The following is a 51,460-nucleotide window of genomic DNA, read 5'->3' as shown; positions in this document are numbered from 1 at the left end:
ACCATGCGTCATCGTAAAAGTGGTCGTCACCTGAGCCGCACTAGCTCGCACCGCAAGGCCATGTTTCAAAACATGGCAGTGTCGCTGTTCGAGCACGAGCTGATCAAAACTACACTGCCGAAAGCTAAGAACTGCGTCGCGTTGCTGAGCCGCTGATCACTTTGGCCAAGACAGACAGCCTGGCTAACCGCCGTCTGGCTTTCGACCGTACTCGTTCGAAAGCTATCGTTGGTAAGCTCTTCAACGACCTGGGCAAGCGTTACGCTACCCGTGAGGGTGGCTACCTGCGCATCCTCAAGTGCGGTTTCCGCACTGGCGACAACGCACCTATGGCGTATGTCGAGTTGGTTGATCGTGCTACCGGTGGTGAAGCTGTATCCGCTGAGTAAGACGTCAGTCTGAAACGAAAAACCGGGCCTAAGTGCCCGGTTTTTTGTGCCCGCTAGAAAAGCATCGCCATCGATGCGTAACCAGAAAACGTAATTAGTAATTTTCTATCGATAGCTACAACTTAATGAATTTGTAGCTGTAACGTTCGTGATCAATACTCCCTCTCAGCCGATTAGCCGGCAGTTAAAGACTGACAGAGGAAGAGATCGCATGAGTCAAAATAAAACGCTGACCACCGCCAGTGGCGCTCCTGTCGCCGACAACCAGAATTCCCGTTCCGCCGGCCCTCGTGGCCCGCTGCTGCTCGACGACTTCCACCTGATCGAGAAGCTTGCCCACTTCAACCGTGAGAACATCCCTGAGCGCCGAGTACATGCCAAAGGCTCGGGTGCTTACGGCACGTTTACCGTGACTCGCGACATCACCCAGTACTCCAGCGCCAAACTGTTTGAATCGGTCGGCAAGCAAACTCCGACGTTCCTGCGCTTTTCCACGGTTGGCGGCGAACGCGGTTCGGCCGATACCGAGCGCGATCCACGTGGCTTTGCCCTGAAGTTCTACACCGAGGAAGGTAATTGGGACATTGTCGGCAACAACACGCCAGTGTTCTTCATCCGTGATCCGCTCAAGTTCCCCGACTTTATCCACACCCAAAAGCGTCTGCCGCAAAGCAATCTGAAAAGCGCGCAGATGATGTGGGACTTCTGGTCGCATTCGCCTGAGGCGTTGCACCAGGTCACCATTCTGTTCTCCGATCGCGGCATTCCTGACGGCTATCGTCACATGCACGGCTTCGGCAGCCACACTTACAGCTTGATTAACGCCAATGGCGAGCGGCACTGGGTGAAGTGGCACTACAAGACCAAGCAAGGGATCAAAAACCTGGCGCCCGCAGAAGCGGCACGCTTGGCCGGTACCGATCCGGATTACGCGCAGCGCGACCTGTTCGGGGCGATTGAGCGTGGTGACTTCCCGAAATGGCGTGTATGCATCCAGATCATGACTGAGACCCAGGCCGCGGCACACTATGAAAACCCGTTCGATGTGACCAAAACCTGGTCGCAGAAAGAGTTTCCGTTGATCGAAGTCGGCGAGCTGGAGCTCAACCGCAATCCGCAGAACTACTTTGCCGAAGTCGAGCAAGCGGCATTCGGCCCGAGCAACATGGTCCCGGGAGTTGGTCTGTCGCCAGATCGAATGCTTCAGGGCCGCGTGTTCGCTTACGCCGACGCGCACCGCTACCGCGTTGGCACCAACCATCAGCAACTGCCGGTGAACGCGCCTCGCAGTCCGGTGAATAGCTACCAGCGCGATGGTTCGATGGCGTTTGGCAGCAATGGCGGTGCGGCACCTAACTATGAGCCAAACAGCTACGTCGATTCGCCGAAACAAGCGCCTCGTTACGCTGAGCCACCCCTGGCATTGAGTGGCGCCGCTGATCGTTACGATCATCGTGAAGACACTGACTACTACAGCCACGCCGGTGCATTGTTCCGACTCATGAGTGACGAGCAGAAAACGTTGTTGGTCAACAACATTGCCGGCGCGATGGCCGGTGTTTCCAGTGATGTGGTTGATCGCCAGTTGCAGCATTTCTTCAAGGCCGACCCGGCGTATGGAGAAGCAATCGCAAAGGCACTCAACGTACAGCTTAACGAAGTCTAAACAAGAAGCAGAACCGCCCTCATTTGGGCGGTTTTTGCGTTATTTGAACTGCTTTTCTCAGAATATCTTCGCTTTTATCGCGCAAACGAAGTGACCAAATAGTCGCCTTGGTTCAAACTACAGACTTTCAAGCAGGGAGATGTAGGGCGATGCAAGGCCACCCAGACGTAATCGATTACCTCAACACGTTGCTGACCGGCGAACTGGCCGCGCGTGATCAATATTTCGTTCATTCGCGGATGTATGAGGACTGGGGATTCACCAAGCTCTACGAACGAATCAACCACGAGATGGAAGAAGAAGCCGGGCACGCCGATGCACTGATGCGCCGTATCCTGATGCTGGAAGGCACGCCGCGCATGCGTCCGGACGATCTCGACGTCGGCACCACGGTGCCTGACATGCTCGCCGCTGACCTGCGACTGGAATACAAGGTCCGAGCCGCGCTTTGCAAAGGCATCAAGCTCTGCGAGCAGCACAAGGACTATGTCAGCCGCGAGATGCTGCGGGTTCAATTGCATGACACCGAAGAAGACCACACCTACTGGCTTGAAAAGCAGATGGGTCTGATCAAGTTGATCGGTCTCGAGAACTACCTGCAATCCCACGCCTGATTGCACCGATACAAAAAAGCCCCTGTCACCGACAAAGTGACAGGGGCTTTTCCTTGGCCGTGATTCAGGCCTTGTCGCGAGCCAGCAGCGGCTTGAGGTAGAAGCCGGTGTGAGACTGCTTCATCTCGGACACTTCTTCCGGGGTACCGACAGCAATGATCTGTCCACCCTTGGAGCCGCCTTCCGGCCCCAGGTCCACCAGCCAGTCGGCGGTCTTGATCACGTCCAGGTTGTGCTCGATCACCACCACGGTATTGCCGTGGTCACGCAGTCGATGCAGCACGTCCAGCAGTTGCTGAATATCCGCGAAGTGCAGGCCGGTGGTCGGCTCATCGAGGATGTACAGGGTCTTGCCGGTATCGCGCTTGGACAGCTCGCGGGACAGTTTCACCCGCTGGGCTTCACCCCCCGACAGAGTCGTCGCCGATTGCCCCAGCTTGATGTAGGACAGACCTACATCCATCAACGTCTGAAGCTTGCGCGCCAGTGCCGGAACCGCGTCGAAGAACACTCGCGCTTCCTCAATGGTCATCTCGAGGGTTTCGTGGATGTTCTTGCCCTTGTATTTGATCTCAAGGGTTTCGCGGTTGTAGCGCTTGCTCTTGCAGACGTCGCATGGGACATAGATGTCCGGCAGGAAATGCATTTCCACCTTGATCAGGCCATCGCCCTGACACGCTTCGCAGCGTCCACCCTTCACGTTGAAGGAGAAGCGTCCCGGGCCATAACCACGGGAACGGGACTCCGGCACCCCGGCGAACAATTCACGGATCGGCGTGAACAGCCCGGTGTAGGTCGCGGGGTTGGAGCGCGGCGTTCGGCCGATAGGGCTCTGGTCGATATCGACGACCTTATCCAGATGCTCCAGACCCTTGATGCTGTCGTGAGCGGCCGCCTCAAGCGTCGTTGCACCGTTGAGTGCCGTAGCGCTCAAGGGAAACAGCGTGTTGTTGATCAGCGTCGACTTGCCCGAGCCGGACACACCGGTCACACACGTCAACAGACCAATCGGAATGTCCAGGTCGACATTGCGCAAGTTGTTGCCGCGAGCGCCCTTGAGGGACAGCGACAACTTCTTGTTGCGCGGTGTGCGCTTGGCTGGAACCGCAATCTTCACCCGGCCCGACAGGTACTTGCCGGTCAACGAATCAGGATGCGCCATCACTTCGGCCGGCGTACCTTCGGCGACGATATGCCCGCCGTGGACGCCCGCGCCCGGGCCGATATCCACCACGTAATCGGCCAGGCGAATAGCATCTTCGTCATGCTCGACCACGATCACCGTGTTGCCGATGTCGCGCAGGTGCTTGAGCGTGCCGAGCAACCGATCGTTATCTCGTTGATGCAAACCGATCGACGGCTCATCGAGGATGTACAGAACCCCCACCAGCCCGGCGCCAATCTGACTGGCCAGGCGAATCCGCTGGGCTTCACCGCCGGACAACGTGTCGGCACTGCGGTCCAGTGATAGATAGTCGAGACCCACGTTGACCAGGAACTGCAGGCGCTCGCGAATTTCCTTGAGGATCTTGTCGGCGATTTCACCGCGACGACCAGTCAGTTTCAGCACGCCGAAATAGTCACATGCATCGCCAATCGGCAGATTGGTCACCGCCGGCAGTGTCTTCTCACCCACCCAGACGTGCCGCGCCTCACGACGCAAGCGCGTGCCACGGCAATCCGGGCAATGCTGGGTACTGAGGAACTTGGCCAGCTCTTCACGGACCGAAGCGGACTCGGTTTCGCGGTAGCGACGTTCCAGGTTCGGCACGATGCCTTCGAACGGGTGGGAGCGTTTGACGATATCGCCGCGGTCGTTCAGGTATTTGAAGTCGACGTTCTGCGAACCGCTGCCGTGCAGGATGAACTTTTGCTGATCGGCCGGCAGGTCGTTGAACGGCACTTCGAGGCTGAACTTGTAGTGCGAGGCCAGCGATCCGAGCATCTGGAAGTAATAGACGTTACGCCTGTCCCAACCGCGAATCGCGCCCTCGGCCAGCGTCAGCTCACCGTTCACCAGGCGCTTGATGTCGAAGAACTGCTTGACCCCCAGACCATCGCAGGTCGGGCAAGCGCCGGCGGGGTTGTTGAAGGAGAACAGCTTGGGTTCCAGCTCGCTGATCGCATGGCCGCAAACCGGGCAGGCGAAGCGCGCAGAGAAGATGATCTCTTCGCCGGGCTCGTCGTCCATAGGCGCGACCAGTGCAATGCCGTCTGCCAGCTTCAGCGCGGTCTCGAAGGATTCCGCCAGGCGCTGTTGCAGATCGGCGCGGACCTTGAAGCGGTCGACTATTACATCAATCGAATGCTTCTTTTGCTTATCCAGCTTCGGCAGCTCATCCAGTTCGCAGATCCTGCCGTTGACCCGGGCCCGCACAAAACCCTGGGCGCGTAGTTCTTCGAAGACCGACAGGTGTTCGCCTTTGCGCTCGCGAATCACCGGGGCCAGCAGCATGAGCTTGCTGCCCTCCGGTTGGGCGAGGACCAGGTCGACCATCTGGCTGACGGTCTGCGCTTCCAGCGGTATGTCGTGATCCGGGCAGCGCGGAATACCCACGCGTGCGTAAAGCAGGCGCAGGTAGTCGTAGATTTCGGTGATGGTGCCGACCGTCGAACGCGGGTTGTGCGAGGTCGACTTCTGTTCGATGGAAATGGCTGGAGACAAACCTTCGATGGTGTCGACGTCAGGTTTTTCCATCATCGACAAAAACTGCCGGGCATAGGCCGACAGCGATTCGACGTAGCGGCGCTGGCCTTCGGCGTACAGCGTGTCGAACGCCAGGGACGATTTGCCGGATCCGGACAGGCCGGTGATGACGATCAGTTTGTCCCGTGGCAGGGTCAGGTCGATGTTCTTCAGGTTGTGGGTTCGGGCCCCACGAATCAGGATCTTGTCCAAAGTGGCCTCGCTTGGCGGGCGTCGAAAACGTAGGAGTATACGGCCAAATACTGGATGGATGCACACTATCAAACGAGCGGATTTGTGTCTTACATGAAGAGTCTGTCAGCGGAGCGCGTCAAAGCGTCGCGATATACCCCGTCAATCGATGGGACTGGTAGAATCGCCGCCGGTTCACATGAGGTTTTTCCATGCACGATCCCCACAGCGAACGCATGAGTGGCAGTGAGACACGCGCAGCAAGCGGTCTGGCCCTGGTGTTCGCCTTCCGTATGCTTGGCATGTTCATGGTGTTGCCGGTACTGGCGACCTATGGGATGGATCTGGCAGGAGCGACCCCGGCCCTCATCGGACTGGCGATTGGCGCTTACGGCCTGACCCAGGCAATTTTCCAGATTCCTTTCGGCTTCATTTCCGACCGCATCGGCCGTCGTCCGGTGATTTACCTCGGGCTCATCATCTTCGCCCTCGGTAGCGTGCTGGCAGCCAATGCCGATTCGATCTGGGGCGTCATCGCCGGACGCATCCTGCAAGGCGCCGGGGCGATTTCCGCCGCAGTGATGGCGTTGCTGTCAGACCTGACCCGCGAACAGCATCGGACCAAAGCCATGGCCATGATCGGCATGACGATTGGTCTGTCGTTCGCTGTCGCCATGGTGGTAGGACCGTTGCTGACCCGCGCCTTCGGTCTGTCCGGGTTGTTCCTCGCCACGGGCGGCATGGCGCTGTTCGGCATTGTGATTGTGATGTTCATGGTGCCGCGTTCCACCGGCCCGTTGCAGCACCGTGAATCCGGCGTCGCGCGTTCGGCGCTGATCCCGACGCTCAAGCATCCGGACCTGCTGCGCCTGGACCTGGGCATTTTTGTGTTGCACGCGATGTTGATGTCGAGCTTCGTGGCTTTGCCCCTGGCCCTGGTCGAAAAAGCCGGGCTGCCCAAAGAGCAGCACTGGTGGGTCTACCTCACCGCGCTGCTGATCTCTTTCTTCGCCATGATCCCGTTCATTATCTACGGCGAGAAGAAACGCAAAATGAAACGAGTTTTATTGGGCGCGGTGCTGACGCTGATGCTCACTGAGCTATTCTTCTGGCAGTTCGGCGATAGCCTGCGGGCTCTGGTGATCGGGACGGTGGTGTTCTTTACCGCGTTCAATCTGCTGGAGGCTTCGTTGCCATCGCTGATCAGCAAGGTTTCACCGGCAGGCGGCAAAGGCACGGCGATGGGGGTTTATTCCACCAGCCAGTTCCTCGGTTCGGCGCTGGGCGGGATCCTCGGCGGTTGGCTTTTCCAGCATGGCGGTTTGTCGGTTGTATTCCTCGGATGCGCCGGCCTGGCTGCCCTCTGGCTGGTCTTTGCTGTTACCATGCGCGAACCACCTTATGTCACGAGCCTGCGCTTGCCGTTGTCGCCCGAGGCGATCCGCGAAGCGGGTCTGGTTGAGCGCCTGAAGGCCGTCGTAGGGGTAACAGATGCGGTAGTCGTTGCTGATGAAGCGGCGATTTACATCAAATTGGACACAGAACTATTGGATCGCACCACCCTTGAGCGCCTGGTGAACAACCCGGCCGGGGCAGCGTGCGTAGCCTAGGAGAACGTTATGGCCCGTGGGGTTAACAAAGTCATATTGGTCGGCACTTGCGGCCAGGATCCCGAGGTTCGCTACTTGCCTAACGGTAACGCCGTGACCAACCTGAGTCTGGCGACCAGCGAACAGTGGACCGACAAGCAAACCGGTCAGAAGGTCGAGAAGACCGAATGGCACCGTGTTTCGATGTTCGGCAAAGTGGCCGAGATTGCCGGTGAATACCTGCGTAAAGGTTCTCAGGTCTACATCGAAGGCAAGCTGCAGACCCGCGAGTGGGAAAAAGACGGTATCAAGCGTTACACCACTGAAATTGTGGTCGACATGCAAGGCACCATGCAACTGCTCGGCGGCCGTCCACAGCAGGGCGACCAACAAGGCGGGGGCAATAACTATCAGCAGTCCGCCCCGGCTCCACGCCAGCAGGCTCCGCGTCCGCAGCAGTCGGCACCGCAGCAGTCGCGTCAGGCTCCGGCTCCACAGCAGGCAGCTGCGCAGCCGGCTCCGGATTTCGACAGCTTTGATGACGATATCCCGTTCTAGCCGATCTATTGATCATTTTGTAAAGTTAAAACTCGCAAAATGATGCTTAATCCCCCGAAGTAGAGGGCTTGTAGACTTTACAGCTAAGGAATTAGCTGTAAAGAAATCGTTTAGGCGATCTTTACAACCCTCACTTCACTCTCTCTCTCCATATCCCATCCTCTTCGTCCTCACCCTTCTCTCCAGCGCTCTGTCCCTTATCTCTGTCCCAGACCTAAAGAAATTGCTTCTTGCCTGCGGCTAGACCATCGCGACCCCGAATCCATGATCTACTGATCGATTTATTGAATTGAATGAGTTTGATGAGTCTCTTTCTGGAAACTGTGAGAAAACCCAAAAATCCTTTTGTTCATCGTAAAACCAGGAACAAGTTGTTTACACTTGTGCGAAAAGCTATAGAGGCTAATTTTAGATATGTGAATATTTTAAGTTTCATGACGCTTGGATCGGTGTTAGAAATTAACTAACCCAATTGAGTGAAGTCCATGCGTGCCGTACTGCTGACACATCCTACCGGCGAACAGTTTCCTATGATTCTTGATGACGAAGGCTTGCCGATTGTAAGTGCGAGTGAGTATTTGTTGTCGCGTCATACATTAGCGTCTAATACTCGAATGCGTAATGCTCGTGAACTTATGGCTTTATATCGCTGGGTTCAAAAGTATCGAATTGATTTAGATGCAATGTTCGAGGGGCGTGAGCGACCTAGTATGACGATGTTTACAACATCTTTAGTTAATGGGTTGCAGCGTAAGTATAGAAATGTGGTGTCGGCGGGGGTTGTCGAGTTAAAGAGTTACAAAGATTCGCAAAAGGCTGTTAGTACCAATACTTATCGTAGTCGCTTGTTAACTGTGCGGTCTTTTTTCTCTGACCAGTTCGATCAGTCGCTAGATGAACGACGTAATGATCCAATTGCTTGGAAAAAAGTTAATGAAATACGCGACACTGTTATTGGCTGGCTCGATAAACAGATGAGAAGTGGTGCTTCGAACAAGCGTAAAGATGCTGCGTTAACTGAAAAAGAGGCAGAAAAACTGCTAGAGGTTGTCTTGGATCAAGACGAGGTTTTCAGTCGTAGTAGATTTGTTCGCTTTAGAAACTACATCTCCGTTTCTATTATGCTGTGTTTTGGGTTGAGACCTGGTGAGTTACTAAGTTTGAGAGATGCGGACCTGATTCTAAGCTCCTCGTCGCAGCTAAATGTTTTTCGTCGACCTCCAGATCCATTGGATACCCGGTTGCCTCGACCGGCTATAAAACGATCGGGAAGACCACTAGCAATTTACGACTACCGATTGGCTCGCCATTTGGCCGAGTATGTGAAAATGCGTAGTGAAGTGCTTGAGGCTAATAAAGAATGTCACGAGTATCTAATTATCAGCCAGGATGGAAAGCCACTAAGTCATTCAATGATCACAAAGTTATTCCAAGTTGTTCGGACGCGCTACAAAAGCATTTTCAGATCAGATTTGAATGCCAGTTGTTTACGGCATTCGTTTTCCACCAATATGGAGAATGAAATGCGGGCTCTAGGAGTTGAGGAGGAACGACGTAGAAAGCTACTAGCGTTCGCCAGGGGGGATTCGTCTCTCTCTTCACAGGACGCATATTTGGATGCGGCATTTCTGAAAGATTTTGAAGAGGCAAGTCGCCGTCACCAAGGGATTTTTAGAGGGGGTAATTAATGGGGAGGGCGCAGTTAAGTTTTAGCGAAGTCGAGTTTTACTTTCCGAAGATACCGAGCATGATACTTTGTCGGGAGGGCTTGGAGGTAAACACTAATGGTGATGTTTGGGATCTACCTTACTCTAGTAGCGCATTTATGTCGATGGACTTTTCCGTAATATCTCACCATGGTATGCGGCACTTAGCAAAACTATACCTGGGCGAACAGCTACCTGTTATTGGGCTTCCTTCGGTAATGTCGAGCTTCTACGAATTACAGAAGTATCTGAAATTGATTTCTTTCGATAGTTCATTGAAGGAGGCGGGTGAAGAATTAGTTAACATCTTCAAAAAAAATATATCTGAACTGAGTGAAGGGAGGGCGCTTCACAAGATCTATCGTCCTGTTCAGTTCTATATTTGGGGGGCAATGGAATACCCGGATCTTTGTTTCTCAGAGCAGTATGGTTTTGTACTAGACGAAATGACTATTCCTGGTGGTCCAAAAGGGGAGGCCGTCCGTACGGAAGACATCGCACTTGGTCCTCTACACTTGTTGCTTGAATTACCTAGACTTACTCAGGCATTGGAGCTGGATTGCGGGCAGGAGCTTGAGCATCATCAGCAGCGCGCAGCTGTTGCTTTGTGCATAGCGTTTGGACCTAATCCTAGAGTTTTGACCTATTGTAATGAGGAGGATGTTCTTGACCTGACGCCTGATGCAGACTCCAGCACTTATCAGATTAACTTGCCTCGGATAAAAAAAGGTTTCATGCATCCCCGTGAAAACATGCGCACGGTAGGTATGAGCACGGACGTGGCTAAACACGTAGTTTCATTGATTGAAAAAAATCAAGAAACCAAAGCTGAATGGGTTGATGGTGGGAAGACCTATAAGTTAGAAAGGCGCCTTTTCGTATCAAAGACTCCTAACCCAATGGCGTTGAAAACGAAAAATTTCGCCGATATTTATAATCTTTGCTCTTGTGATATTTCTTATCTACTCAAAGCCTTCGTTTCAAGAATGAAGATTCTGTCACCTATTACGGGTAATAAGCTGCAATTAAATGCAAGAAGACTTAGATATACATTCGCCACTTCCTTGGTGATGAATGGGATTAGTAAGCGTGGCTTAGCTATTGCCCTTGATCATTCCGACACTCAAAATGTTGGTGTTTACTTCGCGTTAAAAGAAATGTTGGTTGATATGCTGGATAACGCAGCTAAGGGAGGATACTCAAATCTAACGGGTTTGTTTAAGGGGGAAATAATTGCTACAGACATGCAGCGTTGGAGTTCTCCTGTACCAGATCAAATAGATTACATTCGTGAAGGGACTCAGGAGGAGCTAGGTCGTTGCGGAAGCCAATCCCTTTGTGGGCTCGATCCTCCTTTTTCTTGCTACCTTTGCCCACTGTTCAAAGCCTACCGATTTGCTAATCACCGGGCGATACGTGACCAGCTTATATTAGACCGAGATCATCATCGTGAGCGATATAGATCGGTGGGATTTCAGTTCGATCACTTGATACAAGCCATTAACGAAGTTATATATAAATGCGAGTTAACTGATGCGACCACGCACATCTAAAAAAGGTTCACGGTTAGCCCCTGTGCTCGACTCATCTCCGGATGTTAACTTTGAAACGATTTTTCAGTTAGCCGAGGCCGCACTACCCCCAGAAATGGCCCATGTGGAATGGGGGGCCGAGATGTGGACGATTTACGATGGCCCTCTGACCTCCCAGTCGGGTAAGAGACGTGGCGCTGTGACGCTTAGCTTTCAAGCACCTCCACTGTTAGCTGAGCGGACTTTAGAGCCAAAGTGGCGACTACTGATCCAGTGCATAGTGGTACTCCGTTTCTCTCAAAGCCAACAGGCGCTAAGCAATTTGCGCAGTTTTATACACAGTGCTGCATTTGTAGCGATTGAAACTCAAAAAAACGGATTGGAGCCATATCAAGTATCTGAACAGCTAATTGATCGTGCTTGTCGTAGTATCGAGTCTTATTTTCACAAATCCGCTAATACTCGTTATGGGCGATTGCGCGCCGCTAATGAGTTTGTTAATCAGGGTGCATTACGTGGGGTTTTTCATAAAACTCTTTCTACATACTCTTATAGTCGTATGGTGCGGCCCCCATCAGTTGGTGGTCTTCAGCATAAACGACTAGATGAGTCTGAAGCAGGGTTTCATGACGATAGTAAAATGGTTGATCCGAAAACAATCGGTCTGATCGGTGAACTTTATCGGGTTGTCCCGCGAGATCATAAGTATCGTTTGTATGTGCTGATGCTGTCGTTTCTTTGTTTGTTGGGACGTCGTTTTAGTGAAGTTGCATATATGCCTTTGCAGCGGGTGAAATGCCGTGAATCTGGCAGGTGTAGCCTCTATTACTTTCCAAAAAAACAATCGAGAGGAGCAAAATTTATTTCGCGGCGGGCGTTGTGGCTAAGTACAGGAGTAGTCAAAGTTGTGACGGAAATTGTGAATGAGATGAATGACATAAGTGCTGAATGTCGCCGAGTAGCAGAATATATGGTAGAGAATGGAGAGTCGGATACTCGTTTTATGGATGATATTTGTTCTGATCAAAGAATTTATTCCAGGGACCTAAATTCTTTGGGCCTTCCCTCAACCTGGCTCGATAAGCAGCATTGGTTGAGCAAGAACGGATGGTGCCATCAAGACGTTGCGATAAATGGCCGTGGGCGAGCTAACTACGTATTTAAAGAGGCTTTAGTAGCTCGTTGCAATGAAGATTATCATGCTTCTGCGGCAGCGGTAAAAATGACTGATCAACACGGTACAAAGTATTTTCTGCCTGACCTACTCTTGTTACGGCCTATGGGGTCTTCTTCCGGAAGCTATTGTCCGTGGGTGGCGACTGAATGTACTCACTCGATGCTCTCCACATTTTTGCGCTATCTACCAGCATTGTCCAAAGAGTTTTTACCGGAAGAGCTGACTGTGAACTTTACGAGTCATAGTTTTAGACACACGATTAATACTTTGCTAGATGATGGCGGACTTTCCGAAATGGCTCAGGCTGAATGGTTCGGTCGAGGATTGTTGTCACAAAACCAATCCTACCAACACACGACTCTCGAACAGAAAGCTTTAAATCTTAAGAATATACTGTTAAGTGGGAACGGCGGTGGATATCTTGCTGACCTTATAGTAAATCAACCTTCAGATCGTCAGAGAGCACTTATTGATGCCCGAATGTATGGCGTTCATGATATAGGCTTAGGATGGTGTATGCATCCATTGACACGAAGTCCTTGCCCTAAAGCAGCTCAATGCCAAAATGATTGCTCAGAGTTGGTTTATGATGTTTCTAATCAGAATCAAACTGATGCTGCAAAGGAGCAACTTCGTATCGTTTTCAGAAATTTGAAGACGGTGGCCATTATTATGGACTCTGATTATCCTCGTGCGAGTGTAAGCTGGGTTGAGGCACAATCAAAAGCAGTTAAATACTTAACTCAAAGATTGCTCAAGTGTGGGGTTACTCAAGCTGAAATCGATTCATTGCAAGAAAACGCATTAACTGACCATTGTAGCGTGGATTTGGATTTCTATGAAGAAAAGTCGTAGGATGCAGATGTCGGATATCAGTAGTATCATCCGAGACCTGAATAATAAATGGGCCAAGGGTGATTATGGTGAGAGTATAACTTGGCGTAAGTTGGAGGCTCAGTATTTTTTTACTCGACAGGCTCTCCAAGCTCATCCAGAGATAAAAGCCGCTTATTTATATGCGAAAGCGAAATTAGCCGGTGGGCTACAGGGTAGTAGGGAGCGATATGAAGAGCTACTGATCGAGGTCAATATTTTACGTCATGAAGTCGAGAGTTATAAAAGACAAGAGGCGGGTTGGATGATTCGTTGGCAAAGAATCGCATACCATATCCGACTTGATGGGCAAAATATGTCGCTCTTCGACAAACCAAAGCCTCGTAGTACGAAAGATGTTTCAAAGTCATCGGTTGATCGAATATTGGCTCGCTTTGATAAGCCGGTTCCACCGTCAGGACGAGTATAATTTCAACGAGGGGGCAGCATGTTATAGTTAGACTTGCCGTTCTTTGTTTTTGTTGGTGTGTCCCACTGTTCAATAATTTCATTCAGAGGGAGCAAAACTAAGTTGTGTCACTTTTAATTTCAAGGGGCTATCTTGGAATTACTACCTGTGATTAATAGCGGTCTCCATCTAGGTAAAATCCTATATCCTCAAGTATGTGGTTCAGCGCTCCAACTATTCTGGATTCAGCTCGTAGCTCTTTTGCGGTATAAGAAAGGCTCACAGCTAGTCTTAATTGATGCTCATTTAAGGTTGATGGGTCCACCGTCCATACTTGAAGGATTGATATGCTTGAGTCCATTGGCTCATAGCTTTCGATTTCGTCAATTTCCGGTTTGACCAAGCTGAACATTTTTTGAGATATGCCAAAGGTTTTTTGTCTGTTGTCCGCCAGCCTCGTTCTTTGATCAAGAAAACTATCGCCGACGAATAGTAAGTTTCCAATCACCATCTCGCGAACATATGTATCGCCGAACCGAGGTGATGAGACATGATTTCTAACTAGATCAAGATCAATCAATCCTTCTTTTTTATCATTGCAAAACTCTTTGTGTAGTAACTCTATAAGGTTGGGGCTATTAACAGGTACATACTTCATATGCGTTTATACTCATCACGCCGAGATAGGTTGTAATATGGATTGTTATTCATAAAGCTTTTCCACATATCACACATAAGTTTCTGGGCAAAGCCTCTGCTAAATTGATTACGCCCTGTGCATAGTCATCGCCTTCATGATGATAAATCCGCAAGCCATCATGCTTTTCTTTTGCCTCGTCAATTGTAATTACGTCATGTGTAAGAGTGTTCATATTGCGCTCTGAAAGTAAAACGGGCGTATGATAGAGCAGATTAAACCTTCCATCATTACATTCAAATCCCAACATCCTTACCTTTGGGAGCAGACGTATCGGAGAATAATTCAAGATTTTCTTGATAAAGCTTTATATCAAGGTGAGGGCTCACTCACTTTCCCTTTTCTAGTCCATATGATCGTTCGTTCTTGAGGGGGGGTTGTCGCGAGTTCAGTCGGGTAGAACGCACCGTCTTCTAGCTCGTAGCAATATTGTTTTCCATCTCTTGTAGGAACTGTGATGATTTTTCGGACTGGTTGCATTTTCCAATCATCACCTCCGTTTAACCAGGCAGGTGATACGAGCTGTATGGATCGGACATAGGCGACTGCTGTGTCTGTTCGGATAAGTCCCAAAAGATATGGCATGGACGGGATCAAATACTGTTGCTGCCAAGAGCTTTCGGACTCACCAACCTCAAGGCACTCATGAGTCACGTAAAACCATCTTTCGTTAGCTGCGAGCGAGACGAACGCCCAGCTGCACGTGTCACGCTGGAAAAATGGAGATTGAGGCAATCGTGCGGCCTCGTAGGTTTCAAACATATTATTTGACCTGAAAAACGCGGATGTGAACTATAGTTCATAGAATTGCAGATCTCAACCGGGCTTGATCATTCCTTTTCGAAGGGTTGATCTAATGGAGCTAAACGCGGCGTTCGCCCAAGCGCTTCGCGAGCTGCGCAAGCGCAAGGGGAAGACACAAGACCACTTCGCGGCGGTCATGAGCAGGGAGTACGTGAGCATGCTTGAGCATGGGAAAAAATCCCCAACGCTTGAGAAAATTGATGGGTTAGCGTCGGTGCTAGGGATACATCCCGTTAGCTTGGTGATGAGTTGCTACATGCAAAAGGACGAAATTGAGAGCTTGAGCGATATGCTCGCGATTTTGGAAAGGGACCTCGCTAAGGAGTAATGGCCTTGCTGGGCAAGCGATTATTGAGACGGATTTTATGCCCGACACTTGAAGGAATTCGCAGTGGTTTCTGCTCCCAGGCGCTCATCCTGCGACTCCGTGCTCAATCCGCCAAATATGGATTTTAAGTAGTTTAATGCCCACGTGGTTCGTAAAAAATGAGGCAGGCGGGATGTGATTAAGCGCCCTCGCGGGTGTGTCCAGCCACCTTAGTGCCGCATTCACATCCCCCTCATAGAGGCTTAACAAATCGCGAAATACTTCAGATACCCCGTATAAAAGATCGCTTTCAGCGCAGCTCAGTTTTCCTGCTTTGCTCCATCGGCGGCGGGTACTGACTTTGATCGCCAACAATTCGGCTAACTCAATCTCCTGCATGTCTAGGAGGAGCGCCAAACGGGAGAAGAAAACGTTTGATAGCCCATCGTTTATCGACTTCCAGAGAGCAGGTCCAGAGCCTTCAAAGGCCATCTCTTCCCAGAATGATTCAGCTAGGAGCATGACAGGTTCAGACATTTCTCAATCCACCGACTATCGGTTTTGATGGGGGCAGGGTGCAGGGTTTAGAACGGAATAGTCTCGTCGAAACCACTATCCGGTTCTGTTTTACCTGTCGGTACGGCGAGGCTCGAAACAACGTACAGATTCACGATATCCTCTCGGTCCATAAATAGGATCTGACTGCGCTTAGCTTGATCAAGCTTGTTTCCGATCCAGTTACGAGCTGCTTTGGTTATTTCTCCTCCAGCAACAATGAAGGCGTGGTCGACCAGGACGCGTCGGTTCAGTTCTGGATCAAAAATTTCGTGCCCCAGCATCATTGTTACCTGGTTGTGGATCTCCGCCACGTTAGCTTGCGAGCCTTTGGTGACTCCGGATGAGTCAAGCTTGCCTTTCTTAACTTGGATACCGAAGTAAAGAACATGAAGGGTAGGTAGGGTGTATTTCATCCAGATGTCTTTGCCGTATTCCAAGGCCTTGTCTTTGTGTCCTGCTGCTGTGATTCGATGAAAACCAAGCTGTCGAAAAAGAGGAAGTAGAAGTTCTTCTATAAGATCATCTTCCGAACTTTTTTCGAGAAAGGCTGTTAGCTGGTCGCGGCGTTCAACTTCAATTTTGGACCATGGCCGGTGAGGATTGGCATAGGGAGAGGCAATGGTGCTCGTGCCGATATGGCGTAGGTAGCACTGACCATCCTCAGCGTAAAAGCTCTCAAAACCCTCACGCTTCAAAGTAGCATTTAGCAATTTTAAGGCGCCCTCGCGTTTTGAATCCTCGTTGAAGGCATCAGCAGGGTCCATTAGCGTGCTAATGACTTGGCAAAAGACATTCGACGGCGTTTGAGCGTTTGCATGGGGCATTTCCAATAGCTCTTGTAGCACACCCGCTACCCAGTAATTGCGAGTGGAACCGTCATGAACGTAATCGGTATCGACATCTCGAAAAAATCTCGTGATGTGGCTGCTGCTTCGATATTTAAACGGAGCGTTGTCGCCATTGCCGCAGATCATATCTGCGATTTCTTCGAGTGTCCGTGATCGCCACTTCATCTCCGTTCCCTTCGTCGATTCTCGATATATGGATAGTAACTCAACTTTTGAGGATGGTGGTTTTGGCAGGCTTGATGGCTAATTTTTCAAAGGTGAAAGACGCACAGCCTTGACGTGGTGAATGCGTAAATTGAGTTCAGCAAGTGATCGAGAATGGCGGTACTTTTTTCGACTGAGTTCAAGGAGGGCGTGACGGTTTGGCGTGGTCTGATTTAGAGCATAGATCTTTGACGCGCAGGAATTGGATTTCAGCATATGAAGAGGTCAATCAGGATGTTCCCCGCAAGCTGTAAGACGCGTAATCGTATTCTCACTGAACAGCCTTTTGCGTTGGTCCTGATCATCGTGTGATGACCAACGAATGGCCAATGACGGACTGTCTATCAAATTTTTGGCAGACCATACCTTTTGATCCATATATTGATTGCAGTCGTGAAAGCGACTCTAATGGCGAATAGCCATTCGCCACGTCTTCACAGAGACTGAACTGCCAATATGAAAAATGTAGCTCTTGTCATCGGTAATGCCGCTTATCTTGAAAAACCCTTAGACAATCCTGGCAACGACGCTCGGGACATGGCTACGGCTCTCCGGAAGTTTAACTTTGAGGTACATCAGTGTGTGGATGGCACTTACCTTGAAATGGAGCGAGCTTTAAAGGATTTTCGGGCCGAACTTTATGATGCAGACGTAGGGCTATTTTTCTTTGCCGGCCACGGTATCCAGATCGAAGGAGCAAACTATCTCCTAGCAGTAGATACCAAAATGGATTCCGAACTTGATGCGAAACATTCGGCGATGAAGCTCGACCTCGTAATCGATTGCTTGGAAAAAGCTAACACCACAACGAGTGTCGTCATCCTCGATGCCTGCCGCAATAACCCGTGGGAACGTAGGTGGGAGCGATCTGTCGCAGGCAACGGGCTAGCATCCGTCTACGCTCCACGTGGCACTCTCATCGCATTCGCAACCTCTCCAGGCCAAGTAGCAAGGGACGGAAAAGGAAAGCGTAATGGGATTTACACCAGCGCTCTGCTTGAGCATATTGGCACTCCCGACTGCACCATAGAAGCCATGTTCAAGCGTGTCCGAAACACCTTGAGTGTGGCCACCAACGGGAAGCAAATATCCTGGGAGCACACTTCATTGGCAGGTGAGTTTTTCTTCAATCTCAGTGTCGGTGCCCGGATTGACGCTTACAAGCCAACCTCCCTGCGGGATGGATTGTTGGAGTTGGACGACACGCTAGCCTCGCATGAAATCATCCGCAACCTGAAGGTTCTCACCTGGGATGTGCAAAATAGCGCGCTTGTCGGCTTCGGTACAGCGGTCGCCACCAACTTCAGTAAGGACAACCTATTTGTAATTGGGCGCAATATCTATCAGGCCGCTTCTGGCAATGCCAACGGGGCCATGGGCTTCGTTAACGATTTCATGGCGAAAACTAAAGGATTGAAACCCGAAAAGCGGAAAGCCTTACTCGATGGAATGCTTTTTGAAATTTTCTTCGATAGTGATGGGAAAATTCGAGACGATTTCAAAGCTCGGTATTTCAATAAAGTGTTCGCATTGCAGAAGCATGTGGCGGTGTCGTCCAGCTTTGACTTTATCGCGGAGTGCTTGCTGCCTTATTCGAACCGTTTCTATGCCCTCCCTGGTAAGACAAGTCCGGTGGCCGTCGATATAGTTTTGAATCTATCAAAGGCGCGCGCCGAACCAGATGCCGTACAAATCTGCATTGCATCGGAAGATGTGTTGCGCCCAGATGACGACTCGGAAGGCCCCGACTACGAGGTGCCAACTCGATTTCGCACTCAAGGTAGGGACGATTTCGAGGAGCGTATATCCACTCAGCTCTTGATCCCTCTACGCCTGCTGTCGTTCACGTACACAGGCGTTGGTAGAAAACCCGCCAGCATCCGCTTCCCGGCCGGGTGGACCGTTCGGCAACGAGCCAATTGAAAGCTAACCGTGTGCGCGAGACATTGGCACTGACCCTGGCTAGCAGCCCGTAAAGCCCCGCGGCGGAGAGACGTTTTGGGGCTCGTGGGGGTATCAGACAGTCTCTGCTAGCATCGACATCGGTCCTTTACCCGTTCCGGGATGATCTTGATACTCTCCGATCAGATCGAGATACTTTCGTGCAACCGGTTCCGTCGGATGTTCGGCGAAACGTTTTCGATTGACGCTTCTTAGTAGCTTCGGTGGCGTGACCGTCGGCTGCTGAAAGAATTGACGCCGGATTTCACGTCCGAGGATCTCTCCTATTAAACTTGGAACAGCGTTGCCTAGCTGACGCTGTACTTCTGTTCTTCCACCTAAGATATCGTAGTCATCCGGGAATGTTTGCAATCTGCACATTTCGCGGGACGAAAGGCGTCTATTTTTCCAATGGAATGGTCCGATAGCACTTCCTGGTTGAGCTTGGATTGTCCAAGAAGGTTTGTCTTTCGCCAGCTTCAACAAGAAGCTCCAATATCGGGTTCTCCAACCAAATAACGGTAATCCCTCACCTCTGTTAGTGTGGTGAAGATAATTTTTGCCTTCGGGGATACTAGATAATAGATCACCCCACTTTCCCGTTGCAGCTAACTCAGGGTGATGTAAGTGATCTAAGTCTCCAATAGCGTCCCATGCAGTACGCCAGCTTTCCCTAGGGAAAAGATCAAGATCGGGAGACTCAGGGTTTCTATGTGTCGGGGCGGGAAAATTAAAAGAGTGCCCTTCTCGGGAACCTATTATGAACACACGTTCCCGAACTTGTGGGACGCCGTAGTCCGCAGCGTTTATAACACCTAAGTTAAAGTTGTACTTGGTTCCTTCCTCTGCGTTTATTTTTTCTATAATGTTTTTTAGTAGGGAAATAGCTTCGTCTTTGCCTTTGTAAGTAATTCCAAAGACGTTTTCCATGAGAAACGCCTTTGGCTTTAAGTCTCTCAAAACCCGAAGGTAGGCGGTAAGCGTATCTGCACGCGGATCATCAAGGCGCTTAGTATCACCCCCCGACCAATACGCAGCTTTCGAGAAAGGCTGGCAGGGAGGGCCGCCTATCAGCAAATCAGGTTCATTGAGTAAAAAACCACCAGTCGATCGGATTTGCTCACTACTTACCTGGTGAATGTCATCATGGATGACGTTCCAGTCCGGCCTGTTATGTCTAAGAGTAGTGCAAGCCCATTTGTCAAACTCTACTGCAATAGAGGTATCGAAACCGGCAGCTTCAAGACCTAGATCTAGGCCACCGGCCCCAGTGTAGAGGCTAATTGTCTTGAGCATGAGAGGGGATTGCCTTACCTTGAAGGATTTTGAGCCAAGGATGAACATCCTATCATGGCTGCATCAACGAAATCTAACATAATTGTATTGGGGGTACAAGTGATCGAGGTGAAGTTGAGATCTGCCATGGCAGCCTATTCTGAGAAAACAGGTCAGAAAATAACCTACCAGCAGCTTGCCGAGCGCTCTGGTCTCTCAAAAGCGACCTTGGAGGCACTGGGGTCGCGCTCTGATTACAACACGACCCTTTCTACAGTTGATGTACTTTGTTCTTGCTTGATGTGTTCTGTAGGAGACTTGCTGGAATACAAGCAAACTCCTAGCGACGCGGTGAGATAATATGACAATTAAAATCGATCATCGCATTGCAAAGGACGTACTTTTTTTGGAGTACGCCAATACAGATTCTGGAGTTTCTGATCAATTATCTGTTGAGTGGCTGTCGAGGGTTAATCACCTTTCTGACCTATGCCCGCCTAGGAAAAGTTCTACATTTATAGCTGCGCTTGGCACGGCACTTTTGGCGAAATCCGTCGAGCCTGCGGTAGATGTATACTGTTTATTAGATCGCGATGGGGGCGAAAATTCATATTCAGCAAGATCATTAGCCGACAATGTGTGGGCTAAAAATAGAGCCTTGTTAGGAATTGATCTGGGTGCGAACGGCCCTAACCCTTTGAATAACACCCCTTTCATTGGTAAGGGGCGAATTGATGAAATACGAAATGTTAGAAACGCTTCGGGGTTTACCTATCTCATGGAATGCTTAGATAGGCTCAGACATTATACATCTACAGCTCAAGCCAGATCGGCTTTACGCGGCTTTATACTCTCTCGAAAAAAAGACTTTTCTACTAGTTTTGTCGTAGGTGAGGCAGCTGGAGATCATTTTGTACTTCCAACACTTGAGGCTGCGATACGCTCATTAATATCGGTAGATAGTGAGGATGGCCGTTGTGCGCAGGCAGTTGCAGCGGGACTTCTTGCGGCTAATCCATCGACAAGTGATATTGAAGTTGGTCATATTAACGATCCAGATAGAAATTTCCCTTTGGATATTGCGGTTTATTATCCTGTAAACGACGATAGAAGGTTGTCGCTAGCAATAGAGGTGAAAGATAAGGCGGTGGGAACCGCAGAAGTTTTGTCGTCTTTAGAAAAAGCCCTGAATTTTGATGTTCGAACTGTTATATATTTGGCTATATCTAGTCGGCAGGTACAGGTCGATTTTTCCACCGAATCAATTCGTGCGCGGGATATGGGTTGTAATTTAATAATATATACTTCATGGGCTGATTTTATTAGAAGTTGCATTGGTTTTTCCAGCGATGCTGGGCCCGTATTATACTCACACATATATAAATTGATTGGTCAGTACCTTCAGGAGCTAGGTGTTAGTCAGGCGGGCATAGATGTTTGGACTGGTTTCGCCGAGGAGTAAAGGCTTGGCTGCTTACCTCAATAATATGTAAGATTAGGCTACGGTCGTCCGCGCCTAAGGGTGAGCTACGGTGCGACCTTTCCGATTCTACAACCGCTTTCAATATTAACTCGTGAAAGGTGCGCAGAATTTTTGCACTTTTTGTCACCGTCGAGTTGAAAAAAAGCGCCTATCGAGGCGACGGTGAGGGTTGGCGGTATGCAGTGTTGATGGGACTCGACGTTTCCGTAGACCTGCAATTTGACACCTTGCGGGGTTGGGTCCATTATAAATCTGTCTGGATGTGGGGGGTAATTTAACTTACCACTGACTCTCTGCGGTGGAACTATGAAAGTCTGTTTTGCCCTCGCGACTGGTAACTATCTTGACGTTGGCTCGATGGGTAGAAGAGAAAATAACCTCGCATCCGGACTCTTTTTTTATGGACGAAACTTCGAACATCCTTGCAATGCTTTTCGCGCCTGGCTTCCATACCATTGAAGGTTTTTCGAAGCTGCTCGGGACCGACCAGGATCAGTTGCTTAAGCTGATCTACCCGGAAAGAGGCACGAATTATTTAAGCTTTAGTATCAAGAAAAAAAATGGGACGCCGAGGCAAATCCGAGCACCCAAGAAAAAGCTTAAAAGCTTGCAGCGTGTATTTGCGAACTACTTGCAAGGAGTCTATAGGCCAAAACCATCCGCGCATGGTTTTCTGCCAAATAGAAGTGTTAAATCTAATGCGGCTCCTCACACGAATAAAAGTTTTGTTTTTAATATTGATCTTAAAGATTTTTTTGAAACGATTCATTTTGGTCGTGTTAGAAATTTATTTATGTCGAAGCCATTTAGTGCCCCACAAAACGTCGCGTCAGTAGCAGCCCATCTCTGCTGTTATAATGGGCGGCTGGCTCAAGGGGCGCCGACGTCGCCAATTATTTCTAACATGATAGCTTTAAAACTTGATACTCAGTTGCAAACATTGGCTGCGCGTAAAAAGTGTCATTACACACGATACGCTGATGATATTACTTTCTCGTTTACCTGCTCAAAGCATCGATTGCCTACAGAAATAGTCCAGCATTCTGATGGTGGTTTTTCTGCGCCGGGGGAAATTCTTTTAAGTATAGTTGAAAAGAATGGTTTTTCGATAAATGCTGAAAAGACTAGGCTTCAGCATAGAACTCAGCGGCAAGTTGTAACAGGGTTGACGGTAAATAAATTTCCCAATTTAAGTAGAGAGTATTTTCGCCTAACCGGCTCCATGATCAATGCGTTGAAGAAATATGGGGCGGCTAACGCGGAGAAAAGATATATAGAGATACTTAGTGGTAGAGAGTCGACTCTTACCCCCCGTGCATCGAATAGGGTAAAGGATAAAGAGGGCACCTTCTTTGTAAAGGTTATAGAGGGAAGGCTCAATTATATTCAAATGATTCGCGGACGAAGCGATCCCATTTATCGTAGGTTAGCTTATTTTTTTAGTCTCGCCATTGGCAAAGAAAGAGTCGAACTGTCTAGAACCGCTGAGGATTCGCTCAGTGACTCCATATTTGTGGTGGACAATGACGCCGATATTAGCCAAGGTACCGCTTTTTTGCTCTCTGGGGTTGGGATAGTTACCAATTATCACGTTGTGGAATTGATTGATTATAAAAACTCGAAAAAAGAACTTAAGTTTACAACCACTGAGGTGGTTCCTCGGGAGTTGAGGGCAGAGTTGATATACGCTAATAAAGATATGGATTTGGCGATTTTTTACCCGGGGAAGGAATTTGAAGGTGTTCGGGGGTTGCATTATAGAAAATCTTGCAAGATTAAACCCCTAGATCCAATACTTGCTATTGGGTTCCCGTCGCATGCTCCCGGCGCGGCGCCGTTCATGAATACAGGGAAAGTTATTCAGAGTCGTATTTTGTATAATTCATTCTTTTGGATAGTGGATATAGGCTTAATTAGTGGGAATAGTGGCGGCCCCATATTTAATAGCTCAATGGAAGTTATAGGCGTTGCAACGCGAGGTGCAAAAGCGAATGATATGTCTACTGTTTTCAATTGTTTTTTACCAATAACTGATATTGATAAAATGGTGGGGGCTCGTAAATATTTGCTAAGGAGAAGTTTTCTGGAGTTTCTATTTCCGGTGGGGAAAGGTTTGCGTTTGATTCCTGCTCCGAAGATTTCATCAATACTTTCTTGTTCTAGCATGCTTAAAAAACATGTTTTTTGATTATTTTAGGGGGCGAGCAGTTGATATTAAAAAAGTAATACATCAACTGTCTGGCTATCACCGTTCCAGCATCAGCGCGTTGCTAGCCTAGGCGGCACCATCCTGGGGGGGTATCGTCTAGGGCAATGTCACGTGCGACTGCTAACTTTACACAATTACGCCAGATCTACTTCATTTGTTCCTAAGTATCTGAAAAATATAGGTTTCTTTTTTTGGTTTGAGTCGATGTGCTCGACAGGTATGGACTACCATTCTGATCCGCAGCTGATTTCAGAACCGTAAACAAAAAAAGCGAAGCCATATGGCTTCGCTTTTTTGTTGGCGCTGTTAACTGGATGAGTTGGTCACATTGGCCCGTGCCGAGTGCAGCTTCTTGTAGCTTTCGATCAACCGCAGGTGCCGGTCGAGCCCCTCCAGTTTCATGCTGGTCGGCGTCAAACCATGGAAGCGCACACTGCCGTCCACCGAACCGATCACTGCATCCATCCGCTCGTTACCAAACATCCGACGGAAATTGGCCTCGTAGTCTTCCAGTTCCAGGTCTTCGTCCAGTTTCATCTCCAGCACCGCGTTGACGGCCTGGTAGAACAAACCACGTTCAACGGTGTTGTCGTTGTACTGCAGGAACATCTCCACCGCCTCTTTCGCCTCTTCAAATTGCTGCAAGGCGAGATAAATCAGCAGCTTCAGCTCCAGGATCGTCAGCTGGCCCCACGCGGTATTGTCGTCAAACTCGATGCCGATCAGGCTGGTGATGTCGGTGTAGTCGTCCAGTTCACTTTCCACCAGACGCTCAGCCAGCGCTTGCAGTTCGTCGTCGTCCAGGCGATGCAGGTTCAGGATATCGGCGCGGAAGAACAGCGCTTTGTTGGTGTTATCCCAGATCAGGTCGTCCACGGGATAGATTTCCGAATAGTCCGGCACCAGGATGCGGCAGGCCGTTGCGCCAATGTGCTCATACACCGCCATATAGGCTTCTTTGCCCATGCCCTCGAGAATGCCGAACAAGGTCGCGGCTTCGTCGGTATTCGAGTTTTCACCCTGGCCGGAGAAGTCCCACTCCACGAATTCGTAATCGGACTTGGAGCTGAAGAAGCGCCACGACACCACGCCGCTGGAATCGATGAAGTGCTCGACGAAGTTATTCGGCTCGGTCACCGCATGACCTTCAAACGTCGGCTGGGGCAAGTCGTTGAGGCCTTCGAAGCTGCGGCCCTGAAGCAACTCGGTCAGGCTGCGTTCCAGCGCCACTTCCAGACTCGGGTGCGCACCGAACGAGGCGAACACACCGCCGGTACGCGGGTTCATCAACGTGACGCACATCACCGGGAACTCACCGCCCAAGGACGCATCCTTCACCAGCACGGGGAACCCTTGCTCTTCCAGCGCCTGAATACCGGCCAGGATCCCGGGGTACTTAGCCAGCACCTCGGCCGGCACATCCGGCAATGCAAATTCACCTTCGATGATTTCGCGTTTGACCGCGCGCTCGAAGATCTCCGACAGGCACTGCACCTGGGCTTCGGCCAGCGTGTTACCGGCGCTCATGCCGTTGCTCAGGAACAGGTTTTCAATCAGGTTGGACGGAAAATACACCACTTCGCCGTCCGACTGGCGCACGTACGGCAGCGAGCAGATGCCGCGCTCTTCATTGCCCGAGTTGGTATCGATCAGATGGGAACCACGCAGCTCGCCGTCGCGGTTGTAAATCTTCAGGCAGTACGCGTCGAGGATTTCCGTCGGCAGTTCATCTTTACGGCCAGGCTTGAACCAGCGTTCGTCCGGGTAATGCACAAACGCTGCGTTGGCGATGTCTTCGCCCCAGAACTGGTCGTTGTAGAAGAAGTTGCAGTTGAGTCGCTCGATAAACTCGCCCAACGCCGACGCGAGCGCGCCTTCCTTGGTCGCACCCTTGCCGTTGGTAAAGCACATCGGCGAGTGTGCATCGCGGATATGCAGCGACCACACGTTGGGCACGATGTTGCGCCACGAGGCGATTTCAATCTTCATGCCCAGGTCCGCCAGAATGGCCGACATATTGGCGATGGTTTGCTCAAGCGGCAGATCCTTGCCGACAATGTAAGTGCTCGCCTCTGAACTGGAGGCCGGCATCAGCAACGCCTGGGCATCGGCGTCGAGGTTGTCCACTTCTTCGATCACAAACTCAGGCCCGGCCTGCACCACTTTTTTCACGGTGCAACGGTCGATGGAACGCAGGATGCCCTGGCGGTCCTTGTCGGAGATATCCGCCGGCAACTCGACCTGGATCTTGAAAATCTGGTTGTAGCGGTTTTCCGGGTCAACAATGTTGTTCTGCGACAGCCGGATGTTTTCGGTGGGAATACTGCGAGTGTCGCAGTACAACTTCACGAAATACGCCGCACACAACGCCGACGACGCCAGGAAGTAGTCGAACGGACCCGGTGCCGAGCCGTCGCCCTTGTAGCGGATAGGTTGATCGGCCACCACCGTGAAGTCATCGAACTTGGCTTCAAGTCGAAGGTTGTCGAGAAAGTTGACCTTGATTTCCATGGGGGATTACCAGAATAACGGCTAGACGAATGGCCGCCATTATCCGGCATTTCAGCCGTAAGTCTTGCGGGCGTCTTGCGATATGTCCCCAACGGGCCTTTTTTAGCGGTCAGTCAAGTATCAGATGCGGCAAGAACCGGCTCGAATCCTTGGTGATCAGGCTGTTGTCCTCACGTACACCGATCCCCGCCGCTTGATCGCCGATCACCCAGGAGCCAATCAGCGTGTAGCTGTCACCAAACTGCGGCAGCGGCGCGAACTCCTGAAGGATAAACGGCGCATCGGTGTAGGGGCCGTCCTCTTTCACGATCAGACCATCAGCGGTTTGCAGCTCGATGTTGGCCCCTTCCCGCGAGAAGAACGGCTTGCGTACCCAACCCTTCGGCACCTCTTTGCCCGGATCGGTATCCAGGTGCGCTGCAAGCAGATTCGGATGACCTTTGTTGAATTCCCACAACAGCGGCAGGATGCCTTTGTTGGAGATGATGGATTTCCAGGCTGGTTCGAAAAACTGCGTATCACTCTGGGCAATCGCGGCACCGAAGGGCTCGTGGAAGATAAACTCCCAGGCGTGCAGCTTGAACAGGTGAGGAATCCAGCGATCTTCAAGGTCGACGAAACGTCCGTCGCTGGTCAGGCCGATGTCTTCGATATCGATGTGGCGTGATTCGATGCCGACCTTTTCCGCCACCAGCCGCAGGTAGTCGGTGGTGCCCTTGTCTTCGACTGAGTCTTTCATCGAAGCAAAGTAGAAGGGCTGCTTGAGCTGCAATTGAGCGAAGGCCTGATGCAGTTTGGTATCGATGCTGTTGAACTGGTCGGCCTGCTTGGGCAGCAAGCCGCGTTCGATGCATTGCTCCAGCCAGCCCCACTGAAACGCCGCGGCCTCATACAGGCTGGTCGGCGTGTCGTAGTTGAGTTCCAGCAACTTGGCGGGCCCGGTGCCGTTGTAGGAGAAGTCCATGCGCCCGTACAGGTGCGGGTGACCTTCGAGCCATGAGGTGCGAACCATGTCGAAGAATGGCGCGGGGATGCTCAGGCGCTCCAGCAGCTCCTCGCTCTGCACCACGCGGGCCACCAGGTCCAGGCACATCTCATGGATCTCGGTGGTCGGGTCTTCGAGATCGTTCTCGATCTGCTTGAGCGTGAACTGGTAATACGCGCTCTCGTCCCAGTAAGGTTCGTTGTCGATGGTATGGAACATAAAGCCGAGACTCTCGGCCGTCTGCTTCCAGTCAGGACGTTCTGCGCAGTGGATCTTCTTCATGGCCCGGTTTCCTTAACTGCTCGATCCGCCGCCGCCGCCCCAGCCGCTGCGTGCGCTGGCCTTGCTGCCGAAGCCGCCACGGGAGGTAGACGAGGCAACGGAAACCGGCTTGCTTGTGGAAGAGCGGACCGAGTCGGCGTAGTTGCTGCTGCCGTACCTTGCCTGATTGGACTTGGTAAACGTCGAGCCCTTGGCAATCCGCTGGCTGAGCGTCGAGTTCGAATAGCTGCCGCGATCATCGCGATGGCGATACACCGGTTCGGAGTAGTAGCTGTTGCGGTTGCTGCTCAGCATGTTGCCGATCAGCAGACCCGTCAGCAGGCTGCTGGTGGAGAAGCCCGAGCCCCCAGTGTTCGCCGTTTCCGAGGCAGGTAATTGCGCCTTGGCCGCGTCCACCTGGGATTGCGTCACCTGGCCATCGGCGGTCAGTTCGAAACCGCCGAGCTTGGGGATGAACTTGCCGGCGGAATCCTGCTGGCACCAGTCGGCGACAAAGTCGGCATCGCAATCGGCCTGGCTGTCGTACACCGGCGCTATGCGGCGGTGCTCGGTCATGGCTGTCATGTAGGCGTCTGAGCAGACATCCACCGGAAGCTTTTCATCGGCGCACTGCTGAACGGACTGGAAGTTGTACTTCTTCTGCACCGCGTAGGTTTTTTCCGTCGGCCCGCAGCCGGATATCGCCATGGCGACCGACGCTGCCAGCGAGAGCTGAACGTACTTGCTTCGTTTCATCGGGATCTCCGGGCGCAATCAGTTCTGGGAAGGAGTCATGCACGCGGCGTTCAACATGCCGACGCTGATGGCTACGGCTGCCACGTAGATGCCGGCAGCGATTTCACCTTTTTTGATGCGCTCAGAAGTGCCTTTGAGCACCAGGCTGGTCACCAGAAACGCCAGCAGTTGGACGAGGGCGGCGATCACCGCCCAGACGACGAAGTCGAGAATGCTGATCGAGTAGGCAATCACGTTGCTGGCCGGAATGGCGAAACCGATGATGGCGCCGCCCAGGGCGATCGCAGCAGCCACGTTGCCCGAACGGATCAGTTCGAATTCCTTGTGCGGAGTGATGCGGGTGTAGATGAACTGGAACAGCGCGAACAGAACGGCAGCGCCGAGGATGTACGAAACAAAGCCGAACACGGCGGCTTTGTTCAGGGAGATGGAGAGTGCTTCTAGCATGGACGTCTTCCTTTTTTAGAACGTATTCAAGTCGGTTGTGTACAGCGAGATGCCCAGCGACGTACTCAAGCTGATGGTGCCTTCGGCGTCTTCTTCGACGGAAAACAGGAGGAATTCCCGGCGGTCGGTCAGGCCGGTTTCGCGGGCGTACAGCATCGAACGGTGCTCGATGCTGTAGGAGTCATCCGGGTTTTTCAGCTGTTCGCTCAGCGCTACCAATTCTGTCTGGCCATCCTCGGTGCCCCATTCGCGGGTGTATTCGACGCCGTTATGGGTGTAGGTCGGCAGGCCGATCAGGCTTTGCGGACCGGCCAATCGGCGCAGCTCCGCTTCACTGCTGATGGTGATGTAACTGAGGTAATTGAACAGGATCACCGACTCGACCTGCCCGGCAATTTCGCCGGTGGTGTGCACCTGCAGCCAGTAGTCTTCATCGTTCATGTAATAGCGCGACAGCCAGGTCGACTGCCCGAGATCGACGGTGCCGTTGCTCCAGATCTGCTGGGAGCCGGGGATCGTCACCGTGGTGTTGCCGTCGAGCAACAATCTCAGGGAAGTGTCGAACATCACGCCCTTGCCCAATGCCAGGCCCAATGGGCCAGTGGCCGGCGGCGGGGCTTCGTTGGCGGTCCATTTCGACTCTGGCGTTGCGTTCGGGGCCTCAAGCCCCATCAACTGTTTAAACCATCCCATTGGAGATTTCCTTGAGGCGAGTGGAGGCGATGTAGAAGAGTTCGCCGCCCTCAACGCGGGTGGCGCCGGGCGGGTTGATCGACGGTTGTCGGGCGCCTTTGGCGCGATAGCCGATGAGCGTGGCGTTGTGGTGTTCTTTCATCCGTGTGTACAGATCGCCAAACGTCGCTTCAAAGGCCTCGGGCAGTTTCATCAGGTATTGAGTGGCGCCTTGACCCACGCACAGCAGTTCATTGATGACCACTGACGAGCCCGGATCCTGCGAGGCGCGCACCAACATCTCGATGGCCATGCTGGAAGTGCATTCCAGGCTGGGCGCGTAGGCGCTGGCGAGCGCTGCGACTTCACTGTCGTTGAAGTGGGCGACTACATGCCCGACAGGCTTCAGTTGATTGACCGCCAGCACGGTGGCCAGGGTCAGGTCGTCTGAATGGGTTCGTACCAGAACGCGTTCGGCACCCGGAACGCCAGCGCGCAGCAACAACGCCACAGAGGACAGGCTTTCACCTTTGATGAAGCTCGCTTTGCCCGGCATCGGGTTTTCTTCGAGGGTGCAATCGCAAATGACGATCAGGTTGTCGTTCGAGGTTTCGTCCTGAAGCAACAACTCAATGACCCGTTCGCTGGACGCGCCTTCCCAGCCGATGAGAACCGTATGGCCGACCTTGCCGGTGAAATCGCCTTTGCCCTTCATGCCTTTTCTCCATGCATCGATGACACTGCTGGTGGTTTTGCCGATGGCTGCCGTCAGCAGCGCAATGCCCCCGAGCATGACCCAGGTGGCCACGAAAATCCGTCCCGCCGCTGTCTGCGGCGCGAGATCGCCATAGCCGACGGTGAGTGTGGTGGTCAGATAGAAGTAAGTAAACGTGGCGGGGGCGGTGAGGTGTTGTTCGCCCAGTAACACCAGGCCCAGATACGCCGTGAGCAGGTGCACGCCCAAGGCAATGACCAGGCCTGCCCAGCCGAAACGGTGGAAGAGGGACGAGGCATACATGCGCAATAAAAGGAAAATCGACATTTCGTCCCTGACTCCGTGGGTACTTGTTCCTGGCGACTTCATCGCCTCGGCGTCTGAATGCGCAAGTGCGTTCAACCGGCGGCATTAAACCTGCTGCGCGGCGCGGAGAAAAGTACCTTGGCTGCAATAAATCCGGCGAGCGCCCCAAACAGATGACCTTCGAAGGAAACGCCCTGACGAGGAAGGAAGCCAAAAATCAGACCTCCGTAGAGCAGGGCCACGACGCCGGCCGTTATCAGGTTGCCCCAGCTCCTGTGGAACCAGGCGCGGGACAGGAGGTACGCCCATAGCCCGAATACCCAGCCGCTGGCGCCGATGTGTACGCCTGCAAAACCGAACAGCCAGACCAGCGCGCCGCCCAGCAGAATAATGATCGCGCTGACCGCAATGAACCGGTTGAGTCCTTCGATGATGACCAGGGTGCCCAGTATCAAAAAGGCAATCAGGTTCGCGCTCAGGTGCGCAAAGGAAGCGTGCAGAAAAGGCGAGGTGATGATGCCGAGCAGGCCGTGCACGGTTCTCGGGATCAGGCCGAATGTCATGAGGCTGTAGCCGGTCGCGACATTGACCAGTTGCAGCGCGACCATGAAGAGCGCCAGGCCTGCGATTGTCTTGAAACCCTTCAGGGCATCCATCCTTGACCTCGACGTAAAAAAGAAGGGCAATGAATCAGCACCGATCCATGTGGGAGCGGCGGTGCGGCGGTCCGACTTGCCCGCGAAGAGGGAGTGTCAGTCGACTAAATGTTGCCTGACACACTGCCATCGCGGGCAAGCCCGCTCTCACAGGTTCCGCAGCTTTTGGCATCAGGGAAGTGAATGCCAAGCTGCGGTGTTGCCTGGGTTGCTTACTCAGCCGATTTTTTCTTCAGGCGTTCCAGAATCGCATTGGCGCTGCCTTCGTTCGGCGTGATGCCGGCGTCGCGCAGTTTGCGTTCCAGGTCAGTACCGGTCGATGCATCGGCCAATTGGTCCTGAGCTTCCAGTTCAGCCGCGCGTTGCTGCTGCTTGGCCTGCAGGCGGTTCAGCGTACCGACGGCGGTTTCCAGCTTGCCGTTGGCGCCGCCACTGGCAATCGAAGCGCTGACCTGGGCTTTCTGTACGCTTTCACGGGCCTTGGCCATGTCGACTTGCTGGCGCAGGCTTTTGATACGGTTTTCAGCCTTGGTGATGTCTTTGCGCATGTTTTCAGCGTAACCGCCGAATTCGGTGGCCTGCTTCTGCTCGACGTCCAGTTCGTTGGTCAGGGTCGAAATGGCTTCGGCCACTTCCAGGGCCAGGTCTTCACGGTTGGCCTGGATCGCGGCCAGGGCCTTGGATTCCAGGTCCTTGATCTTGGCGTTGTACTCGCTGACGCGATCAGCCGACAGTTTGTGCTTGGCCATGATGGTGACCAGCTCACGCTTGGCGTTGGCCAGGGCGCTGTCAGCATCGCGGATTTCCTGGTCGAGGATGCGCAGGGCCTGTTGGTCGACGATCGATTCGCCAACTTCAGTGGCACCGCCACGCAGCGCGGTGAACAATTTGCTCCAGATGGACTGAGTCATTGGATATTTCCTGTTACCGAATAATTAATTGAAGAAACGTTCGAAGGCTTCGCTGGCGCGCTGGACGTTATCGACCAGGGTTTTCACCTCGGTCACGATGTTCGTCAGGCTGGAGTCGGAGCTCAATGCGCCGAACATGTTGTAGACAATCTGCCCGTTCGGCATGGACTCGATACCGATCGAGGACAGCGGGAACATTTCCCGGCTGCGCAGCACGGCGTCGTTGAAGGCCGGTACGTCGTTGATGGACTCGATGTCGACCAGAACGGTATCGACGATGATCTGTTCGCCCACCACCGCGATGTAAATCGGCAAGCCACCGAAATCGTTCATTTCCAGCTTGATGCTGGATTCGGAGCCTTGAACGAGAGAAAGCGTGATGTCGTTCGAAACCACTTCGTCCAGGGCTTGAAGGGCGCTGAAGAGGCGATCAATGTTCCAGTTTGTACCTGCGCTCATGTAATTCTCCGACATGAATGAGCCAGCCAGAATCGGTTGGCGAAGCTGTTTCTCCATCTGCTTGAGCAGGCTTCGGTTTTCGGGAAGCACCCAAGTCTCGTGTTTCACATAACCGGCGGCACCCAGGCCCGCGCGCATCTGCTTCATGTAAAAGCTCGATGGTTTTTTCGCGGACGGTTTCGCGCGCTCTCCCTTGCGGCTTGCTGGATCGGTCTCGGGCCCGGTTGGGGGGCTCGATGGAGAGCTGCTTTTCATGGGCTGACCTCGATGTGAAAAACTCACGCGTGGGAAACACTACAGGCAATTTTTGCCACTCTCAATAGCTCACGCGTGAGATTTTTTGCATTACTTTATTCGGCCAGCAAAAAGGGCCCGCAGCGCTCAAACGCGGCGGGCCCTTTTCGGAAGTTGATCAATAAGTTAGGAGGTTAGCGGCTGGCCGCCAGGAATTCGTCAGTGGAAATCACGCTCGCATAGGCGAAACCCAGAGCCGACATGAAGGCGGCGTGAACGTGGGCGGCGGGCACTGTGACGCCGTTGAATTCCAGGTCGCGTGAGGCACAGGCGTCGTGGATCACGGTGACGGTGTAGCCGAAATCGGCCGCGGCGCGAGTGATGCCATCGACGCACATGTGGCTCATGCTGCCGACGACCACCAGTTCCTTGATGCCTTGCTCGTCGAGGATCGATTTGAGTTCGGTTTCACGGAACGAGTTGACGAAGTGCTTGAGCACCACCGGCTCGTCGGCGCGGTTCAGGACTTTGGGGTGCAGCTTTGCGCCTTCGGAACCCGGGGTGAAGAATGGGGCTTCTTCGGAGGTGAATTCGTGACGGATGTGCACCACCGAATCACCGGCATCACGAAAGGCTTCGAGTAGACGGACGGCGTTGTCGGCAGCGGCATCGGCGCCGACCAGCGGCCACTTGCCTTGGGGGAAGTAGTCGTTTTGGATATCGACTACGATGAGTGCTTGCTTGGCCATGACTGTTTCCTCGAAATGTGTGTGTTGGGTGTGGAACGAAGTATTGGCCCTGGCAGGCCGACCGGGGATTGGCCGCACCGACAATAGAAGGGGGAAAACTGACAATGGACGCAGAAAGGGCAATCGCCGAAATCGGCGTGCTGATTTATCCCGGCGCGCAGAAGGCGGCGGTGCACGGGTTGACGGACTTGTTCGGGGTGGCCAATCGGATCGCCGCTGAACATCAGGCTGCGCAATTGCCGCTGCTGCGGGTCAGCCATTGGCAAGTTGATGGCGAGCAGGCGCCCGAGCGGGTGTACGACAGTCATCCGGGTCCCAACCGCGCCTTGGTGGCGGTGTTGATCCCGCCGTCGATTGCCGGATTTTCCGAAGGCCAGGCACCGCCGGCGTTGATCCACTGGATGCGTCAGCAACATGCGCAGGGCGCGACCCTCGGTGGCGTCTGTGTGGGCTCGATCCTGCTGGCGGAAAGCGGTTTGCTCGACGGCCGTAGCGCCACCACCCACTGGACCTCGGCCAAAACCTTCGCCGAGCGTTACCCGGCGATCAAGCTCAAGGCCGATACGCCCATTGTCGACGACGGCGACCTGATCACCACCGCCGGGCTGATGGCCTGGTCCGAGCTGGGTCTGCGCCTGGTAGACCGTCTGCTCGGCCCGAGCATCGCCACTGGCACTGCGCGTTTTCTGGTGGTGGAGCACAGCGACAGCGCGAGTGAATGCGGGAGCAACTTTTCACCGATTCTCAGCCATGGCGATGCGTCGATTCTCAAGGTTCAGCATTGGCTGCAAAGCACCGGGGCCACCGATGTATCGCTGACGGCGATGGCCGAGCGGGCAGGGTTGGAAGAGCGCACGTTCCTGCGCCGATTCCGCGCGGCGACTGGGTTGAAACCCACTGAGTACTGCCAGCACCTGCGGGTCGGCAAGGCGCGGGAAATGCTCGAATTCACCAACGGCACCATCGATCACATTGCGTGGACCGTGGGCTACCAGGACCCGGGGGCGTTCCGGGCGACGTTCAAGAAAATTACCGGGCTGGCGCCGAGTGATTACCGGGCGAGGTTTGGCGTGACGCCGGGTGCCGCGACCCGGTAGGCGCAACACCGCAAATCTCTGTGGGAGCGAGCTTGCTCGCGATTGGGCCTTAACATTCAACATTGATGTCGTCTGACAGATTGCTATCGCGAGCAAGCTCGCTCCCACAGGGATCGTAGTTGGGCCTTGGTCGTGCAAAATGCAGGAGCTAGAACGCTCGTCGTGCAGAATCGGGCAGGCGTCGTGCCATTACGATTCCTGCAACCGACTGAATTCAAGGACATTTCGATCAAGCCTCCCTTGGCTTGATCTCTGCACCCCTTCAACTACATTCATCAAAAGCCGATTGAAGGGGGATGCATGACCCCAACAAACTGCAAGAAACTGGTGGTCGCCCACTCGGTTCGCCCCGAGGCGCCCCAGCACGAAGTCGACACCAATCGCGCGCTGGCCCGCTGGCTGGCGCAAATCCTGGGGCTCAAGTTCGGCGGCAGTTACGACCCCGAACTTCACGATGGCCGGGATCTTTATCTTTTGCCGACCCAGACCCTGGTCGGCGTCGCTGCCGCACGGGCATTGGGCGTCACGGGGCCGGAGGATCTGTGGGGCGGTTACGTCGACCACGATTTCATCTGCACCAAAGCCATCAGCCACGGGTTGCGCAACAAAAATGCGCACGCCCCGCAAGGCTGGTCACCGTTGTTTTCCGAACGCGTGCGCAACGTCGTGCTCGATGGCCTCAGCGTGTTCTCACTCGACGATGCGCGGCCGGCAGCGGAGCATTTGCTCTACACCGGCTCGATCCGCATCAAGCCGATTCATGCCTGCGCCGGACGTGGGCAGGAAGTGATCAAAAGCCTCGACCAGTTCGACGCCGTTCTGGCTCGCCCCGATGCCAAGGCTCTGTTCAGTGAAGGCGTGGTGCTCGAGCAGGACCTCGACAAAGTGATCACCCACAGCGTCGGCCAGAGCTTTATCGGCGGCAAGGTGTTGAGTTATTGCGGTGATCAATACTTGACCGAAGACGGTCAGGGCGAGCAGGTTTATGGAGGTTCCAATCTGTTGGTGGTGCAGGGGTATTACGAAGACCTGCTGAAACTGGACCTGCCTGACGATGTACAACTGGCGATCCGGCAGGCGCAAGTGTTCGACAGTGCAGCGGACGAGGCCTATCCCGGTTTCTACGCCTCGCGCCGCAACTATGACATCGCCCAAGGCCTGGACAGCAACGGCCAGCAGCGCAGCGGTGTGCTCGAACAGTCCTGGCGCATGGGCGGTGCCAGCAGTGCCGAAGTGGCCGCGTTGCAGAGCTTCGTCAACGACCCCGAGATGCGCGCGATTTGCGTGTCTTCGGTGGAAACCTACATCGACCAGCCGCTGCCGGCGGACGCCATCGAGGTGTATCGCGGGCCGGCGGAAAACAGTGACTTTCTTCTCAAGTACGTGACGGTCAAATCCTATGACGGCTAGAAGCGAAACCATTCAGATCGACATCGACGATGAACAGATGAGCGGGACTTTTCTGAGCCCCAAATCGAAAGTCCCCGGCGTGTTGTTTGTGCACGGTTGGGGTGGCAGCCAGGAGCGGGACCTGGAACGGGCCAAAGGCATCGCCGGTTTGGGGTGTGTGTGCCTGACGTTCGACTTGCGCGGGCACACCGGCGGCACTGGCATTCCGCTCACGCGGGTGACCCGTGAAGACAACCTGCGTGACCTGCTGGCGGCCTACGACCGCTTGCTCGCCCACCCGGCGCTCGACACCTCCGCCATTGCGGTGGTCGGCACCAGTTATGGCGGCTATCTGGCCTCGATTCTGACCTCCTTGCGCCCGGTGCGCTGGCTGGCGCTGCGGGTGCCGGCGCTGTATCGCGACGATGAATGGCATACGCCCAAGCGCGAACTGGACAAGGCTGATTTGCGCGATTACCGCCACACGCTGGTACGCGCCGACAGCAATCGCGCCTTGCACGCCTGCTCGCAATTCACCGGGGATGTGCTGCTCGTGGAGTCCGAGATCGACGACTTTGTGCCTCACGCGACGATCATGAGCTACCGCGCTGCGTGCCAGCAGACGCATTCGCTGACGCACCGGATTATCGACGGTGCCGATCACGCGTTGAGCGAGCCGGTTTCGCAACAGGCCTATACCTCGATTCTGGTGGACTGGATTACCGAGATGGTGGTGGGTGAGCGGTTGAGCATTATTCAATCGAAGTGAGATGTGCAGCGTTTTTGAAGACGCCATCGCGGGCAAGCCCGCTCCCACAAGGATCTTTGGCGAACACAATATTTGCGTCATCCGCCTCGCCACAATCTCAGGAAGGTTTCTTGGCAATTCGCAGCGACTTCGCCTTGGCCTCCACCACCAGATACATCACCAACGTAATCAACAACGGCAAAATAAAATAGATCGCCCGATAAGCCAGTAAGCCCGCCACCAGGCTCCCCCGCGAAGCCTCGTGTTGCAACAACGCCACAAACACCGCCTCCAAGACACCAAGCCCGGCAGGAATGTGGGTAATCACCCCGGCAATCGCACTGATCAACAACACGCCCAGCACCAACGGGTAATCCAGCTTGCTCGGCAGCAACGTGAATATCACCGCCGCCATCAGCGACCAGTTCAGCGCCCCGAGGGTCAGTTGCAGCACCGCCATGCGCACGGAAGGCAAGTTGATTTCCACCCCGCGTATCGCCCATTCCCGACGCCTTGAAAACTGACATGCCGCCAGATAGCCCGCGCTGACCAATAGCAGCAAAACGCCCACACCCTGCAATGCGCCGCTGCTCAACTTCCAGCCCGGCGGCATTCTGACCAGTCCGCTGCTGAACACCGCGCCCGCAATCACCATGTAGCCGAACCAGTTGGTTGCGAGGCTCAGCCCGAGGATTTTCGCGATGTTGCTTTTGCTCACGCCGAGTCGCGAATACAGGCGATAACGCATGGCAATCCCGCCGACCCACGCGCTCAGGTTGAGGTTGAAGGCGTAGCTGATGATCCCCACCGGCAGGATTTGTTTCCAGGTCAGGTCCTGGCGGATGTAGGTGCGGCCGATCAAGTCAAAACAGGCGTAGACCAGAAAACTCACCAGCGTCAGGCCCGACGCAATGATCAGCGTGCGCACCTTGAAATTGGCCAGGGTGTGGAAGACTTCATCCCATTCGATGCGCTGGGCAAGCATCGTCAACAGCACGATCAGCGCCAGGAAAAACAACATCGTCAGCGGTTTTTTCCAGCGACTCCAGCGTGTTTTCTTTACCGGGGCGGGTGTTGCGCTGTCGTCGTGAGGTGCCGAATGCGCTTCAACGCGGTCCATGGTGGTCGCTCCCGGCGGGATGAGTGAAGGGTTTCAGGCGTGGTTTATGCGCCGGCAGCCAACCAGCCCATGCCGGAAAATGGCGCAGGAAGTGAAACACCAGAAAGCCGACGGTCATGTGCCAGATCCGTCCGCGTGGTGACTTGTCCACTGACATGGCTTTGCAGTGGTTATTGCTCAGTACCTCGAGCCTTTCGAACAGATCGTGGTTGAAGGCGCGGTCGCGGATCAACACGTTGGCTTCCAGGTTCATGGACAGGCTCAACGGGTCGAGATTGCTCGAACCGACGGTGCTCCAGTCCTCATCCACCAGCGCGACTTTGCCGTGCAAGGGACGGTCGCAATATTCGTAAATCTTGACGCCCGCCTTGAGCAGATAGTCGTAGGTCATGCGCGCGGCCAGTTTGGCCACCATCATGTCGGGTTGCCCCTGCAGAATCAGGCGCACGTCGACGCCACGGCGAGCGGCGTTGCGGATTTCGCGCAGCAGGCGATAGCCCGGAAAGAAGTAGGCATTGGCGATCACGACACGGCGCTGGGCACTGCGCAGCACCTCGCGGTAAACCTCTTCTATATCCGTCCGATGATCGCCGTTATCGCGGTACACCAGTCGAATCTGGCCGTCGTGGTCGCTGAACGCCATTTCCGAGCGCCGCTGCCGGCGGCGTTGCCACCAATACTTGGCGCGGCCCGGGCGACCGCTTTGAAGCAGGGCGAAGTGATGAATATCGGCCACCGCCGGGCCTTGCACTTCAACCGAGTAATCCTGTTTGGCCTCGGGGCCGAAGTCGGCCAGATGGTCGGCGGAAAAGTTGATCCCGCCGATGAACGCAATCGTGCCGTCCACCACCACGATCTTGCGGTGCAGTCGGCGGAACCAGTTGGTGCGGATGCCCAGATGCTTGGGGGCCGGATCGAATATTTGCAGGCGCACGCCGGCCTGGCTCAATGCCGCGAGATACTCGGTGGTCAACTCGCCGCAGCCAAACCCGTCGAGGCTGGCGGTGACCCGTACCCCGCGTTGGGCGGCCTCGATCAACACTTGCTGCAGCTCATTGCCGACCTTGTCCTCGAACACAATGAAGGTTTCCAGGAGGATTTCAGTCTTGGCCTGGCGCATCGCCTCGAACACCCGCGGGAAATAGGCTTCGCCGTTTTCCAGCATTTCCACGAGGTTGTTGCCCTGCCAGCCGTATTCAACGTCGACCACGCCGGGTTCACGCACCGGCGGGGTAGTCGGCACGTGTTCAACGGTGGCTTTTTCCATCGGGGCGCTGCTCATAGCTCGATCTCCACCGATAGCGGTGCATGGTCGGAAAGGTGTGACCAGGGGCGCGCCGCCAGCACTTGCGGACGGCTGGCCTTGAGGTTGCGCACATAGATGCGGTCCAGGCGTAAGGCCGGCAACCGCGCCGGAAAACTGCGCGCCGGTTTGCCGTGGTGCTCGGCGAACACTTCGCGCAGCCCGCAGGGCTTGAGCAACGCATCGGCCTGCAGGCGCCAATCGTTGAAGTCGCCGGCGACGATCACCGGGGCGTCGTCCGGCAGGTCTTCGAGACGTCGTGCCAGCAACTTCAGTTGTTCCGTTCGGTGGGACTCACGCAACCCCAGATGCACGCAAATGGCGTGCACTTCACGGCCATCGCCTGGCAGGCGCAGCACGCAATGCAGGAGGCCGCGGTTCTCATGGCCGCTGATCGAGACGTCGAGGTTGTCATGGCGAATGATCTGGAATTTCGACAGCAGCGCATTACCGTGATCGCCCGCCGGGTACACCGCGTTGCGGCCATAGGCAAACTGCGGCCACAGGGTATCGGCGAGGAATTCGTACTGCGGTATCGTCGGCCAGTTGCTGTAGCGCTGCGGATGATGCTCGTGGGTGCCGTGGACTTCCTGCAAAAACACCACGTCGGCGGACACGCTGCGCACTGCTTCGCGCAATTCCGGCAGGATGAAGCGTCGGTTGAGCGCGGTGAAACCCTTGTGGGTATTGACCGTCAGCACGGTAAAGCGGCGCACGGCGGTGATGATGGGTTGTTGTTCGTCGGTACTGCCGACCGGTTCGGAAATGTTCATGGCAGCACTCCTTCGGCGACCGGCTCACCGGGACGGGTGGCGAGGTCTTTGTCGAGATGGAAGTGCTCAAGCAAGCGCCGCGCATCGAAGGGGGCGCGAACTTTGATGTCGTTGTCGAAATAGCAGAACACTTCCCGGGACTTGCGTGCTTTCGGCTTTTGCCGAGGTGCGATCAGCTGCGGATCCGCTGGTTGTTGGCCGTGGTTCCAGGCGTCAATCCGCTCGCCCCAGCGTTCCAGCGCTTCAGGGGTGTAGCCGCTGGCATAGAGCTCTTCAGCGCCGTGCAGGCGCAGGTAGACGAAATCACTGGTGACGTCTTCGCGGTACGGCCATTTCCCGGCGGTATCGGCGATGACCAAGGCAACGTTGTAGCGCTTGAGCAGGCGCACGAACGCCGGATCAATAAAGGTCTCGTTTCTGATTTCAACGGCATGGCGCAACGGCTTTTTCTTGTATGCCTTCATGCTGGCGGGGCCGTGCAGGTGCGAATCGTGCTGGCGGGCCAGGGCGGCGGCCTGTTGGGTATCGTGGGGCAATTGCTCGAGGAAGCTTTCGAATAGCTCAACGTCGAATTTGAAATTGGGCGGGAACTGCCAGAGGATCGGGCCGAGTTTCTCTTTGAGTTCCAGGATCCCGGAGGCAAAGAAATTCGCCAGCGGTTTATGAATGTCCCGCAGGCGCTTGATGTGGGTGATGAAACGCGGGGCTTTGACGCTGAACACGAAGTCCGCCGGGGTTTCGTCATACCACTGGGCGTAACGTTCAGGCCGTTGCAGGGCGTAAAACGATCCATTGATTTCGATGCTGTTGACCGCCCGTGACGCAAATTGCAATTCGCGCTTCTGGGTCAACCCCTTCGGGTAGAAACCTCCCCGCCAAGGCGTGTAGCGCCAGCCTGAAATACCAATGTGAATCGCCGCCATGTCGCCTCCCGTCTAATGGTCCTCGGATACCCCTGTCTTTTGATGACCGTGGGATAACCGGGAAAGTTTCGACGGGGCTACGGACGGTGTGCGCTTCAGAAAACAACACCGACCAACTGTAGGAGCGAACTGTGGCGAGGGGGCTTGTCGGAACGCCGCATCGCCCCGTTGGGCTGCGCAGCAGCCCCAAATCCTGAGTCCCGGTTTCTACAGATGTACCGCGATCACAGGTTTTGCGACTGCTTCGCAGTCGAACGGGGCGATGCGGCGTTCCGACAAGCCCCCTCGCCACAGTTCGCTCGCACAGGGGGGTTAGTGACTGGCGACAATGCGTGTTGAGCGCTCGGCGTAGACCGGGCCGAGGCGATCAAGACGCCCACTCCACGCCGTCAGCGCCAGCGCCACCAACACCACTAGCCCGCCAATCCACGCCGTGTGGATCAAGCCCATGTGCGCAACGATCAAGCCACCACCCCACGCACCACCGGCGATGCCAAGGTTGAACGCGGCAATGTTCAGCCCCGACGCCACATCCACCGCCTGCGGGGTGTGATGTTCGGCCTGACGCACCACATACACTTGCAGCCCCGGCACGTTGCCGAATGCCACCGCGCCCCAGACCAGCACCGTGGCCAGCGCCAGCCATGGGTTGCCGGCAGTGAAGGTCAGCACGAACAGTACGGCAGCGAGCAGGGCGAAGATGATTTTCAGGGCGCTGATCGGGCCGCGTTTATCCGCCAGTTTGCCGCCCCAGATGTTGCCGACGGCCACCGAGATGCCATAGACCAGCAACACCAGGCTGACGGTGCCGGCGCTGAAGCCGGAAATGTCCTGAAGAATCGGCGCGAGGAAGGTGAAGGCGATGAACGAGCCGCCGTAACCGACCGCAGTCATGGCGTACACCAGCAGCAGGCGTGGCTGCTTGAGCACCTGCAATTGCTGCAACAGCGAAGCGGGTTTGCTGTGGGCGATGTTTTTCGGCACGTAGAGCAGGCTGCCGATAAAGGCGATCACACCCAATGCGGACACGGCGAGGAAGGTTTCACGCCAGCCGAAATGCTGACCGATGAAAGTCCCCAGCGGCACACCGGTGACCAGCGCCACGGTCAAGCCAGTGAACATGATCGCAATCGCGCTGGCGGCTTTCTCCTTCGGCACCAGGCTGGTGGCGATGGTCGAGCCAATCGAGAAAAACACCCCGTGGGCCAGGCCGGTGACGATCCGCGCAATGATCAGCGACTCGTAGCTCGGGGCTTTCCACGCCAGCAGGTTGCCAAGGGTGAACAGCACCATCAGCGACAACAGCAGCAATTTGCGCGGGACTTTGCCAGTGAGGGCGGTCAGCACCGGGGCGCCGATGGCAACGCCCAGGGCGTAGAGGCTGACCAACAGGCCGGCGGACGGCAGGCTGACGCCGAGGTCAGCGCCGATGGTGGGTAACAGGCCAACGATGACGAACTCGGTCGTCCCGATGGCGAAGGCGCTGAGGGTCAGCGCGAGCAAGGCAATGGGCATGACTGCAACTCCGATGGGTTTGATTGATGGAGCGCAGTGTCGGGGTTTGGGTTGTGCGGAAAAATAGAGGGGTGGGCATTTGATATTTGATCTGTGCGCAAAGATTGTCCTGCTAGTGATGAACCCTGTGGCGAGGGGGCTTGCCCCCGTTGGGCTGCGCAGCAGCCCCAGATCCTGAGTCCAGGTTTCTACAGATGTACCGCGATCGCAGGTTTTACGACTGCTGCGCAGCCCAACGGGGGCAAGCCCCCTCGCCACAGGGGGGGTGTTCTCCCTCACAGGGATGTGCTGGCTGGTTATCTCGCGGTGAAAACCGAACTTGCCCGCCATTTCCCGATCAGTTCCTTACAGACCCTTCCCAAGGAGCTTCCCGTTTTGCTCAATTTCAAGACCGCGATACTACTGGGGGCGTTGCTGTTTCTGGGCAGCAACGAGTTGGAAGCTGCCACGCTACCGGGTGTTCCTGCGGCTGCCGAGGAGCCTGCCAAGCCTGAACCACTGGTCCAGGGCGGCCTGCTCGGGGCCATCAGTTCAAGCATCGACGACGTTCAGGATAAGCTCGACCTCAACGAAGACCTGGTCGACGCCTGGCGCCTGCGGGCCGATCGGGCGGCGAACGAAGTGGACAAACTGGTCAATCGACCCTCGAGCCGTTCAGGCTGGAGCGTGATCGGCGATTTCCTGATGTTGTCCGGGATCTGGCTCGGCACCTTTGCCTTGCTCACCGTACTCGGAGGGATCCTGGCCAAGCGTTTGAACCAGGGCCGCTTTCTGCGAACCCGCCAGCGCAGTCAGGATTTACTCAACTATGTATTGCCTTACACGCTACCGGCGCTGATATGCCTGCCGTTGACCCTCTACGTCAGCCATTTTCTGCCCGCCTCGGTGGGCCGGGCGCTGGCGCTGTGTTTCGCCTATGCCACCAGCAGCGGTATTTTCTCGACCTCGATGCTGCTCTGCGTGATCGTCATGTTCAACACCGGCCACAAGCGCACGGCGGTGCAGATCATCCGCGACTACTGCCCCCGGCCGCTGTTCCTGATCGGCTTCCTCGCCGCGCTCAGCGATGCGTTGACCAGCCCGCAGATCGCCCGGCAACTGGGCGGCAACATCACCAGCAGCGCTGCTGTGCTTACCGGCTTTTTCGTCTCGATCATCTTCGGATTACTGGTGATTCGACTGAGGCGTCCGGTGGCGCATCTGATCCGTAACCGGCCACTGGCCCAGCGTCTCAAACAGCCATCGCTGCAAGAGTCCCTGCGGATCTTTTCCGGGCTCTGGTACTGGCCGATCCTGCTGATGGTGATGGTCTCGGCGATCAACCTGCTCGGCGTCGGCGATGACAATCAGAAAGCCCTGCGCTGTGCGTTGTTCACCACCATCCTGCTGATCGCCACGGTCTTTCTCAGCACGATTTTCCAGCACATGTTCAAGTCGCGACAGGTCGCCGCGATCCAGCACAGCAGCGCCTACAAAGAGCGTTTTCTCAGTCTGCTGCATGCGTTGCTGCGGATCGTCATGGCGGTGGCCTTCATCGAGATCCTCGGGCGGATCTGGGGCGTGTCGCTGTTCGAATTCGCCGAGCAAAACTCGGTAGGGCGGGCGATCAGTGAGTCGTTGAGCAGCATGGGGCTGATCTTTCTGGTGACCTGGTTGCTGTGGGTGGTGCTGGATACGGCGATCCAGGAAGCGCTGAAACCACCGGTCAACAAACGCACGGCGCAGCCAAGTACACGGGTCAAAACGATCCTGCCGCTGCTGCGCAACGCAATCAAAATCATCCTGGTGGTGATCTGCGCGATTACCACCATGGCCAACCTGGGGATCAACGTCGCGCCATTGCTGGCGGGTGCCGGGGTCGTGGGGCTGGCCATCGGTTTCGGTTCGCAGCAACTGGTGCAGGACGTGATCACCGGGTTGTTCATCATCATCGAAGACACCCTGTCGATCGGCGACTGGGTGGTGCTCGATTCCGGCCATGCCGGCACGGTCGAAGGCCTGACCATCCGCACCTTGCGCCTGCGTGACGGCAAGGGCTTCGTGCACTCGGTGCCGTTCGGTCAGATCAAGGCTGTCACCAACCAATCGCGACAGTTCGCCTATGCGTTTTTCTCGGTGCAGTTCACCTACGACACCGATGTCGACAAGGCCATCGAGCTGATCCGCGAGGCGGGGGATTCGATCCGTGAGGACGCGTTCCTCAAGTACAACCTGCAAGGGCCGCTGGATGTGTTTGGTGTCGACAAAATGGACCTCAACGGCGTGGTGCTGACGGCGCAGTTCCGCACGGTGTCGGGTGGGCAATATGCGGTGAGCCGGGCGTTTAACCAGCGGTTGAAGAAGCTTGTGGATAACAGCCCGTGGGTGCATTTCGCGCAGACTTATCCACAGCAGGTTTTGATGCCGAAACATGCGATGGCAGATGATGGGCCGGTGGCCGAAAATTCGCCGGTGATGCTGCCGGATCAGCCTCGCACTCAATGATTGTGTGGTGTTGCTGATGGCCTCATCGCGAGCAGGCTCGCTCCTACATTGGATCTGCGTACACCGCAGATCCCCTGTAGGAGCGAGCCTGCTCGCGAAGAGGACAGCCCAGACACCATCAATGCCGGATCAGTTTGTTATGTAATTCAGCAGCCAATTGCTGATCCAGCTCTACCCAGAAAACTTGCTTCCCAGCGATTTCGGCGGAAGCCGGGAGACCATCCCGATACACCAACCGATTACTCGCCAGCGCCGGCACCTTCGCCCCGGGCAATAACGTCCCGGCAAGGTTCAGCGGATCAACCCCGCACACCGCAATCAGACTTCCGTCATGCGGTCGACGCCGGACTTCGCGCAGCAATGGAATGGCCTCAGGCAACGCAAACTGCTCCCCGGCCAAACCACTGACAAACCGCCCACCACGAATCTCCCCCCGTGCCTCCAGCCGATGGAACGTTCGCAGCAATTCCCGCCAGCTCGGCAACCAATCCGCTTCCCGTTCCAGCAAGCGCCAGAACACCACGCCGTAGCGCCGAAGCAAGGTCATGGCGATGTGTTCCAGGGTGTCGTTCGGCGTCGGGGCCGGGCGTTTGTTATCCACAACCGGCAGGACGGGACCGCGTCGTAGCAAAGCCCAGCGACCAGCATCGTCCATCCCGCCGACAAACGCTCCGCGCCCGCGTCGGCTGCTGCGATTCTGGCGTTTGCTGGCCGGCGTAATCAGTGCTCGCAGACCGGCGAAGCTGTCGGCGTTCACCAGACCGGCGCCGACCAGTTCCTGCAAGGCGATTTCCAGCTCGGCGCGCAGCAGGTGCGCCTCGTGAATCAACTCATCGAAAAACAGCGCGCCGTGTTGGCTGAGTGCTTCGTAGACCTTTTGCGTCTTGGGCGACAGCTCGCTGACCGGCGTCTGTTCGGTCAGGCTGCTCCACAACCCGACCTGGCTGCGCGGCAGCAACAGAATCGGCGTGCTGCGCAGCGCCGTGCCGGCGGTCTTGTTGCGCGCGGCCAAGCGAGTCCAGACCAGTTTGCCGCTGCGACACAAATCATCCAGCCAGCTCGCCGAATAGCCTTTGATCCGCATCGGCAGAATGTCGCTGTCCCAGGCGGAAGCGGCGGCGGGGTAGCCTTCGAATTGAGCGACGATGGCGGGCAGCACCGCGTTGCCCTGGCCCTGAGTTGCGGCGGACAGGTGCTGCCAGTCGAACAGAAAGCGCATGAAATCCTGCAACGCTACCGGCTCGATTTCCCGCCGCAGGCGCTTGACCGTGTAGCGATGAATCCGCGCCAAGAGGTGCCGTTCGCACCATTCATCCTCACTGGTGCCCGGGGTGAATTGACCGCGCAGCACATAACCTTCGCGTTCCAGTTGCGCCAGCGCTTGAGTGACTTTATTGGCCGGCAATTCCAAAGGTTCGGCAATCGCTTGCAACGGCAGTGGACCAAACGCGCTGAGCCGCGCGCGAATCAATTCCAGCGCCGCTTCATCCGGCTCCCAGACCTCATCGAATCCCGGCAGCGCCTCCAGCGGTGGCAGCAAACTCGCCTGTGGATAAATCGCCCACAGGCAGGTCAGACGCTCCAACGCCAGCCACAGCGATTGCCCTGCATTGATCTGCAAACGGCTGGCGCGGCCGCTTTCAGTGAGGGCGTTCAGCCAGTCCAGCCAATGCACGTTGGCCTGCGCCTCAGCATCGGTGATGCACGCCAGGCTCATCAAGGCTTCGTGCATTTCATCGACGCCTGTGGGCGCTGGCCAGGCTTCGTCGCGCACCGCTTGAATCGCTTCGTCATCCAGCGCACCAAGGTCGTCGGTGGACTGTGGGTCGGTCCAGCGCCGATTGAGCACCGCTTGCGTGCGGCGTTCTTCCAGCGGCGCATCGTCGAGAAAGGTGTAGGGGCGGGCGCTGAGGATTTCTGCTGCCAGCGGTGAGGGCGCCGGCAAATCGCGGCTGATCAGCCGGACTTCGCCGCTTTCCATGCGCCGCAACAACGCCAGCCAGCCTTCGCTGTCCATGGCCTCGTGCAGGCAATCGTCGAGGGTTTGTTCCACCAGCGGATGCTCGGGAATTTCACGTTCGCCGGCGAGGTTTTCCACACAGGCAATCTGGTCGGGAAACACACTGGCGATCAGGTCTTCGCTTTTCATGCGCTGGATCTGCGGCGCGACTTTGCGCCCGCCGGTGTAACGCGGCAACGCCAAGGCAACCCCGGCGTTCCAGCGCCAGCGCACGCCGAACAGCGGCGCATCGAGTATTGCCTGGATCAGCAGGTGTTCGGCGGTGTTGCTGTGCACGTAGCGCCAGATGTCGTCGAGCTCGAAACTGTGGCTGGTGGACAGCGACAGCACGATCGCGTCTTCGCTGGCGGCGGCCTGCAATTCGAAGTTGAAGGTGCGGCAGAAACGCTTGCGCAAGGCCAGGCCCCAGGCGCGGTTGATGCGACTGCCGAACGGCGTGTGGATGATCAGTTGCGTGCCGCCGGATTCGTCGAAAAACCGCTCCATCAGCAGCGTGTCTTGTGACGGCAGCGCGCCCAATGTCAGGCGCGCCCGGGCCAGGTAATCCACCAGTTGCTCGGCGCTGGCGATGTTCAGGCCCAGGGTGTCGGTCAGCCAGTCGATGGCGGGCTGCAACAGGCCCGGAGTGGCGCCGAGCAAGTCGTCGAGCTGCGCTTGCAGGCGCGCCACCGCGAACGACAATTCTGCGCTGCGCCCCGGCGCTTCACCGAGCCAGAACGGAATGGTCGGCGGCTGGCCCTGGGCATCTTCGACCCGGACTTTGCCGGTTTCGACGCGCAGGATTCGGTACGACGTATTGCCCAGCTGGAAGATATCCCCGGCGATGCTTTCCACGGCAAAGTCTTCGTTGACGCTGCCGATGTTCAGGCCTTGAGGTTCGAGCAGCACGCTGTAATCGGCGTTGTCCGGAATGGTCCCGCCGCTGGTCACGGCCGTCAGTTTGCTGCCCCGACGACCGCGCAACGTGCGGGTCACGGCGTCCCGGTGCAGGTACGCGCTGCGGATCCCCTGACGACCGTTGTAGCCCTCGGCGAGCATGTGCAGCAGCGCCTGGTAATGTTTTTCGTCGAGGTCGGCGTAAGGCGAGGCTTTTCGGAACATCTCCAGCAACGCCTGCTCCTGCCATTCCTGGCAACTGACTTCGGCGATGATCTGCTGCGCCAATACGTCCAGCGGCGCCTTGGGAATCTGCAAGGTGTCGAGTTCGCCACGGAGCACGCAGTCGAGCAGGGCGGCGCATTCGATCAAATCATCGCGGGTGGTGGCGAACAATCGGCCCTTGGGCGTGCCGCCGACCTGGTGCCCGGAACGGCCGACCCGTTGCAGAAAACCGGCAATCGAGCGTGGCGAGGCGATCTGACACACCAGATCCACGTCGCCAATGTCGATCCCCAGTTCCAGCGAGGCCGTGGCGATCAGCACTTGCAGCTCGCCGCGCTTGAGGCGCTGTTCCGCGTCGAGGCGAAATTCCTTGGCCAGGCTGCCGTGGTGCGCGGCGACGGCCTTTTTGCCTAGGCGTTCGCTCAAATGCCGGCTCAGGCGTTCGGCCAGGCGTCGGGTGTTGACGAAAATCAGCGTGGTGCGGTGTTCGCGGGCGAGAACGGCAAGACGGTCGTAGACCAGTTCCCACACGTCGTTGGCCATCACTGCCGAGAGCGGCACTGGCGGTACTTCAATGTCCAGATCCCGCGGGCGAGCGTGGCCGATGTCGATGATTTCGCACTTGCGGTCTCGACCAACAAGGAAGCGCGACACCGCTTCGATAGGTTTTTGCGTGGCGGACAGGCCGATGCGCATCAGCGGGACCGCGCACAGCGCCTGCAATCGTTCGAGGCTCAGGGCCAGGTGGCTGCCGCGTTTGCTGGCGGCGATGGCGTGGATTTCGTCGACGATCACCGTGCGCGTGGTGCCGAGCATCTGCCGGCCGGAGTCGGAACCAAGCAGCACGTAAAGGGATTCCGGGGTGGTCACCAAAATGTGCGGCGCCGTTCGGCGCATGGCCGAGCGGTCTTTTTGCGGCGTATCGCCGGTGCGCACGGCGGTGTTGATCTGCAATTCGGGCAGGCCCATGACGCGCAATTGCTCGGTGATGCCGGCCAGCGGGGTTTGCAGGTTGATCTGGATGTCGTTGGACAGGGCTTTGAGCGGTGAGACGTAGACCACCAGGGTTTCGTCGGGCAGCCCGCCTTCATTTTCCAGCCCGCGATGGACCAGGTCGTCGATGACCGCGAGGAATGCCGTGAGGGTTTTGCCGGAGCCGGTGGGCGCGGCGATCAGGGTCGAGCGGTGCTGGCGGATCAGCGGCCACGCCCGGGCCTGGGCGGCGGTGACCGTCGCGAACGTGTTGCTGAACCAGGCGCTGACGGCGGGGTGGAAGCCTGCCAGGGCCGCGTCCGTGGGGATGGGCAGATTCATGGGGTAATTTATGCGGGTGAGGATAGGAAGTTGCAAGTACCACTCAAGACTTGCGCCGATTTTGAGGGCCTCTTCGCGGGCAAGCCTCGCTCCTACAGATGATGGCGCTCCCTTGTAGGAGCGAGGCTTGCCCGCGAAGGGGCCGGAACAGGCACCACAAATCCCCAGGATCTACACTTTACGGATGACGGTTGCGCACTAAACCCGCAAAATGCAACGATTCCGGCAACTAACAACGACATCGCCCATGGGCGCTGTCGATAAAGCCATCGTTCCAATCAGACTGGGCCTGCTGACTCTATGCGAATGCGCCTTATGTTACTGGGCGGCGGAAATGCCCTTGGGCAGGCGCTGATTCGCCTCGGTGCGGAGGAAGACATCGGTTTCCTCGCCCCCCGCCCACCGCAAGACGGCTGGGATGCCGCGAGCCTGACGCAACTGCTCGACGACACCCGCCCGGACGCGTTGATCAACCTCGCCTACTACTTCGACTGGTTTCAGGCGGAGACAGTGAGCGAACAGCGTCTGGCCGGGCAGGAGCGGGCGATCGAGCGTCTGGCCGAACTGTGCCAGCATCACAACATTGTGCTGCTGCAACCGTCGAGCTATCGCGTGTTCGACGGCTCCCGGGCGACCGCCTACAGCGAAAAAGATGAACCGGTGCCGCTGGGCTTGCGCGGTCAGGCCTTGTGGCGGATCGAACAAAGCGTGCGCGCCACCTGCCCGCAACACGTGCTGCTGCGCTTCGGCTGGCTGCTCGATGACAGCCCCGACGGCACCCTCGGGCGTTTCCTCGGTCGCGCCGAACAGCCGGAAGAATTGCTGTTGGCCGACGACCGCCGGGGCAACCCGACACCGGTCGACGACGCGGCGCGAGTGATCATTTCGGTGCTCAAACAACTCGATTGTGCAGCGCCGCTGTGGGGTACCTATCATTACGCCGGGCATGAGGCGACGACGCCGCTGGCGCTTGGTCAGGCGATCCTCACCGAAGCACGCGCGCTGCATCCGCTCGCCATCGAAGCGCCGACCGCCCAGGCTCACGCCGCACGGCCGGACGCCGCCGAAGAGCCGCAACACGCGGTGCTGGCCTGCAAGAAAATTCTGCACACCTTCGGGATCAAGCCCCGCGCCTGGCGCGCGGCACTCCCGGGCTTACTGGATAGGTTCTATCGCCATGGCTGACGGTCCTGTTTTAATCACCGGTGGCGCCGGTTTCATCGGCTCGCACCTGACCGATGCCTTGCTTGCCAAGGGCCATTCGGTGCGCATTCTCGATGACCTGTCCACCGGCAAACGCAGCAACCTGCCGCTGGACAACCCCAAGGTCGAACTCATTGTGGGTGACGTCGCCGATGCTGCGCGGGTGGCCCAGGCCATGGTCGGTTGCAGCGCCGTGGCGCATCTGGCGGCGGTGGCGTCGGTGCAGGCTTCGGTGGACGATCCGGTGAAGACTCACCGGAGCAATTTCATCGGTTCGCTGAATGTCTGCGAAGCCATGCGTCAGGCCGGCGTCAAGCGAGTGCTGTACGCCTCCAGTGCGGCGGTCTACGGCAACAATGGCGAAGGCGAGTCGATCGATGAAGACACGCCCAAGGCACCGTTGACACCATATGCCTCGGACAAACTGGCCAGCGAGTATTACTTCGATTTCTACCGTCGCCAGCATGCCCTGGAACCAGTGATTTTCCGATTCTTCAACATTTTCGGCCCGCGTCAGGACCCGTCCTCGCCGTACTCCGGGGTGATCAGTATTTTCAGCGAGCGCGCGCAGAAAGGCCTGCCGATCACCGTGTTTGGCGATGGCGAGCAGACGCGCGATTTCGTGTATGTCGAGGATCTGGTGGATTTGTTGGTGCAAGCCATCGAGAAGCCGCAGGTCGACGTCGGCGCGGTCAATGTCGGCTGGAACCAGGCGACTTCCCTCAAGCAAATGCTTGAAGCACTGGAGGCGGTGGTCGGTCAATTGCCCCCGGTGAGCTACGGCCCGGCGCGCTCCGGTGACATCCGCCACTCGCGAGCGAACAATCGGCGGTTGTTGGAGCGGTTTACCTACCCTGAGCAGACGCCGATGAGTGTTGGTTTGGCGCGGTTGTTGAGGGGCTGATGATCGTTCCCACGCTCTGCGTGGGAATGCCTCAATGGACGCTCCGCGTCCGCTCTTGAGACGCAGAGCGTCTCTGGCTGCATTCCCACGCGGAGTGGTGTGCACCCCAAAAGTTGGACACGACCGATGGGGTGTTTCATGGGAAAGTACACGATTCAAGCGAAGCTATCAGCGGTACAGGATTATT

Annotated in this window: 41 protein-coding genes and 1 pseudogene; 20 read left to right on the top strand and 22 right to left on the bottom strand. The window is 55.5% G+C overall.

Annotated elements, in window-relative coordinates; translation table 11 throughout:
* The first annotated feature begins 3 nt into the window (after window positions 1-3).
* The 3 genes and pseudogenes from rplQ to bfr all read left to right on the top strand — a co-directional run bounded on the left by rplQ (window position 4) and on the right by bfr (window position 2,669).
* Window positions 4-389: pseudogene (gene rplQ, locus ACIQV9_RS25925) on the top strand (50S ribosomal protein L17).
* Between the two features lie 211 nt (window positions 390-600).
* Window positions 601-2,055, top strand: coding sequence for a catalase (locus ACIQV9_RS25920; RefSeq protein ID WP_403107555.1), 1,455 nt, complete (start codon window positions 601-603; stop codon window positions 2,053-2,055).
* A 149-nt stretch (window positions 2,056-2,204) separates the two neighbouring features.
* Entirely contained in the window at window positions 2,205-2,669 is a 465-nt protein-coding gene (gene bfr / locus ACIQV9_RS25915) for a bacterioferritin (RefSeq protein ID WP_007943775.1), read from the top strand.
* Between the two features lie 64 nt (window positions 2,670-2,733).
* On the opposite strand, the gene uvrA is transcribed toward bfr, so the two are convergent.
* On the bottom strand, window positions 2,734-5,568 hold the full coding sequence (uvrA, locus tag ACIQV9_RS25910) for an excinuclease ABC subunit UvrA (RefSeq protein ID WP_403107553.1): 2,835 nt from the start codon (window positions 5,566-5,568) through the stop codon (window positions 2,734-2,736).
* A gap of 191 nt (window positions 5,569-5,759) precedes the next feature.
* On the opposite strand from uvrA, the gene ACIQV9_RS25905 reads away from it, so the two are divergent.
* The 6 genes from ACIQV9_RS25905 (at window position 5,760) to ACIQV9_RS25880 (ending at window position 13,412) form a co-directional block, all read left to right on the top strand.
* The gene (locus ACIQV9_RS25905) at window positions 5,760-7,157 is read left to right on the top strand and encodes an MFS transporter (RefSeq protein WP_403107551.1); all 1,398 of its coding nucleotides are present in this window, start codon (window positions 5,760-5,762) and stop codon (window positions 7,155-7,157) included.
* A gap of 9 nt (window positions 7,158-7,166) precedes the next feature.
* Window positions 7,167-7,694 carry a single-stranded DNA-binding protein gene (locus ACIQV9_RS25900; protein ID WP_403107549.1) on the top strand — a complete coding sequence of 176 codons (528 nt, stop codon included), beginning with the start codon at window positions 7,167-7,169 and terminating at the stop codon, window positions 7,692-7,694.
* 485 nt (window positions 7,695-8,179) lie between these two features.
* Window positions 8,180-9,382: a tyrosine-type recombinase/integrase gene (locus ACIQV9_RS25895; protein ID WP_403107547.1), complete on the top strand. Its 1,203-nt coding sequence runs from the start codon at window positions 8,180-8,182 to the stop codon at window positions 9,380-9,382.
* A gap of 137 nt (window positions 9,383-9,519) precedes the next feature.
* Window positions 9,520-10,953, top strand: coding sequence for a hypothetical protein (locus tag ACIQV9_RS25890; RefSeq protein WP_403107545.1), 1,434 nt, complete (start codon window positions 9,520-9,522; stop codon window positions 10,951-10,953).
* Between the two features lie 22 nt (window positions 10,954-10,975).
* Complete coding sequence (locus ACIQV9_RS25885; RefSeq protein WP_403107543.1) at window positions 10,976-12,964, top strand: hypothetical protein; 1,989 nt, start codon at window positions 10,976-10,978, stop codon at window positions 12,962-12,964.
* Between the two features lie 7 nt (window positions 12,965-12,971).
* Window positions 12,972-13,412, top strand: coding sequence for a protein kinase (locus tag ACIQV9_RS25880; protein ID WP_403107541.1), 441 nt, complete (start codon window positions 12,972-12,974; stop codon window positions 13,410-13,412).
* A 151-nt stretch (window positions 13,413-13,563) separates the two neighbouring features.
* Here the strand turns inward: ACIQV9_RS25880 and ACIQV9_RS25875 are convergent, their stop codons facing one another.
* Both ACIQV9_RS25875 and ACIQV9_RS25870 read right to left on the bottom strand, forming a co-directional pair.
* Window positions 13,564-14,049: a hypothetical protein gene (locus ACIQV9_RS25875; protein ID WP_403107539.1), complete on the bottom strand. Its 486-nt coding sequence runs from the start codon at window positions 14,047-14,049 to the stop codon at window positions 13,564-13,566.
* A gap of 49 nt (window positions 14,050-14,098) precedes the next feature.
* Complete coding sequence (locus ACIQV9_RS25870) at window positions 14,099-14,263, bottom strand: hypothetical protein (protein WP_403107537.1); 165 nt, start codon at window positions 14,261-14,263, stop codon at window positions 14,099-14,101.
* Window positions 14,264-14,944: 681 nt separating this feature from the next.
* Between ACIQV9_RS25870 and ACIQV9_RS25865 the strand changes: the two genes are divergently transcribed.
* Window positions 14,945-15,220, top strand: a complete 276-nt coding sequence (locus ACIQV9_RS25865) for a helix-turn-helix domain-containing protein (RefSeq protein ID WP_403107535.1) — start codon at window positions 14,945-14,947, stop codon at window positions 15,218-15,220.
* Between the two features lie 84 nt (window positions 15,221-15,304).
* On the opposite strand, the gene ACIQV9_RS25860 is transcribed toward ACIQV9_RS25865, so the two are convergent.
* Both ACIQV9_RS25860 and ACIQV9_RS25855 read right to left on the bottom strand, forming a co-directional pair.
* Window positions 15,305-15,736 carry a hypothetical protein gene (locus tag ACIQV9_RS25860; protein WP_403107533.1) on the bottom strand — a complete coding sequence of 144 codons (432 nt, stop codon included), beginning with the start codon at window positions 15,734-15,736 and terminating at the stop codon, window positions 15,305-15,307.
* 47 nt (window positions 15,737-15,783) lie between these two features.
* Window positions 15,784-16,770 (bottom strand): hypothetical protein, encoded by a 987-nt coding sequence (locus tag ACIQV9_RS25855; protein WP_403107531.1) that lies wholly within the window; start codon window positions 16,768-16,770, stop codon window positions 15,784-15,786.
* Between the two features lie 495 nt (window positions 16,771-17,265).
* Between ACIQV9_RS25855 and ACIQV9_RS25850 the strand changes: the two genes are divergently transcribed.
* Window positions 17,266-18,732: a caspase domain-containing protein gene (locus ACIQV9_RS25850; protein WP_403107529.1), complete on the top strand. Its 1,467-nt coding sequence runs from the start codon at window positions 17,266-17,268 to the stop codon at window positions 18,730-18,732.
* A 93-nt stretch (window positions 18,733-18,825) separates the two neighbouring features.
* Here ACIQV9_RS25850 and ACIQV9_RS25845 read toward each other — a convergent pair whose 3' ends face one another.
* On the bottom strand, window positions 18,826-20,046 hold the full coding sequence (locus tag ACIQV9_RS25845) for a DNA cytosine methyltransferase (RefSeq protein WP_403107527.1): 1,221 nt from the start codon (window positions 20,044-20,046) through the stop codon (window positions 18,826-18,828).
* Between the two features lie 54 nt (window positions 20,047-20,100).
* On the opposite strand from ACIQV9_RS25845, the gene ACIQV9_RS25840 reads away from it, so the two are divergent.
* From ACIQV9_RS25840 to ACIQV9_RS25830, 3 genes are all read left to right on the top strand, one after another.
* On the top strand, window positions 20,101-20,385 hold the full coding sequence (locus ACIQV9_RS25840; protein WP_403107525.1) for a helix-turn-helix domain-containing protein: 285 nt from the start codon (window positions 20,101-20,103) through the stop codon (window positions 20,383-20,385).
* 1 nt (window position 20,386) lies between these two features.
* Window positions 20,387-21,487, top strand: coding sequence for a restriction endonuclease, SacI family (locus ACIQV9_RS25835; RefSeq protein ID WP_403107523.1), 1,101 nt, complete (start codon window positions 20,387-20,389; stop codon window positions 21,485-21,487).
* A gap of 421 nt (window positions 21,488-21,908) precedes the next feature.
* The gene (locus tag ACIQV9_RS25830) at window positions 21,909-23,696 is read left to right on the top strand and encodes a reverse transcriptase domain-containing protein (RefSeq protein WP_403107521.1); all 1,788 of its coding nucleotides are present in this window, start codon (window positions 21,909-21,911) and stop codon (window positions 23,694-23,696) included.
* 327 nt (window positions 23,697-24,023) lie between these two features.
* Here the strand turns inward: ACIQV9_RS25830 and ACIQV9_RS25825 are convergent, their stop codons facing one another.
* The 10 genes from ACIQV9_RS25825 to ACIQV9_RS25780 all read right to left on the bottom strand — a co-directional run bounded on the left by ACIQV9_RS25825 (window position 24,024) and on the right by ACIQV9_RS25780 (window position 33,379).
* A complete protein-coding gene (locus ACIQV9_RS25825; RefSeq protein ID WP_403107519.1) occupies window positions 24,024-26,228 on the bottom strand; it encodes an OsmC domain/YcaO domain-containing protein in 2,205 nt (734 codons plus the stop codon).
* A gap of 109 nt (window positions 26,229-26,337) precedes the next feature.
* The gene (locus ACIQV9_RS25820; protein WP_403107517.1) at window positions 26,338-27,495 is read right to left on the bottom strand and encodes a glutathionylspermidine synthase family protein; all 1,158 of its coding nucleotides are present in this window, start codon (window positions 27,493-27,495) and stop codon (window positions 26,338-26,340) included.
* Window positions 27,496-27,507: 12 nt separating this feature from the next.
* Window positions 27,508-28,230, bottom strand: a complete 723-nt coding sequence (locus ACIQV9_RS25815) for a DUF1190 domain-containing protein (RefSeq protein WP_403107515.1) — start codon at window positions 28,228-28,230, stop codon at window positions 27,508-27,510.
* Between the two features lie 18 nt (window positions 28,231-28,248).
* Window positions 28,249-28,677: a DUF350 domain-containing protein gene (locus ACIQV9_RS25810; RefSeq protein ID WP_010467290.1), complete on the bottom strand. Its 429-nt coding sequence runs from the start codon at window positions 28,675-28,677 to the stop codon at window positions 28,249-28,251.
* A gap of 15 nt (window positions 28,678-28,692) precedes the next feature.
* Window positions 28,693-29,370 (bottom strand): DUF2491 family protein, encoded by a 678-nt coding sequence (locus ACIQV9_RS25805; protein ID WP_403107513.1) that lies wholly within the window; start codon window positions 29,368-29,370, stop codon window positions 28,693-28,695.
* On the bottom strand, window positions 29,357-30,391 hold the full coding sequence (locus tag ACIQV9_RS25800; protein WP_403107511.1) for an ion channel: 1,035 nt from the start codon (window positions 30,389-30,391) through the stop codon (window positions 29,357-29,359). The genes ACIQV9_RS25805 and ACIQV9_RS25800 overlap by 14 nt, the downstream gene beginning before the upstream one ends.
* A 71-nt stretch (window positions 30,392-30,462) precedes the next feature.
* Complete coding sequence (locus ACIQV9_RS25795) at window positions 30,463-31,026, bottom strand: rhomboid family intramembrane serine protease (RefSeq protein ID WP_403107509.1); 564 nt, start codon at window positions 31,024-31,026, stop codon at window positions 30,463-30,465.
* 212 nt (window positions 31,027-31,238) lie between these two features.
* Window positions 31,239-31,937, bottom strand: coding sequence for a PspA/IM30 family protein (locus ACIQV9_RS25790; RefSeq protein ID WP_109635239.1), 699 nt, complete (start codon window positions 31,935-31,937; stop codon window positions 31,239-31,241).
* Window positions 31,938-31,961: 24 nt separating this feature from the next.
* Complete coding sequence (locus tag ACIQV9_RS25785; protein WP_010467297.1) at window positions 31,962-32,543, bottom strand: YjfI family protein; 582 nt, start codon at window positions 32,541-32,543, stop codon at window positions 31,962-31,964.
* 281 nt (window positions 32,544-32,824) lie between these two features.
* Window positions 32,825-33,379 (bottom strand): cysteine hydrolase family protein, encoded by a 555-nt coding sequence (locus ACIQV9_RS25780; protein ID WP_403107506.1) that lies wholly within the window; start codon window positions 33,377-33,379, stop codon window positions 32,825-32,827.
* A 104-nt stretch (window positions 33,380-33,483) separates the two neighbouring features.
* On the opposite strand from ACIQV9_RS25780, the gene ACIQV9_RS25775 reads away from it, so the two are divergent.
* From ACIQV9_RS25775 to ACIQV9_RS25765, 3 genes are all read left to right on the top strand, one after another.
* Window positions 33,484-34,476: a GlxA family transcriptional regulator gene (locus ACIQV9_RS25775; RefSeq protein ID WP_403107504.1), complete on the top strand. Its 993-nt coding sequence runs from the start codon at window positions 33,484-33,486 to the stop codon at window positions 34,474-34,476.
* Window positions 34,477-34,776: 300 nt separating this feature from the next.
* On the top strand, window positions 34,777-35,886 hold the full coding sequence (locus ACIQV9_RS25770) for a DUF3182 family protein (protein ID WP_403107502.1): 1,110 nt from the start codon (window positions 34,777-34,779) through the stop codon (window positions 35,884-35,886).
* Window positions 35,876-36,634, top strand: a complete 759-nt coding sequence (locus tag ACIQV9_RS25765) for an alpha/beta hydrolase family protein (RefSeq protein WP_403107501.1) — start codon at window positions 35,876-35,878, stop codon at window positions 36,632-36,634. The genes ACIQV9_RS25770 and ACIQV9_RS25765 overlap by 11 nt, the downstream gene beginning before the upstream one ends.
* Window positions 36,635-36,731: 97 nt before the next feature.
* Here ACIQV9_RS25765 and ACIQV9_RS25760 read toward each other — a convergent pair whose 3' ends face one another.
* The 5 genes from ACIQV9_RS25760 to ACIQV9_RS25740 all read right to left on the bottom strand — a co-directional run bounded on the left by ACIQV9_RS25760 (window position 36,732) and on the right by ACIQV9_RS25740 (window position 42,247).
* Window positions 36,732-37,733, bottom strand: coding sequence for a lysylphosphatidylglycerol synthase domain-containing protein (locus ACIQV9_RS25760; protein ID WP_403107499.1), 1,002 nt, complete (start codon window positions 37,731-37,733; stop codon window positions 36,732-36,734).
* Window positions 37,720-39,015: a cardiolipin synthase ClsB gene (gene clsB / locus ACIQV9_RS25755; protein ID WP_403107497.1), complete on the bottom strand. Its 1,296-nt coding sequence runs from the start codon at window positions 39,013-39,015 to the stop codon at window positions 37,720-37,722. Before clsB ends, ACIQV9_RS25760 begins: the two co-directional genes overlap by 14 nt.
* Window positions 39,012-39,809, bottom strand: a complete 798-nt coding sequence (locus tag ACIQV9_RS25750) for an endonuclease/exonuclease/phosphatase family protein (protein WP_403107495.1) — start codon at window positions 39,807-39,809, stop codon at window positions 39,012-39,014. Before ACIQV9_RS25750 ends, clsB begins: the two co-directional genes overlap by 4 nt.
* Window positions 39,806-40,732, bottom strand: a complete 927-nt coding sequence (locus ACIQV9_RS25745) for a DUF72 domain-containing protein (protein ID WP_403107493.1) — start codon at window positions 40,730-40,732, stop codon at window positions 39,806-39,808. The genes ACIQV9_RS25750 and ACIQV9_RS25745 overlap by 4 nt, the downstream gene beginning before the upstream one ends.
* A gap of 312 nt (window positions 40,733-41,044) precedes the next feature.
* Complete coding sequence (locus ACIQV9_RS25740) at window positions 41,045-42,247, bottom strand: MFS transporter (protein WP_403107491.1); 1,203 nt, start codon at window positions 42,245-42,247, stop codon at window positions 41,045-41,047.
* A 375-nt stretch (window positions 42,248-42,622) separates the two neighbouring features.
* Between ACIQV9_RS25740 and ACIQV9_RS25735 the strand changes: the two genes are divergently transcribed.
* Window positions 42,623-44,731, top strand: coding sequence for a mechanosensitive ion channel family protein (locus ACIQV9_RS25735; RefSeq protein WP_403107489.1), 2,109 nt, complete (start codon window positions 42,623-42,625; stop codon window positions 44,729-44,731).
* Window positions 44,732-44,849: 118 nt separating this feature from the next.
* Here ACIQV9_RS25735 and ACIQV9_RS25730 read toward each other — a convergent pair whose 3' ends face one another.
* A complete protein-coding gene (locus tag ACIQV9_RS25730; protein ID WP_403107487.1) occupies window positions 44,850-49,166 on the bottom strand; it encodes a DEAD/DEAH box helicase in 4,317 nt (1,438 codons plus the stop codon).
* A 300-nt stretch (window positions 49,167-49,466) separates the two neighbouring features.
* Between ACIQV9_RS25730 and ACIQV9_RS25725 the strand changes: the two genes are divergently transcribed.
* Both ACIQV9_RS25725 and ACIQV9_RS25720 read left to right on the top strand, forming a co-directional pair.
* A complete protein-coding gene (locus tag ACIQV9_RS25725) occupies window positions 49,467-50,351 on the top strand; it encodes a sugar nucleotide-binding protein (protein WP_403107486.1) in 885 nt (294 codons plus the stop codon).
* The gene (locus ACIQV9_RS25720; RefSeq protein WP_403107484.1) at window positions 50,344-51,273 is read left to right on the top strand and encodes an NAD-dependent epimerase/dehydratase family protein; all 930 of its coding nucleotides are present in this window, start codon (window positions 50,344-50,346) and stop codon (window positions 51,271-51,273) included. Before ACIQV9_RS25725 ends, ACIQV9_RS25720 begins: the two co-directional genes overlap by 8 nt.
* The last annotated feature ends 187 nt before the right edge of the window (window positions 51,274-51,460 follow it).

This window comes from Pseudomonas sp. NPDC099000 (assembly GCF_044759925.1).
In the GTDB taxonomy this organism is placed as follows: Bacteria; Pseudomonadota; Gammaproteobacteria; order Pseudomonadales; family Pseudomonadaceae; genus Aquipseudomonas.
Note: the sequence above shows the minus strand (reverse complement) of the source record. Positions and strands in the feature narration are given on the sequence as shown.

Coding starts and splice junctions, on each gene's coding strand:
- ACIQV9_RS25850 (WP_403107529.1), top strand. CDS start 17,266: ATGAAAAATGTAGCTCTTGTCATCGGTAATGCCGCTTATCTTGAAAAA.
- ACIQV9_RS25825 (WP_403107519.1), bottom strand. CDS start 26,228: ATGGAAATCAAGGTCAACTTTCTCGACAACCTTCGACTTGAAGCCAAG.
- ACIQV9_RS25745 (WP_403107493.1), bottom strand. CDS start 40,732: ATGGCGGCGATTCACATTGGTATTTCAGGCTGGCGCTACACGCCTTGG.
- ACIQV9_RS25760 (WP_403107499.1), bottom strand. CDS start 37,733: ATGGACCGCGTTGAAGCGCATTCGGCACCTCACGACGACAGCGCAACA.
- ACIQV9_RS25725 (WP_403107486.1), top strand. CDS start 49,467: ATGCGAATGCGCCTTATGTTACTGGGCGGCGGAAATGCCCTTGGGCAG.
- ACIQV9_RS25920 (WP_403107555.1), top strand. CDS start 601: ATGAGTCAAAATAAAACGCTGACCACCGCCAGTGGCGCTCCTGTCGCC.
- ACIQV9_RS25860 (WP_403107533.1), bottom strand. CDS start 15,736: ATGTCTGAACCTGTCATGCTCCTAGCTGAATCATTCTGGGAAGAGATG.
- ACIQV9_RS25815 (WP_403107515.1), bottom strand. CDS start 28,230: ATGAAACGAAGCAAGTACGTTCAGCTCTCGCTGGCAGCGTCGGTCGCC.
- ACIQV9_RS25875 (WP_403107539.1), bottom strand. CDS start 14,049: ATGAAGTATGTACCTGTTAATAGCCCCAACCTTATAGAGTTACTACAC.
- ACIQV9_RS25795 (WP_403107509.1), bottom strand. CDS start 31,026: ATGGATGCCCTGAAGGGTTTCAAGACAATCGCAGGCCTGGCGCTCTTC.
- ACIQV9_RS25890 (WP_403107545.1), top strand. CDS start 9,520: ATGTCGATGGACTTTTCCGTAATATCTCACCATGGTATGCGGCACTTA.
- ACIQV9_RS25905 (WP_403107551.1), top strand. CDS start 5,760: ATGCACGATCCCCACAGCGAACGCATGAGTGGCAGTGAGACACGCGCA.
- ACIQV9_RS25780 (WP_403107506.1), bottom strand. CDS start 33,379: ATGGCCAAGCAAGCACTCATCGTAGTCGATATCCAAAACGACTACTTC.
- ACIQV9_RS25750 (WP_403107495.1), bottom strand. CDS start 39,809: ATGAACATTTCCGAACCGGTCGGCAGTACCGACGAACAACAACCCATC.
- ACIQV9_RS25820 (WP_403107517.1), bottom strand. CDS start 27,495: ATGAAGAAGATCCACTGCGCAGAACGTCCTGACTGGAAGCAGACGGCC.
- ACIQV9_RS25785 (WP_010467297.1), bottom strand. CDS start 32,543: ATGAAGCAGATGCGCGCGGGCCTGGGTGCCGCCGGTTATGTGAAACAC.
- ACIQV9_RS25895 (WP_403107547.1), top strand. CDS start 8,180: ATGCGTGCCGTACTGCTGACACATCCTACCGGCGAACAGTTTCCTATG.
- ACIQV9_RS25775 (WP_403107504.1), top strand. CDS start 33,484: ATGGACGCAGAAAGGGCAATCGCCGAAATCGGCGTGCTGATTTATCCC.
- ACIQV9_RS25720 (WP_403107484.1), top strand. CDS start 50,344: ATGGCTGACGGTCCTGTTTTAATCACCGGTGGCGCCGGTTTCATCGGC.
- ACIQV9_RS25770 (WP_403107502.1), top strand. CDS start 34,777: ATGACCCCAACAAACTGCAAGAAACTGGTGGTCGCCCACTCGGTTCGC.
- ACIQV9_RS25800 (WP_403107511.1), bottom strand. CDS start 30,391: ATGTCGATTTTCCTTTTATTGCGCATGTATGCCTCGTCCCTCTTCCAC.
- ACIQV9_RS25830 (WP_403107521.1), top strand. CDS start 21,909: ATGGACGAAACTTCGAACATCCTTGCAATGCTTTTCGCGCCTGGCTTC.
- bfr (WP_007943775.1), top strand. CDS start 2,205: ATGCAAGGCCACCCAGACGTAATCGATTACCTCAACACGTTGCTGACC.
- ACIQV9_RS25900 (WP_403107549.1), top strand. CDS start 7,167: ATGGCCCGTGGGGTTAACAAAGTCATATTGGTCGGCACTTGCGGCCAG.
- ACIQV9_RS25865 (WP_403107535.1), top strand. CDS start 14,945: ATGGAGCTAAACGCGGCGTTCGCCCAAGCGCTTCGCGAGCTGCGCAAG.
- ACIQV9_RS25855 (WP_403107531.1), bottom strand. CDS start 16,770: ATGAAGTGGCGATCACGGACACTCGAAGAAATCGCAGATATGATCTGC.
- ACIQV9_RS25845 (WP_403107527.1), bottom strand. CDS start 20,046: ATGCTCAAGACAATTAGCCTCTACACTGGGGCCGGTGGCCTAGATCTA.
- ACIQV9_RS25880 (WP_403107541.1), top strand. CDS start 12,972: ATGTCGGATATCAGTAGTATCATCCGAGACCTGAATAATAAATGGGCC.
- ACIQV9_RS25840 (WP_403107525.1), top strand. CDS start 20,101: ATGGCTGCATCAACGAAATCTAACATAATTGTATTGGGGGTACAAGTG.
- ACIQV9_RS25835 (WP_403107523.1), top strand. CDS start 20,387: ATGACAATTAAAATCGATCATCGCATTGCAAAGGACGTACTTTTTTTG.
- ACIQV9_RS25790 (WP_109635239.1), bottom strand. CDS start 31,937: ATGACTCAGTCCATCTGGAGCAAATTGTTCACCGCGCTGCGTGGCGGT.
- clsB (WP_403107497.1), bottom strand. CDS start 39,015: ATGAGCAGCGCCCCGATGGAAAAAGCCACCGTTGAACACGTGCCGACT.
- ACIQV9_RS25810 (WP_010467290.1), bottom strand. CDS start 28,677: ATGCTAGAAGCACTCTCCATCTCCCTGAACAAAGCCGCCGTGTTCGGC.
- ACIQV9_RS25765 (WP_403107501.1), top strand. CDS start 35,876: ATGACGGCTAGAAGCGAAACCATTCAGATCGACATCGACGATGAACAG.
- ACIQV9_RS25740 (WP_403107491.1), bottom strand. CDS start 42,247: ATGCCCATTGCCTTGCTCGCGCTGACCCTCAGCGCCTTCGCCATCGGG.
- ACIQV9_RS25805 (WP_403107513.1), bottom strand. CDS start 29,370: ATGGGATGGTTTAAACAGTTGATGGGGCTTGAGGCCCCGAACGCAACG.
- ACIQV9_RS25730 (WP_403107487.1), bottom strand. CDS start 49,166: ATGAATCTGCCCATCCCCACGGACGCGGCCCTGGCAGGCTTCCACCCC.
- ACIQV9_RS25870 (WP_403107537.1), bottom strand. CDS start 14,263: ATGAACACTCTTACACATGACGTAATTACAATTGACGAGGCAAAAGAA.